This is a genomic window from Haloparvum alkalitolerans, from assembly GCF_050122995.1.
Lineage (GTDB): Archaea > Halobacteriota > Halobacteria > Halobacteriales > Haloferacaceae > Haloparvum > Haloparvum alkalitolerans.
This window is the reverse complement of the sequence record NZ_JBNLIA010000001.1, coordinates 330966-385928: the sequence shown is the minus strand read 5'-3', so window position 1 is coordinate 385928 and position 54963 is coordinate 330966. Positions and strand designations below refer to the sequence as shown.

Below are 54963 nucleotides of genomic sequence, written 5' to 3'. Positions count from 1 at the left end.
CGGCGGTGTTCTTCACGTTCTTCTTCCCGGTGATCCTCGTGGTCATCTTCGGCGCGCTGGTGCGGACCCAGCCCACCGGTGGCGGCCTGTTCGCGGAGCCGGCCGGCTACTACCTGCCGGGCTACCTCGCGGTCGTGGTGCTGTTCACGCCCCTGTCGCGCGTCGGCTCGGAGATCGCGCGCCACAGGGACGGCAACCGGTTCGAGAAGCTGTCGACGACCCCCCTGACGCGGACGGAGTGGCTGCTCGCGCACACGGTCGTCAACGTCGCCATCATCGGCGCGGCGAGCCTCCTGATCTTCGGGCTGGTGCTCGCCGTGACCGACGCCGCGGTGCGCGCGACGCCCGCGCTCGCCGTCCTCCCCGTCTTCGTCGTAGTCGGCGTGGCGACCTTCTGCGGGCTCGGGGCGCTGCTCGGCGCGGCCGCGGACTCGCAGGACGGGGTGATCGCCGCGAGCAACACGGTCGCGCTCCCGCTGTTGTTCCTCTCGGAGACGTTCGTCGCGCCGTCGATGCTGCCGGGCTGGTTCCTGCCGCTGGTGAACCTCTCGCCGCTGACCTACTTCGCGCGCGGCGTGCGGGCGATCACCTACGACGGTGGAGCGTGGCTCGGCGACCTCGCGGTGCTGTCCGCGCTCGCGGTCGCGCTGCTCGCGGCCGGCGCGCTGGCGCTTCCCCGGACCGACTGACCCACGACACCGACGACCCGCAGTTCTCTCCGTTCTCGCGGTTTTTAAGGCCCCGCTGGTCCTCGGTGCGCGTATGAACGAGACGCTCCAGCGGATCGAGGACTCCGGCGTCGTCGCCGTGTTGCGCGGCGTGCCCGCCGACCAGCTCATCGACATCGCGGACGCGCTGCGCGAGGGCGGCGTGACCGCCATCGAAGTGACCGCGGACACGCCGGGCGTCGTGGACCTGATCGACGAAGTGTCCTCGAGCTTCGCGGACGGCGAGACGACCATCGGCGCCGGCACCGTCATCGACGCGGAGACGGCCCGGAACGTCCAGCTCGCTGGCGCGGAGTTCGTCGTCTCGCCGAGCCTCCACGAGGACGTGATCGAGACGTGCAACCGCTACGGCACCGTCGTCGCGCCGGGCGTCATGACGCCGACCGAGGCGATCACCGCCTACGAGGCGGGCGCGGACTTCGTGAAGGTGTTCCCGGCCGCGACGGTCGGGCCGGGCCACGTCTCCGCGATCAAGGGCCCGCTCTCGCAGATCCCCATCATGCCGACCGGCGGCGTCGGGCTAGACAACGCGGGCGAGTTCGTCGATGCCGGCGCGTTCGCGGTCGGCGCGGGCTCCGCGCTCGTCGACTACGACGCCGCGGAGCGCGGCGACTTCGCGTCCATCACGGAAACCGCCCGGCAGTTCACCGAGACGGTCGCGGAGCACCGCGACTGAGCGGCGACTCGCGGGCCGGGTTTTTCTGAAAAACGGGCGGTCGCGAACCGCTACATCCCCATGTCGGCGGCCGCGTCGGGAACCGGGAGGTCGGCAGGCGCGACGCCCAGCAGTTCCGCGGCGTGGTCCAGCGCCATATCGAAGCCGTAGTAGCGCTCCAGCTCGTCGCCGTCCGCTGTCGGGCGCACCTTCAACATCGCGTACCCCTCGACGTTCTGTGCGACCGCCGCGGTCCGCCCGTCGCGCTCGAAGGCGAGCACGCGCTCGCCGTCGCGCACCTCGTAGCGTGCGGTGATCCCGTCCGCAGACGCCGTCGCGGTCTCGCTCTCGCTGTCGGCCATACCCGCCGTTCGGGCGTCGGGGTTTCGTAGCTGTCGGTCCCGGCGGCAGCCCACGCATCGAGAACCGTCTCCGACCCGCCGGTCCGCGCTACCCTTTTGTCCCCGCCGGCCGCGGTCGAGCGCATGACTGGCGAGGACGACGCCGCTGATCGCAGCGACGGCGAGGGAGCCCTCGAATACGACAAGCTCGTCCGGGACGATATCCCGCGTATCGTCCGGGAGGACGGCGACGTGCCCGAGACGCACGTCGCGGACGACGCGGAGCACGAACGGCGGCTGCGCGAGAAACTGGTCGAGGAGGCCGCGGAGTTCCGGGAGTCCGGGAACCCGGCCGAACTCGGCGACGTGCTCGACGTGCTCGACGCGGTGCTGGCGAACGCCGACTACGACCGCGAACGAATCGAGAACCTCCGGGCGGAGAAGTCCGCGGCGCGCGGCGGCTTCGAGGACCGGATCGTGCTCGACCAGGTGCGCGAGCGCGAGTAACCGCGGGGACTCGGGGGCGCGCCGCGCTACCGCGCTCGGCGCGACCGCTGTGCCTGCGCGTCGATGTAGGAGGTGTAGCCGCCGAAGACGAGGCCGATGCCGACGAGGACGCCGGCGAAGCCGGCCCAGCGGACCAGCCCGACGGTGAACGCCGCGACCGGGAACCCCACGAGGATCGCGAAGACGCCGAGGACCGCGAGCAGGGCCGCGAGCAGCGGCGACGGCTGAAGCTCGCCGCAGTGCGGGCAGATCCGCGCGTCCGCGCTGATCGCCTCCTCGCAGTTGATACAGACGACGGTCGAGCCTCGTGACACGGCCGCCGGTTCGAGCCGGTTCGCCTTACCGGTTGCCGTCTCGGCCGGCGGTGGAGGGTCCAGGTCGTCCGGTCTCAGAACTCGTCCAGCGTCGCGGTGCCGTGCTGTTGCCGGTCTTCGGGCGCGACCGTCGTCGCGATCACCTCGTCGACCTCCCCGCGGCTCTCGGCGTCACTGTTTATCGCTCGCGTGGCACCCTCACGCGTGACGTGGAGCCCCGCGTCGTCGTAGGTGTCGTACATGACCCCGCTGTTGGAGAGGATCGCGTGGACGCCGCGGTCGCGGAGGGCGAGGACGGTCTCGAGAAGCGCGCGCTGGTCCTCGCGGTCGAAGCCGCCGGCGCTGTACTCGGCGAAGTCCGCGGTCGGGCTCATCGGCTCGTAGGGCGGGTCGAAGTAGACCAGATCGCCCGGTTCGGCGGCGTCGAGCACGTAGTCGTACTCGCCCGCACGGAGCGCGTCGTCGGGCAGGCGGGAGAGGACGCGGCTCGCGGCGCGGACCTCGTCGGCGCGGACCCAATCGGGATTGGCGTAGCGCCCGATGGGCACGTTGAACTCGCCGTCGCTGTTCTCGCGATAGAGTCCGTTGAAGCAGGTTCGGTTGAGGTAGAGCAGTCGCGCGGCCTCGTCGAGGGGATCGAAGGGCTCGCCGTTCGGGCGGCGGTTAAAGAGCGCGCGCTGCTGGTAGTAGTACGCCTCGACGGGCTTGTCGGAGCGGTCCGTCTCCGCGAACGGCAGGTCCGGGTCGGGGTCGCTCTCGGGGTCGTCGAACGCGCGGCAGCGCTCGATCAGGTCCTCGGACCGGTCGCGGACCTGGACGTAGAAGTTGTGGAGCCGGACGTTGCGGTCGTTGACGGTGCCGCGGCGGGGCTCGTGGTCGAAGAAGAGCGCGCCGCTCCCCAGGAACGGCTCGTGGTAGGCGTGCTCCGCGGGGTCGTAGGCGGCGGGGAACCGCGCGTACAGCTCGTCGAGCAGTTGGCGCTTCCCGCCTGCCCACTTGAGGATCGGCGTCGCCATCGGCTACCGGAGCGAAGCGCGCGCGGGCACAAAAAGGGGTCGTCCGCGGTCGGTCGGCCTCGCGCCGAACTACTCGGCGTCCTCGATGACGACGGTCCCGTTCGCGCGCTGCTCGTCGTTGACGTGCACCTCGACGGCGTACTCCCCGGCCTCCTCGGGGTTGTCGACGGCGGGATAGCCGAGCACGACGGTGTCGCCTTCCTTGAGGGTGTAGTCGGTGTCGAGCGTCACGTCGTAGGAGAACTCGTTGGTGTTGACGCCGCTGACGTGCGTCTCGTTGAACCCGCGGTCGAGGTCGCCGTCGCCGTCGGTGTCGACGCCGATCAGGATGGCGTCGTGAGCGGCCTCGTCGACGTTGAACCGGTCGCGGGGGTAGGTGGCGCCGACCGAGGTGAGTTCGTCGCCGGCGACGCTCTCGTTCACGGTCAGCCGGAGCGTCTGGTTGACGCCGGTCGCGTTCGCCTCGTCGTTCGCGACCGAGACTTCCTCGTCGGGGACCGCGGTGCCCTCGCCGGCGTCGCCGGCACCCGGCAGCCCGGCACAGCCGGCCAGCGCGACTATCGACACGAGCGCGAGTACGGTCAGGAGTCGTCTCACACTCGGGCGTGTGGCCCGACACCGGAAAGGCTGATGCCATAGAAATTTCCGTCACGGTCCGGTAGCGGATCGGCTCCAGCCACACATCGACACCCGGTATTTTTCATGTCACGGTACGGTCGCGGTGCGGTGCTGATGCGGTCGCGGTGCGGTGCTGATGCGGCCGCGGTGCGGTGCTGATGCGGTCGCGGTGCGGTTGCGGCCGCGGTGCGGTGCTGATGCGGTCGCGGTGCGGTTGCGGCCGCGGTGCGGTGCTGATGCGGTCGCGGTGCGGTTGCGGCCGCGGTGCGGTTATGTATTGAGGTCGTGGTACCGCGGCGGCGCGAGGGCGCGGAGCGCCCGGAGCGCCGCCCGCGGCCCCTTTTTGATCGACATTTTTCAAGGGCGGGTGAGCGCGCCGCTCCGCGGCGCGTGAACCCAACCGCAGAAAAAGGTCGTTATGAATGGATGGACGGACCGGGATAGCCCGGCGTTCCGACGCGGGGAATCCCGGTTGCCTCCTCCACCCCGCGACCCGACGAGCGACTGGCGTCCGGAGGTGGGCTGCTCGCTTCCGCGCCTGACCCATTGTCTCCGCCGAACCGCGACGGACCGCTCCTGCGAGCGGGCGCCACGGACCGCTGTCCCCGTCGGACGAGGCTTCCACGTTGGCTCCCGGGGCCCGTGCCGGTCTGACCGGACACCCCCGGCGTTCGGTCCCCGCTGAAGACTACCTCACGGGCGAGGGGCGGGGCCTAACCGCCCGACCTAGTCCACTCCACCGTAGACCAGTGCCCCATAAGGGCCTTTCGCTCCGCGGGTCGCGGGAGGGCGTGGGATCGGTGGCGGTTCGTTCGCGGTGGTCGGTCCGAAGTCGTGGGGAGTCCCGCTACTCCACGACCGCGCTCGCGTACGCCGCGGCCGCCGCGGCCGGCAGGACCGCGAGCGCGGTGGTCAGGGGCGCGTGCCACTCCAGCCAGCGGTACTGCTGCGGGAAGCTGAAGAGGACGGTCTCGTCGATGGCGAGCCACCACGCGGCCGCGAGGGCGAGCGTCCCGGCGCCGAGCGCGACCAGCCCGCCGGCCATCGTCACGCGGTCGACGTTGCCCCGCTCCGCGGAGGCGAACGCGACGGCGCCCACCAGTCCGAACAGCGCGATCCCGACCGCGCCAGTCGGTCCGGCCGCGTAGTAGGCGTTCAGCAGTTCCGCCCGCACGTCGACCAGCACGAACGGCAGCGCGAGGACCAACACCGTCAACAGCGACGCGACGGCGCCGACCGGGGGCGCGACCTTCCGGAGGTTCATGGACGGGGGTTGGGGCGTGGGTGCGTTAAAAAGGGCGATCCGAACCGAGATCGGGATCTGGAGGCCGCTGGCTCGGGTCGGGTACGCGGGCGTACTGCTGTGACTGATGCGAACGTGCGGAAAGCCCTCGACCGCTCGCTATACGATGGTTCTGTCTCAGTCAAGCGTTCTGCTGCGTTCACCGCGAACATCCAGAAAGCCCTCGACCGCTCGCGGACGCTCAGCGACATACCGGCGCCTCTCCGCAACACCCGGCGCCGATAGGGGTCGGCTGAGCGGCCGCGACCGGCCTCGCCCTTTCAGTCCGCCAGGGCGTGGATTGCGGAGTCGGTTGTCGCGGCCGGTTGCTCGGTGCGTCTCTGGTCCGGCTGTCGAGTCAAGCGTGGCCTCTCGCCTCCGCAGCCTCGCCGGTGGCGCGGCCGCGGAACCGCACAGCACCACAGCGCGGCCGCGCCACCGCCTCCCTCGCGCGGTCGCGGCGACGCGCTCCGCGGTCGCCGCGGCGCGCGCCGAGCGTGGGACAGCCGGTCTACCGGTCTCGTTTTTCTGAAAGCGGTTCGTGCGTCCCCGGGCTATTCCTCGTCGCTCTCGGGGTCGCTCTCGGTCGCGGGATCGTGCGTCTCGTACCACTCGGTGACCGCCTCGAGGCGGTGGATCGCGCGGTCGGGGTCGCCGACGTTGTGGTGCTCCTCGGGGTAGACGATCAGCTTCGCGTCGACGCCCGCCTTCTGGGCGGCCATGTAGAACTGCTCGGACTGCGAGGGCGGGCAGCGCCAGTCCTGCCCGCCGGCGGTGATCAGGACCGGCGTGTCGATGTTCCCGGCGTCGAGGATGGCCGAGGAGGCGTCGATGGCTTCCGGGTTCTCCCACGGCAGGCCGTACTCCGCCTCCATCCAGTTGTGGGAGTCGTCCGTCCCGAACGCCGACCGCAGGTCGTAGATGCCGTGCTCGGGCGCGGCGGCCGCGAAGAGGTCCGGCTCCTGCGTGACGATGAACCCCTGCGTGATCCCGCCGTAGGAGAAGCCGTAGCCGAAGATCCGGTCCCCGTCGGCCCACCCGCGCTCGACGAGCGAGCGCGCGCCCGCGACCACGTCCGCGACCTCGACCGTGCCCCACTGGCCGCGGAGCGTCTCCGCGAACTCCCGGCCCCGAGAACTTCCACCGCGGTAGTTCGGTCGGAAGACGAGGTACCCCCGGCTCGTCAGCGCCGCGTGCGCGAACGAGAAGACCGGCTCGTCGTAGGAGATGGGGCCGCCGTGGATGGCAACGGCGAGGGGGTGGTCGCCCGCCTCGGGGTCCACGTCCGGGTCGTGATACAGCACGCCGTCGAGGTCCCAGCCGTCCGACTCCCACTCGACGCGCTCGACCTCCGGCATGGAGAACTCCGCGATCAGGTCGTCGTTGACCCCCGAGAGGCGCGTGATCGACCCCGGCTCTTCGGGGAACCCCTCGGGGTCGTCCGCGGGATGGTGCGGCTCGGCCGCGGGCGCGTCGTCCAGGTCGGCCACGTCGACCGCGTACACGTCCGCTCCCTCGCCCGGGTGCGAGAGGACGAACGCCGCGGTCGAGCCGTCCGCGGAGACGTCGAGCGCGGAGACCGCGCGCAGGTTCCCCTGCGCCTCGAACACGCGGTCGACCGCCTTTTCGGCCGGGTCCGCCCGCACGAGCCGCGTCCGAGAGTGGTCCGCGATCAGGGTGTACACCGCGCCGTCGACCCAGTGGACGCCGCCCCCGCGAGCGACGGTCCGGTCCAGGTCCTCGGTGATCGACGCGAACGACCCCGCGCCCTCGGCGTCCGCGGCGCCGGGGTCGCCAGCGGGCTGCTCCTTGCCCGGCTCGCCGACGTAGACCTGCGTCGGGAGACACCAGTTGTCGGGGACGCTGGCGACGAACCCGAGCGTCCCGTCGCTGCGCCACCGCGGGCCGGCACACGACAGCGTCCCGTCGGTCTGTCTGACCGCCTCGGCGTCGGCCTCGGGGCGGATCGTGTACACGTCCCGCGCGCTCGTGTCGTCGGGGTCCTCGCCGCGGTAGGCGGTGAAGGCGATTCGCCCCGCCTCGCCCCAGTGGGGGTTCATGCCGGAGAGGTCCTGCTGGGCGCCGCCGCCGTAGCCGTCCTCCAGTCTGATCTCCTCGCCCGTCTCGGCGTCGACGACGAACAGGTACGTCGTCACGTCGTCCGTCCAGCCCACCCCGTCGAGTTTGTGCTGCATCCGGGTCGTCTCGACCGGGCCGCCGTCGCGCACCTGGTCGAGGTAGTCGGACTCCTCGTCGGTGGGGTCGCGCGCCGCGACGACCAGCCGGTCGCCCTCCGGACCCCAGTCGAACTCCGAGACGCCCTCCTCGCGGTCGGTCACCTGCCGGGCGTCGCCGCCGAGCGCGAGGTCGAAGACCCACACCTGCGACTTCGGTTCGTCGTCGGCGTTCTCGGGTTCGGCGGCGTCCTCCCCGTTCGTCTCCTCAGCGTCCGCCTCGTCTGCCTCGTCAGCATTCTCGTCCGTCGCGCGGTCCTGCCACCCGACGCGCCGCGCGTCGTCCTCCTCGCGGGCGGCGGTGAACGCGAGCCGCTCCCCGTCGGGCGACCACGCCGGGCTTCCGGCGTCCGACGCGCGCGAGAGGCGGTGCGGGTCGCGGGAGCCGTCCCGCGGGACGACGAACAGCGAGGTGACCGACTCGTCCTCGCTCTGGTCGTACTCGGTGGCCGTAAAGGCGACGCGGTCGCCGGACGGCGAGACGGCGACCTCGCCGACCTGCGTCAGGTCGTAGTAGGCGTCGAGCGGCAGTTCCGTCATGCAGTGACCGAAACGGGGGCTTCGGATATACGTTGGCCAACCGGAACGCCGCGGCGGGTCCGACCGCCGTCGCCGGCGGTGTGCGGGCGTCGACCGCGCACCTCCGGCGGTACGGGCCGCGGACGAAGCGGCTTAACCGACCCGCGCCGAAGCGGTCGTCATGCAGAGTTACCTCCCCTACTCGCTTTTGGCGCTCGGGGCGTACGCGCTCGTCGCGCCGCTGATGCGCTTTGCGACCTCCGGACAGAACGCGGTTCCGAGCGACGTGGCGGCCGCGATCTCGAACCTCGTGCTGGTGGCGGCCGCGCTCGGCGTCGTCGCCGCGACCGGACAGCAGGTGACGCCGCACCTCTCCGGGCCGAAGACGCCGTACGTGCTCGCGGCCGGGCTCTGTCTGGCGGTGGGGATCCTCGCCTACTACCGGGCGCTCGCGCTCGGTCCGGTGAGCGTCGTCACGCCGATCTTCGCCACCTTCCTCGTGTTCAGCTCCGTCATCGGGGTCGCCGCGCTCGGGGAGTCCCTCACCGCGAAGAAGGCGGCCGGCATCCTGTTCGCGACGCTCGGCGTCTATCTCGTCGCGACGAGCTGATCGCCCGCGTTCGGAGAGACCGCCGCACCGCCGCCGGAAACCGAACCGCGTTTTACGCCCGACGCCGACGCGGCGTCCATGAGCGTCCCCCTCGACGACCTCGCGACGGTCGCGGCCCGCGCGGCGCGGGCCGGCGGCGACCTGCTCGCGTCCCGGTTCCGCGACGGCCGCGTTCCCGGCGAGTACAAGGCCGACGACGTGAAGACCGACGCCGACGTGGCCGCCGAGGAGCGCGTCCTCGCGGTGCTCGAGGACGCGTATCCGACCCACGCCACGCACGGCGAGGAGTCGGGCCGTCGGGGCGACGGCGAGTACGTCTGGGTCGTCGACCCCCTCGACGGGACCAACAACTTCGCGGCCGGCTTCCCGTCGTTCGCGACCGCGGTCTGCTGTCTGTGCGACGACGAACCGGTCGCCGGCGCCGTCTACGAACCCCTCCCCGATTCCCTGTTCCGAGCCACGCGCGGCGGCGGTGGGACCGTTGCCCCCGCCGCCGTCGCGACCGACCCGGACCGGCCCGGAGCGGGGACGCCCCTGTCGGCCGACAGCGACGTCCCGCTCGACAGCGGGACGGTCTCACTCGTGATCGGGCTCCCCGCGATCCGCGACGCCGAGCGGAGCGCGCGGGCGGACGCGCTCGCGTCCGCGCTCGACGCGGAGTGCAAGCGCGTCCTCCAGTCGTGGTCCCCCTGCGTCGACTGGGGGATGCTCGCGAGCGGCGGCTCCGAGGCGGTCGTCTGCTACCACCCCGACCCCTTCGAGCAGTACGTCGGCTCGCTGCTGGCCGAGGAGAGCGACGCCGCGGTCCGGGCGGACGACGACGCGGGACTGTACGTGGCCGCGGCCGACGAGACGGCCGCCGACCGTCTCGCGGCCGTGGCCCGAGAAACGATCGCGCAGTAGCGATCGCGGAGTAGCGATCCGGAAGGGACGGTACCGACACGGCCGACAGAAAAGCGCCGTCCGAACAGTCGACAGAAAAAGCGCCATCCGAACAGTCGACAGAAATTTCGCTCGGAACGCGGAGTCGTCCCGCGACCGTCACTCCCCGCGCCGCTGGACCAACTTCGCGACGGCGACCACGCCGACGACGACGGGCGTCCCGAACGCGAGCAGGTACGGGGCGACGTAGGCGGCTCCGACGGCGATCGCCCGCAGCGCGGTTCCGACGCCGTCCACGGAGGTGAGGAACGCGGCGGCGACGCCGGTGTCGTACCACGCCTCGGGCTCGGTCGAGTCGCCTTCAGGGCGATCCTCCACGATGTGGACCGTGATGGTGGCGTACGCGACGCGGTCCTCAAGCTGACGCTGTTGGGCCTCGAGGCGCTCGATCTCCTCTTGAACCCGGGAGAGCTCCGACTGCACCGCGAGCACGTCCTCGGTCTCGTTGGCCCCCTCGTACAGCTCGCGAAGGCGGTCGCGCTCGGCGCGGAGGTTCGTCAACCGAGCCTCGACGTCGACCAGCTGGTCGGTCACGTCCTCGGTGTTCGTCGAGGAGTCCTCGACCTCGCCGACCGCGGTGGCGTCCGCGAACGCGTCGTCGAACGACTCGGTGGGGACGCGGAACCGCACCGTGCCGCGGGTCCACGTCTCGTTCCCGATCTCGCGCGAGCGCTGCTCGGTGTCGCTGACGTACCCGTCGTACGACGCCGCGATCGACCGGACCTCGTCGCTCGCGTCGCCGAAGCTCTCGACGTGTATCGTCGCCTCGCCGGTCCGGATCAGCTGCCTGTCGGCGACCGCGTACGCGGACCCGTCCTCGGCCGACCGGGCGTCGTCACTCCCCGCCTCCTGAGGCGCGTCTCCGCCGGCGTCCATCTCCGCGCCCCCGTCGCCGCCCGAGGGGGCGGCGTCGTTCCCGGCCCCGGCACAGCCCGCGGTCACGAGCAGCAGCGCCACCGCGACCGCGACCACCGCGCGTTGTCGGCTCATGGCTCCGAGAACGCGCCCCGCTGTGGTAAAGTATCGCAAAGCACAAACGACCGTTTGTGTCTCGCGGCGCCGGACCGCGCGTCGTGCCGGGCACCGGACCGACCGTCGCCCGAACCGACCGTCGACTGCACCGACCGTCGACGGCACCGACCGTCTCCCACGCCGGCCTGTGGGTCCCGCCGCCACCGGACCTTTGCCCGAGGAGGACGGATCGACGGCCATGACCGACCGTCACCTGCTGGAGATGGAGTGGCGCGACGCGCTGTTCCTCCACTGGCCCGTCAGCCCGGAGACGGTCGCGGCCCGGCTCCCGGAGGGGCTCTCGGTCGCGACGCACGACGGGGACGCCTACCTCGGGGTCGTTCCGTTCGTGATGGCCGACATCGGGCTCCGGGGGATCCCCTTCGGCCTCTCGTTTCCGGAGGTGAACCTCCGCACGTACGTCGACGGACCGCGCGGTCGCGGCGTCTACTTCTTCAACCTCGACGCGGCCGACCCGATCGGGGTACACGTCGCGCGCCGACTGTTCGCCCTGCCGTACTACCGCGCGGAGATGGAGGTGACGACGGAGGGCGACCGCGACCGCCCGGTCGCGACCGACCGCCGCGTGACGTTTACCAGCCACCGCACGCACCGCGGCGCGGACCCGGCCCACGTCGACCTCGCGTACGGCCCCGCGGGCGAGGCGTTCGAGGCGGACCCCGGGTCACTGGCGGCGTTCCTCGTGGAGAACTACCGCTTCTACGCCGAGGGGCGGCGCCTCTACTGCGGGGAGATCGATCACGGACCGTGGCCGCTCCACGAAGCGGACGCGACCGTCCGGACGAACACGCTCTTCGAGACCAACGGGTTCGAGGAACCGGAGGGGGCGCCGATCGCGCACTACAGTCCCGCTGTCGACGTGACCGCCGAACGGATCCGGCGGGTCGAGTTCTGAACCTCGGCGGGTCGAGTTCTGAATCCCGCGGGTCACTCCGCGTCGCGCTCGGCGACCGCGGGACCGTGGCGCCCCACGTCCATGATGAATCCCTCCAGCGCGACGACCGCGTCGTCCTCGTACACCGGTTGCCCGTGCTCGTAGACGCGGACGACCTCGCCGTCGGCCCGCCGGAGGCGGTAGGTCAACTCGAAGGCCTCCTCGCGCTCGAGCGCGGTGGCGACCGTCTCGTCGACCAACCGCTCGTCCGCGTCGAGGATCAGGTCGCCGAGTGCCACCTCGCCCTCGACGAGCGCCGCGGGGTCGTGGCCGAGCACCGCCTCCACCTCGCCCCCGAGGAAGGCCATCTGCCACGGCTCCGTGGGCTCGCAGCGATAGGCCACCCCGGGGAGGTTCGAGACCAGCCGCGAGAGCCGTCGCCGGTTCTCCGCGACCGCCTCTCGCGCTCGCAACTGCTCGACGGCGTTCCTGATCCGGTTGGCCAGCACCTCGTACCGCTCGATCCCCGGCCCCTTCCGCAGGTAGTCCGTCACCCCCGCCGACACGGCCTCGCTGGCGATCTCCTCGCTCCCCTTTCCGGTGAACAGGATGAAGGGCATCTCGGGGTGCCGCGATCGGACCGCGTCGAGAAAGGCGAGCCCGTCCCGCTCGGGCATGTCGAAGTCCGAGACGACGCAGTCGACATCGTCGAGGCGCTCGAGCGCCGCGTCCGTGTCCGTCGCCGTCTCCACGCTGAGGGGTTCGTGTCGACCCAGAAACTCGCTCGCGAGGTCCAGAAACGCGTCGTCGTCGTCGACGTGGAGCACCGTGATCGGGGCTTCCGAGAGCGGCTCTCCGGCGTTCGAGAACACCACGCCGCGGTCGTCGATGGGGACGGTCGCCGCGGCGCCGTCCGCCCGGGCGAGGCTGTCGGCCCTCGGAACGGGCCCGCGCAGTCCCTCCGCGCGTTCCCCTTCCGATACGCCGGACCCACCGCCGTCGTCGGTGTCCTCATCGGCGGCCCGAACGCCATGTGTGCCCATACGTTCGCCATTTTCACCGCCGAAGATAAATGTACCGCGGGGAAGGTGGTTCCGACCGCCAGGGCGGGGCCCTCGTGCGATTCCTCCACGACCGTCGAAGGGACGCGGAGTCGGTAGGTTCGAGCCGTTCGCGGCCGCTACTCACCGACGTCGCCGACGACGAACACCGGGCCGAGCGACTCGTCCGCGATCTGTTCGTGGAGTTCCCCGAAGATCAGCGAGCGCCAGTCCGGCTCACGTTTGCCCATCACGACCGCGTCGTGAGCGATGGCTACCCTGATGATGGCGCGTGTCGGCGTGTCCGTCACCTCCGCCCGTTCTGTGATCGCATCGGCCGGGACGCCGAGGTCGGTGAGCGTCGCGGCGGCGAGGTCAACGAGCTCCGCGGCCGCGGCTGCCGCGGCATCCTCTCCTTCTCCCGTGGCCGCGTACAGGGTCACGTCGATATCGCGGTCGCCGCGGAGCCGTGCCACGAAGCGGGCGATGCGCGCCGCGTCGACGTCGCCCCGGAGCGGAACGAGCACGGAGTCGACCGAAGCGATCGGCCGTGGGAGGAGAAACGCCGTGGCGCCCGTCTCCGCCAGCACGCGGTCGACCGTTTGCTCGCGGTCGTGCGTGAAGACGAGACGGGTTTCCGCCTCGCCGCCGGCGTTCGCGAACGTCTCCGCGACCTCCGAGAGGGACTTTTGCGCCTGCTCTTCGTACTGCTGTCGCATCATGTCGGGCGGCGTCTGCTCAGGGACGACGTGGTACCCAAGGAGGATCACGTCGGTCGTGGAGAGCAGCTCCGGCAGCCCGCCGGGGACGCCCTGCCCTTCCAGAATCGGAAGCGGGATCAGGACGCGCTCACGGCCGCCGCCGTCGGTCAGGACGCAGTTCGTCGTCATGTCGGGACGCGGGGGCGCTCCCGTGCCGATCGGTGTTCTGTCGGTCATTTCAGAGTGCTCCTTTGAGGGTCACGTCGCGCGCGTAGTAGAAGTACCATCCGACGGCACCGACCATGATGGCGATCCCGACGAGCTGTGAGAGCGGCTGCATAAAGACGATGAGTCCGAAGCTCGCGGCCGCCCCGACCAGCGGGATGGCCGGTCCCCCGGGAACGACGAAGTCCGGGTCGTACCACGCCGGCGGGTTCCGGCGAAGCAGGATGAGCGCCACACAAATGAGCCCGTACATGACGAGGTGGAGGAACGAGGCGACTTCCGCGAGCAGTTCGACCTCGCCGACCGCGATCAGGACGAGGATCGGCCCGCCGGCCATGCCGAGCGCGACGTGTGGCGTGCCGTATCTGAGGTTGACCCGGCTGGCCCACTGCGGCAGGATCGCGTCGCGCGAGGTGGCGTACACCGCACGCGAGGTCGAGAGGATGGAGGCGTTGGCCGAGGAGACCGTCGCGAGCAGCCCGGCGAGCAGGATGACGATGGCGCCGGGTGCCCCGAAGAAGTACCGGGCCACCTCGACCATCGCGGTCTCGCCGAACTGCGACAGCGCGGCGCTCCCGAAGGCACTCGTCGCGACGAAGATGGTCGCGACGTACATCGCGCCGACGATCAGCACGGAGCCGACCATCGCCAGCGGGAGGTTCCGACCGGGGTCTTTGATCTCGCCGGCGACGGTCGCTACCTGCGCGAACCCGAGGTAGCTGGTGAACACCAGCGCCGCCGTAGTGAGAACGGGCGTGTATCCGAAGGGCGCGAACGTTTCGGGGGCGGACGGCTCGCCGACCAGTCCGACCGCATCGGCGCCGCCGTACAGCAGGAAGGCCACGAGGATCCCGAGCAGAAGGCCGACGACGTAGTTCTGAAGCGCCGCGGCGTTCTCGGTCCCGGTAACGTTGAGGACGGTGAACGCCACGCCGAAGACCAGCGCGAGCGGGACGACGAGTTCGGGTCGCGGTGCGCCGACTTCCGCGAGCACGGCGACGGCGTACTCGCCGAAGCCCACCAGGTAGAACGCGGACGCGAAGACAAGTCCGAGCCACAGTGAGACCCCGACGACGGCACCGAACGCGGTCCCCATGGCGCGGGAGATGAAGTAGTAGCCGCCGCCGGACCGCGGCATCGCGGTCGCCAACTCGGAGGCGGGAAGTGCGACCAACAGCGCGACGACCGCACCGAGCGCGAACGACGCCGCAGCCGCCGGGCCGGCCTCCCCGGCGGCGATCCCGGGAAAGACGAAGATGCCGGCCCCGATCATCGTCCCGACGCCGATGGCGAGGCCGCCCCGCAGCCCGATCGTCCGTTCCAGTTCGACGTCGCCCTCGTGGACCGTCGTTTCCTCGGTCGTCTCGACCGGTGTGTCGGTTCTCGGCGATTCTCCCTCCCTGTTGGCCCCGCCGAGGGCGGCGTCCGGCGACGCGTCGGTCACGAGTGATACCCCCGAACGACCCCGCGCCACGTCGCGGTGGTGGCTTCGCTCGTGGCCATACGGGTCGAGTCACCGCCGACGCCACTTATGTCTGCGGGCCGACGTGTCCTCGGCGGCTCCGAAGGAGCGGGCGCGAGAACGGCCGTCGGCGAATCGAGGTGTGCCGGTCGCCCTGTAGATCAGGGGAACAGCCCGCTACAGATCAGGGGAACAGCCCGCTACAGATCAGGGGAACAGCCCGCGGTACTCGTGGGCGCGGGCGGTGCGCTCGAGCGCGAGGGTGTACGCGGCGGTCCGGAGGTCCGGGATCGCCCCCTCGTCGTAGCGCTCGATCGTCTCGTCGAACGCGGAGCCGATGCGGCGCTCCAGTTCGGCGTTGACGGTCTCCAGCGGCCACGAGAACTCCTGGGAGTTCTGGACCCACTCGAGGTAGGAGACGATGACGCCGCCGGCGTTCGCGAGGATGTCCGGCACGATCTGGACGTCGCGCTCGGAGAGGATCTCGTCGGCGGCGACCGTGGTCGGGCCGTTGGCGGCCTCGACGATGGCGTCCGCGCGGACGGCGTCGGCGTTGGCCTCGGTGAGAACCCCCTCCACGGCGGCGGGGATGAGCACGTCCACGTCGAGCGTCAGCAGGTCCTCGTTCGCGATGGCGTCGCCCTCGTCCCACTGCGTGCGGTCCTCGACGCGGAGGTCGCCCGCGGTGTACTCCTCGATCGTGCCGCCGGCGTCGACGTGTGCGCCGAGCGTCGGCACGTCGAGACCGTCGGGGTCGTAGACGGCGCCGGTCACGTCGGAGGTGGCGACGATCCGCGCGCCGGCGTCGTCGAGCAGGCGAGCGGCGTGGGAGCCGACGTTCCCGAAGCCCTGGACCGCGACGGTCGCCTCAGAGAGGTCGTTCTCCAGGTAGTCGAAGAGCCGTTCGGTGATGATGGAGACGCCGCGGCCGGTCGCCGCGACGCGCCCCGGCGTGCCCCCGATCTCCAGCGGCTTGCCGGTGACGACCTTCGGGACCGAGTAGCCCTCGTACATGGAGTAGGTGTCCATCATCCACGCCATCGTCTGCGGGTTCGTGTTCATGTCCGGCGCCGGCACGTCCGTCTCGGGGCCGATGAGGCGGCGGATCCCCTCCGTGTAGCGCCGCGTGAGGTTCTCTAAGTCGTTGTCGGTGAGCTCCTTCGGCTCGCAGATGACGCCGCCCTTCGCGCCGCCGAACGGCAGGTCGACGAGCGCGGTCTTCCAGGTCATCCACCCCGCGAGCGCCTCGACCTCCTCCTGGGTGACGCTCGGGTGGTAGCGGACGCCGCCCTTGAACGGGCCGCGCGCGCTGTCGAACTGGCAGCGGTACCCTTTGAACACCTCCACGTCGCCGCTGTCGAGTTCGACCGGGAGCGTCACCTTCAGCGTCCGCTCCGGGTGTTTGAGCCGCTCGAAGACGCCGTGGGTCACGTCGGCGAACTCCTCTGCGCGGTCCATCTGCGCGAGCATGTTCTCGAAGGGGTCGTCGTCCGCCATACCCGCCCCTGCGTGGTCCCCCTAATTGTCCCTTTCGGCAGAAATTGCCATTGACACTGCCACACACGATCGTGAACGACCGCATGCAGGCGGTCCGCTGGTCCGCACCCCGCCGGTCACGACCGACCGCCGCGTCCGCGACGGGGGCGTCCGACGACACTTATGTCCCGCGGGCCACAAGCGCGGGGCATGGACACCGGGACTCGGCCGGACGCGGCCGGCGAGGATGCGAGCGAGGCGGACGCTCCCGAGGCCGACGCGGGTGGTGGCGCTACCTCCGGCGGCGGGGCGGACGGCCCGGGGGAGCCGACGGGGCCGACGGAGCCGCGGGTCGACGTCGAGACGACGACTCCGACCGGAACGATGCGGCGGCTCCACCCCCGGATCCGGGTCGTGTGGCTCCTCCGGGCCGCGGTGCTGGCCGCCGTCGTCGGCGGCATCCTCTTCGGGCTCGACCGAGTGCTTCCGCTTCCGGTCGCGGTTCCCGGGTGGGCGCCCGCGCTCGTCGCGGGCGTCGTCTTTCTCGTCGTGGGCGGACACGCCCTGCTTCGGTATCGGTACTGGCGGTTCGAGCTCCGGGAGGACGCCATCTACCTCGAGCGGGGCGTCTTCACGCGCGTTCGGACGGTCGTGCCGTTCGTCCGGATACAGCACGTCGACTCGCGGCGCGGTCCGCTCGAGCGCGTCGTCGGGCTCGCCTCCTGCGTCGTCTACAGCGCCGGCTCGCGCGGCGCCGACGTGCGGATCCCCGGCCTGCCCCCCGACGGCGCCGACGACCTCCGGGAGGACCTGAAGCGGCTCGCAATCGGCGCCGAGGGGGAGGACGGGGTGTGAAGCTGGCGCCGCTGTCGGTCCCGTACCGCGCGGCCCAGAAGGCCGGGAGCGCGGTCGTTGCGGCGTTTTTCATCTCCGCCGGAGGCGGGGGGACGGTGCTCGGCGACTACGCCCCGCTCCTGGCGGTCGCGGCCGCCCTCGTCGCGCTGGCGTACGAGGTCGCCTACTACCGCCGGTTCGAGTACGAGCTGACCGAGGACACGTTCGACGTGGTCTCCGGCGTCGTCTCGCGGCGGGACCGCGAGATCCCCTACCGCCGGATCCAGAACGTCGACATCAGCCGAGGCGTCGTCCAGCGGCTGCTCGGGCTGGCGGCGGTGGACCTCGAGACGGCGGGCGGCTCCTCGACCGAGGGGGCGATCCGCTACGTCACGCCCGCGGAGGCGGAGCGCCTGCGGTCGGAGATCCAGCGTCGGAAGGCGGGCGCTGCGGCGGGCGAGCCGGCCGCGAGAGCGGGTTCGAGCACGAGCGAGGGGATGGGCGCGGGCGCGGATTCCGACGAGTCGGCCATCGCGTCCGGTGCGCCCGCGGAATCGGAGCTGTTCGCCATCTCGCCGTCCGAGCTGGCGCTCGTGGGCGCGCTCTCGTTCGACCCCCGGCTGCTCGGGCTGGTGGCGTTTCTGGCCTCCGGGTCGGTGCCGGTACTGTCCGGGTTCCTCTCGAGTACGTCCGCGGTGCTTCTGTCCGTCACCGGGCTGTTCCTCGCGGGCGCGCTGCTTCTCGCCTCGTGGCTTCTCGGCGCCGCGATCGCGGTGACGAACTACTACGGCTTCCGGCTGACGCGGTCGGGCGACGAGCTGCGCTACGAGCGCGGGCTGTTCCGGCGCTACTCCGGCTCGATCCCGACCGAGAAGGTCCAGAGCATCGCCGTGACCGACAACCCCCTCAAGCGGCTGTTCGGATACGCGACGCTCACCATCGAGACGGCCGGCTACGCGCCGGGACAGGGCGGGGACTACGGGAGCCAGGCGGCGGTCCCGCTCGCGAAGACCGACCGCGTGTACGAGCTCGCGCGCGAGGTCGAGGCGTTCGAGGAGCCCGACTTCACCCGCCCGCCGGGCCGGATCCGGGTCCGGTACGCCGTCCGGTACGCCGCGGCCGTCCTCGCGCTGACCGGGATCGCGTACGGGATCGACCGCGCGCTCGACCTCGCGGCGCCGTGGGGCGCGCCGCTCGCGCTCCTCGCGCTCGTCCCGGTCGCCGCCCATTACAAGTGGGTCCACCGCGGCTACTGGCTCGGCGAGGACCACCTGCTGACGCGGTCCGGGTTCTGGCGTCGGCAGACGCGAGTGGTCCCCTACTACCGGCTCCAGACCGTCATCGACAGCCGGACGCTGTTCCAGCGGCGCTGGGGCGTCGCCACGGTCGTCGCGGACACGGCGGGGACCGGGTCGTTCACCGGCGGCGACGCGGTGGCGCCCGACGTGGAAGCCGCCGAGGCGGACGCGCTCCGCGGCGCGTTGACCGACCGGCTCCGTCGCGCGCTGATCGAACGCCGCGAACCGGACCGGTCCGCGGTCGGGAGTTCGGTCGATGATGGGACGGACTCGGGGGCCGAAACCGCCGGGTCGGCCGACGCCGACCGGGACGCGTTCGAGTGGCCGTCCGGGGAGGCCGACGGCGGAGGCTGACCGTCGCCGCGGCCCCGCCCTACGCCTCCGCGACCGGAAGCGTCACGGAGACGACGGTCCCGCGCGGCTCGTTGTCCCTGATGTCCACCGCGCCGCCGTACGCCTCGACCGCGTCGCCGACGAGGTAGAGTCCGAACCCCGTGCCGCCGCTGTCGCGGCCACGCTCCCCGCGCTCGAAGACCGCCTCCTTGCGCTCGTCGTCGATGCCGGGTCCGTCGTCGCGGACGTGCAGGGTGACCGTTCCCCCCTCTCGGTCGTGGGCCGCCGCCACCTCGACGTGCGGCGTCTCCCGGTCGCTGTGGACGACCGCGTTCGTCAGCAGGTTCTCGACGACCGGCTCGAGCAGGTCGTCGGCGCGGACGGACACCGACGGGAGTTCCTCGACCTCGATCTCCGCCTCGGGGTGGCCGTCGCGGGCGTCGGCGACCTGCTCGCGCACCAGCGGTGTCAGCGGGACGGTGCGGAGCTCGTGTTCGTCCTCCAGCAGCGTGTTCATGTACTCCTTCATCGTGTGGATGAAGGAGGCCATTCCGTCGATCCGCGACCGGATCACGCCGGCGTGCCGCTCGAACGGTTCGTCCCCCTCGTCGACGACCTCCAGCCTGGACGAGACGACCTGCATGTCGTTGAGCAGGTTGTGTCTGATCGTCCGGTTGATGAACTCCAGCCGCTCGCGCTCCTCGCGGATCGCGCGCTCGTCGTCGAGCCGCGTCAGGGTCCTGTCGAGATGGACCGCGAGCAGTTCGACGGTCTCGACCTCGTGTTCGGCGAACGACTCGCCGAGCAGGTCGATCCGTCCCCTGCAGCCGACCGGCACCGACCGCCCGACCCCGGGACCGGCGTCCGCGCCGTCCCCGGTACCGCCGTCGGCGGACGCGGCCGGTCGATCGCCGAACACCGCGTCGTCAACCGCGATCCGGACGCCCTCCGGCGCAACCGTCTCCCTTACGGCGTCGAGTGCCACCTCGGCGGCCGCCTCGCGGTCCTCGATGGCTCCCAGCCGGGCCGCGTGATCGTGGAGCGTCGCGAGCCGCTCGGCGATCCCCCGCTCGACGGCGAGGTCTCGAGCCTGCACGCTCGATTTGACGGAGTAGAAAGCGAGCGCGAACACGGTCACCGCCCCGATCAACACGGCGTCGAGCGCGATGATGAACGGCTTCAGCCCGCCCATCACCCGGAGCTGGCTGACGATCACCCAGCCGATCAACACCGCGACGGCGGCGGTCCCGACGGCCGTCCGCTCCGCGACCGAGCGGACGTGCCTGGTCTCCCAGTCGAGTCGGACCAGCCGAACGCCGCCGAAGACGAGCGTCATCGCCAGCGCGATGAGGACCGCGTTTTCGGCGACGCTGGCGGCCACGCCCCAGCCGAGGTTCGTCGTGTCGTCGAGGATGTCGTACAGGGGGATCCCGAGCGCGGCGAGTCCGAGGGCGCTCACCGCCCCGCCCGCGGCGTAGCGGCGGAGCGAGCCGCCAGTACCGGCGCCGACCATGGTCAACGATCTGACTCGACGGCATTAAGCGCCCGGGCCGACCCGAGCCCTCGGTATCGTGGTGTTCCCCCGGTTCGCCCCCATCAGACGGCGACGTCCGGGTCCAGAAAGGTCTGAAACTCGACCGTGCGCCCGTCCGGGTCCCGCGCCAGGAACCGGTAGATGTCGTACGTCTCCTCGACGTGCGGCGGCTCGGTCGCGGCCGCGCCGACGCGCTCGTGGTAGGCGTCGACGCCCGCACGGTCGTCCGCGAGGATCGTCACGGTCCCCTCGTCGTCCGTCCGGTCGCGGTCACAGAACCCGACGAGCAGGTTGCCGTGCTTGAGGACGGTACAGTCCGGCTGTTCGAGCCACACGTCCGCGCCGACCGTTTCAACGTAGAAGTCGACGACCGCGTCGTGGTTCTCCGTGGCGAAGAAGACGATGCCCGACATGCGGGTCCGGTCGCGCCCCGAATGCAAAAATCGTCCGGCGTAGGGAGAACCGTCGGTGCGGCGAGACCGCCGCTTCCGGCGCGGCGGGTCAGTACTCCTCGTAAGCGAGGTTCATCAGCCACTGCGAGAAGGCGTCGGACTGCGGGTCGACCTCCTCCTCGCCGATGAACGGCGAGAGCATGTCGCCGGCCATCAGCAGCGAGAAGTCCAGGTCGCGGGCGGCCGGCTCGAGGTAGAAGGTGTTGTGGCCGTCGTAGACGGTATCCTCGCGCTTGATGAGGCCGGACTCCTCCAGCGCTTCCGCGATGCGGCTCCCCTTCCGGGAGGAGACGTCCAGCTCCTTCCAGAAGTCGCTCTGGTGGATGCCGCCCGTCTCGCGGATGAGTTCGAGCCCCGCGTGCTCGTCATCCGAGAGGTCGGCCTCCAGTTCGGACACGCTCATGTGTGTGTTGGCGCCCGCGATTCGCTTAAACCTGACCTTCCGGACGACCGTCCTCCCGGGGTGGGGTCCGCGGCCAGCCGTCGGGAACGGACACGTCGGCGTAGGCCGTCTCGCAGGGCGGCCCGTCCGCGAACGCGAACCGGGGGGCCGGGCCGGTCCCGACGAGCGTGCTGGACCGCGTCCCGTAGCCGTCGCCGTGGACGCAGACGCCCACCTCGTGATCGGCCATGGCCGCGCCCGCGCGGTCGAGCCAGGCGTCCGCGACGTCACCCGGCTCGACGCCCAGCCGGTCGGCGAGTCGGCCGACGCGTTCGACCTGCTCCTCGCCCGCCTCGCGGCGGCGCTCGGGGACCGCGAAGCGCCCGCGGCCGTTGAGCAGTCCGCCGACGTTCGTCAGCACGTGGACGCCGGGGTCGAGCCGCTCGATGGAGAGCCGGCCGCTCCACGAGACGACGAACGCCGCGCGGGCGTCCGCGATCGCGAGATTGAACCCGTCGTAGGAACGCTCGCGGAGCTCCCGCTCCACGCGGCGGACCGCCGCCTCCGCGGTCGGCGCGCGCAGACAGTCGCGCACGAGGAGCCCGCGCGACCGCTCGGCGGGCGGCGACTCGTCCAGCCATCGGTTGGTGACGGTGGCGTAGCAGCCGTATTCGTTGAGCCCGACCCACGTCCCGCCGGCCTCCGCATCGCGCGGCGCGAGGAACGTCGCGGTGCCGTCGTCGGTCGTAGTCCCGTCGTCGGTCGTGGCGCCGTCGCCGACCGCGCCGTCGGCTTCCCCGCCGGCGGCGCCGACCTCCCACAGCGCCGGCGGTTCCGAGGGACGGCCGAGCCCCTCGTCGCGGTTCGCGGCGGCGGCGACCGGCGTCCCCTCGAACGTCCGCCATGCGAGCGCGAGCGTGCACACGACCACGGCTGCGCGCGGCGCGAACAAAAAGCCCGCCGCTCGTCGCGGTGCCGCTCCTCGCGGGGCGGTGGCGACCGCGCGACAACAGGGTGACGGCGGAGGCGGGTCGGACGTCTCGACGGTGCGTCGCGACGGTGATGGCTGTCGGCGTGGGGACTGGACCCGCGCCGAACCCGCGTCCGCCGACGGGGAGAGAAATTACTCAAAATAGAATAAATCTTTTGGTGGCCCGGATCCTCGGTCATCGTATGCACGCAATCGCGGTCACCGAGGGCGGGGGCGATCCCGTCCTGATCGAGAAGCCGCGGCCGGAACCGGCCGCCGGGGAGGCGCTCGTGCGGACGCTCCGGGTGGGCGTCGACGGGACCGACCACGAAGTCATCGCGGGGACCCACGGCGGGTTCCCCGACGGCGAGGACCACCTCGTGTTGGGCCACGAGGCGGTCGGCGTCGTGGCGGACCCGAACGGCACCGACCTCGAGGAGGGCGACGTGGTCGTCCCGACCGTCCGGCGGGCGCCGAACGGGGGCAACGAGTTCTTCGCGCGCGGCGAACCGGACATGGCCCCGGCGGGCCAGTACCACGAGCGCGGCATCGTCGGCGACCACGGCTTCATGGCCGAGTACTTCACCAGCCCCGCGGAGTGCCTCGTCGAGATTCCGCCCGAACTCGCGGAGTGGGGCTTTCTGGTGGAGCCGATATCGATCACCGAGAAGGCGGTCGAGCACGCGTTCGCCTCGCGGTCGGCGTTCGAGTGGGACCCCGAGAGCGCGCTGGTGCTCGGCAACGGCTCACTCGGGCTGTTGACGGTCGCGATGCTCGACGACCGGTTCGACCGGCTCTACTGTCTCGGCCGCCGGTACCGGCCGGACCCCACCATCGACATCATCGAGTCGCTCGGTGCGACCTACGTCAACTCCGAGGAGACGGCGGTCCCGGAGGTCCCGGAGGTCCACGAGGCGCCGGACTTCGTCTACGAGGCGACCGGCTACGCGCCGCACGCCTTCGAGACGATCGAGGCGCTCGCCCCGAACGGCGTCGGCGCGCTGCTCGGCGTCCCGAGCGACTGGGAGTTCGAGGTCGACGGGGGCGCGCTCCACCGCGAGTTCGTCCTCCACAACAAGGCGCTCGTCGGGAGCGTCAACTCCGGCGTGGGGCACTTCGAGGCCGCGGCCGACTCGCTGGCCGCGATGGAGGGGTCGTTCCTCGAGGACCTGGTCACCGGCGTCCACGGGCTGGACGAGTTCGAGGCCGCGTTCGCGGATGACGACACGACTATTAAAACGGCCGTCGAATTCGCCAGCTATGAAGAACGTTGACGACCTGATCGACAGCGCCGCGGAGCTGGCCGAGCGCGGCCTCTCGAAGGGGGAGATCGCCGACGAGCTGAACGTCTCGCGGGAGACGGCGAGCTGGCTCGTCGAGCGCGCCGGCGCGGGCGAGGAGTCGGCAGCCGACGTGCAGGAGGAGCCCGCCGCGACCACGAGCTCGGACATCCACGTCGACTGGAGCGCCATCGGGCGCGACTCGGCGCGGCTCAGCTACGCGGGCAAGGCGATGGCGGACCTGCTCTCGAAGGAGGGCGAGGAGGTCGACCTCACCATCGGCATCGAGAAGGCGGGCGTCCCGCTGGCGACGGTCGTCGCGCGCGCGCTCGACACGGACATGGGCACCTACGCGCCCGCCAAGCACCAGTGGGAGGAGGGCGACATCGCCGAGCACGGCGGCGGCTTCTCGCGCAACTTCGCGGGGATCCGCGGCCGCGAGTGCTACGTCGTCGACGACATCGTCACCTCCGGCACCACGATGGCCGAGACCATCGAGGCGATCCGCGAGCAGGGCGGCGAGCCGGTCGGCTGCTGCGTGCTGGCGGACAAGCAGGGCAACGAGGAGATCGAGGGCGTCCCCATCTACTCGCTGGTGGACGTGGTGCGCGTCGACCGCGAGGACTGAAGCAGTTTCCCGGAGGTTCTCGGGTTTTTTACGGGAGGTAGTGACAGACGCGCTCCGATCGTGCGGGTGTCTCCCGGTTTGAGCGCTCCGGCCGGCTCTCTGTACGGCGCGTTTTCTGTGTCTGTTGTCGATCCTGCCGATCTGGACAGCACCACCCAGAAAGCCCCAGCCGGCTCGACCGGCCGCGACACGCGCTGCGCTCCTCGCTCTCCGCTTGGCGAGACAACCCGCGTCTCGCGAGCCTCCAGCGTGCAGTAGCGCGCCGAAAATCGGAGATTTTCGAGCCGCCGTTCGCTCCGCACCGCGCTCACGGCGACGCCGGAGACACCGCCCGCTGCGGTGCTTGCGGTTCCGGGGCCGGATCGAGCCGGCTGCCCCTTTCAGTCCCGCCCCGCACCGCACAGCGCCGCAGCCTCGCACCTCCCCAGCCTCGGCCGCGGGGCGGGCGCGGGACTGCACCGCATCGCGCCCGCCCCGCGGCCTCCCTCGCGCGCGAGAAACGCGCGCGCCACCGCCACGGTCACACCATCGCCGCGGTCACGCCACCGCCTCGCGGACGGTCGACCCGACGGTCGCCGACAGCGCAACCCCTTTTCCCCCGCGCCGCGTACGAGGGGACATGACGTTCACGCCCGAATCCGAGTCCGACGCCGAGGAGATCCAGCAGCGCGTCGACGAGGCCATCGCGGACAACGACGTGGTCCTGTTCATGAAGGGCAACCGGCTGATGCCCCAGTGCGGCTACTCGAAGCGCGCGCTGGAGCTGATCGGCCAGCACGTCTCCGAGTTCGAGACGGTCGACGTGCTCCCCGCGCTCGACCAGTACCGCGAGGCGCTCGCCGAGCACAGCGACTGGGAGACGATCCCGCAGACGTACGTCGACGGCGAGTTCGTCGGCGGGAGCGACGTGCTCGCGGAGCTCGACGAGCGCGGCGAGCTCGCGGCGTCGCTGAACGCCGAGTAGCCCCGCGGCTCCGACCGCGACCGGGACCCGACCGGGACCCGACCGGACGACTCCGAAACCCCCAGGAGCGACCGACAGCGCGCGTGAGGCCCCTCGTCTCGCCGCACCGGCGCCGCGGAAAGGGCAGCCCCTATAAGGCTCGGTACCCAACATGCGGTAGGTACGGTTGCTCCCTCGCCGCGTCCGCCAACCACCAGAACCCCATTCAACCATGTCAGGCCGCGTGTTCCGACTTCACTCGACGCTCGAACTGCCCCTCGAAGACGTAGAAGAGTACTTCGAGAACGACCCCGACCTCCCGACGGAGATCGACGACGTGGACATCACGCGTCGCAACAACACACTCATCATCAAGGCCGTTTCCTCGGACGAGAACATCAGCAAGTACACGCCGACCGCACAGCTGAAGGCCTCCGTCAGCGAGACGCGCGTCTACGAGGAGGAACCGCCGCGCGCCGGCGGCCCCCAGTGGATGGACGACGAGGAGGAGGAGATCCCCTCGGAGCTCGTCGAGTTCGCCTGCTTCAAGGGCGACCGCGAGACCGTCCTCCAGAACTCGGCGCTCCAGTACCCGATGTTCCTCGTCCTCCGCGACATCGCGCTCCAGGCCGAGAAGGGCACGCTCACCGCCATCACCGAGGAGGGCGAGGAGCTGCAGGCGACCCGCATCGTCGAGGGCGAGGAGCGCCCCGCGACCGTCGAGGTCGTCGAGAGCCCGAAGGGCAACGGCGACGGCGAGGGCGGCGTCAACTGGCGCGACAACAAGTTCATCAGCGACTGAGGCGCCGGACGCGCCCGAGGTAGCTGCTCGTCTCACCGTGACGCCCGCGGACCGCTGCCGATTTACCCGCAGCCCCGCTCTCACTCGCCATGAGCGACGACTGGGTCAGCCTCTTCTCCGGCGGCAAGGACTCCTCGTGGGCGCTGTACCGCGCACTCGCGGAGGGGCTGGACGTGACGCGCCTGCTCACCGTCCACCCCGCCGGCGACTCCTACATGTACCACACGCCCGCGACGCACCTCACCGAACTCGTCGCGGAGAGCGTCGGGATCGACCTCGTCTCCGTCGAACCCGAGGACTTCGAGACGGGCCCGGCGGGGGACGCGGCCGCGGGCGAGCGCGGCGACGCGGAACTCGAGCCGATGGAGGCGGCGCTCCGGGAGATCGCGGCCGAGGAGAGCGTCGACCTCGCGGGCGTCACCGCGGGCGCGGTCGAGAGCGAGTTCCAGACCAGCCGGATCGAGGCGATGTGCGACCGGCTCGGGATCGACCTGTTCGCGCCGCTGTGGCAGGAGGACCCCGAGGAACTGGCGACCGCGATGCTCGACGCCGGCTTCGAGATCCTGATCGTCCAGGTGGCGGCGTACGGCCTCGACGAGTCGTGGCTCGGCCGCCCGCTCGACCGGGAGGCGCTCGCGGACCTCCGCGAGCTCAACGAGGAGTACGGCGTCCACCTGCTCGGGGAGGGCGGCGAGTTCGAGACGTTCGTCGTCGACGGCCCGCACATGGACCGCCGGGTCGACCTGGAGTACGAGACGGTGTGGGAGGGCGACCGCGGGCACATCCGCGTGACGGACGCGCGGCTGGAGTAGCCGGACCGCGGTGGAGCGGCGCCCGCGCGAACGGCATCCGACGCCTACTCGCCGTTCGTGATCTTCGTGTGCGCGCCGATGAGCGCGCCCGAGAGGTCGAGCCCCTTGAGGTGGGTGCCGCGGTCGATGATCGTGTGGCGGACCTCCGCCTCCTCGATGGTGACCTCGGGGAAGACGACGCTGTCGTGGACCGCGGCGTCGCGGACGGTCGCGTCGGCCATGACGTGAACGTTCTCGCCGAGCGTCGCGTTCTCGACGGTCGCGGACTCCGCGACGCGCGTCTCCCCGTCGAGGGTCCACGCGACCGCGTCGAGGTAGCTCTCGGGCGTCCCGATGTCGAACCACGCGCCGTCGAAGGTGAACGCGTGGACCGGCTGGCGGCGCTGGAGCCACTGGATGAACCAGCCCGGCTCGTCGGGGTTGTTGCCGTCGTCGAGGTACGTCCGCAGGTCCGGCAGGGTGTCGGCGGGGAACGCGTAGCAGGCGATGGAGACGAGCGTGCTCTTGGGGTCCTCGGGCTTCTCCTGGAAGTCGACCACGCGGTCGCCCTCCAGTTCGACGAGCCCGTAGGACTTCGCCTTCTCCCGTGAGCCCACGTCGTAGGCCGCGATGGCGGCCGTGCCCTTCGCTTCGAAGAAGTCGACGAACTCGGCCACGTCGAAGCTGATCAGGTTGTCGCCCGCCACGACGACGAGGTCCTCCTCGATCCCCTCCCGTTCCACGAGCTGGGCGAGCGCGCCGACGACGCCGAACTTCTCGTCTTCGGCCTCGGTGTCCTCCACGGAGAGCTTCGGCTTCTCGAACTCGCTGTCCGCGAGGTACGACTCGAAGTCCTCCGCGAACCGCTCGTTCGTGGAGACGAACACGTCGCTGATCCGGTCGTCCGCCTCCAGGTCGGCGAAGATCTCGTCGATCACCGTCCGGTCGCCGACGGGGAGGAACATCTTCGGCCGGTCCTTCGTGATCGGCCAGAGGCGCGTCGCGTACCCACCCGCAAGCACTACCGCTTTCATGAGTGCATCTTCCGGTCCGCGGTTATGGTTTTTGTGACTTAGGCCGACCGAAATCCGGAACCGGACGGGGGCCGCGCACGACCGATAGCGGAGTGCTGCCGGCCGAGAGGGGAACGCGAGCGCGTTTCGGTGCCCTGCCGCCGCGGGGCTTTTCTCGCCGGCCGGCCAACGGCCGGCATGGAGCCGACCACCCGCCAGCGCATCGCGGACCGTCTGCGCGAGGGGCCCGCAACCGCGAGCGACCTCGCGGCCGCGCTCGAGCTGCCGACGCCGGTCGTCTACGACCACCTCGACCACGTCGCGCAGTCGGTGGGCGAGGACGAGCAGTTCCTCGTCGCCCCGCCCGCGTGCCGCGACTGCGGCTTCGACGGCTTCGACGACCCCGTGAACGAGCCCTCGCGGTGCCCCGAGTGCAAGTCCGAGCGCATCGCCGAGCCCGAGTTCCTGGTCGACGAAGCGTAGCGATGCTGCGGCGCGGTCTCGGCGTTTAGAGCGGGTCAGTCGAACGGCGGTGCCTCCGCCCCGACCGCGAAGCTTACCGATCGGGTCAGCACCACCCGGGAAGCCCCGGCCGGACCAGCCGGCTGCGTCTCTCGGTCCCACTCCGCCGCGGCGCGCGCCGACAGCACGGCACCACGACGGCCGTGCCCGCTCGTTCGGCCGGTCGGCAGCTCACCGTCAGACGGCCAGCACCGCGTCGACGACGATCAGCAGCGCGAAGCCGACGAGGAACGCGGCGGTCGCGGCGTCGGCGTGCCCGTGCCCGTGCGAGGACGGGATCATCTCGCGGAAGACCACGGCCATCATCGCGCCCGCGGCGAACCCGGCCGCGACGGGGAAGACGCCGGTGGCGACCGAGACCAGCCCGAAGCCGAAGATCGAGGCGAGCACCTGCGGCACGAGCCCCGACAGCGTCGTGTACAGGAGGACCCGGGGGTTCGACAGCCCCGCGTCGCCCATCGGGAGCGCGAACGCGAAGCCGTCGGGGACGTTCTGGAGGCCGATGACGACGGCCAGAAGCAGCGCGACCGACTCCAGCCCGGACGCGAACGCGACGCCGACCGCGAGCCCCTCCGGCGCGTTGTGGAGGGTTATCGCCCCGCCGATCAGCAGGGCGCGGCGGACGGTCGAGAGCTTCTCGGGGTCGTCCGGGGGCGCGCCGCCCTCGCGCCGCCACCCGCGGTACCGCGCGTGGATGTGCGGGATGACCCGGTTGCCGCCCAGGAGGACGAAGCCGCCGAGGAAGACGCCGACCAGCACCGGCCGCAGCCCGCCCTCCTCCGTTCCCGGGAGGATCAGCCCGAAGACGCTGGCGGCGATCATGATCCCCGCCGCGAGGCCGAGCGAGGCGTCGTAGGTGCGGTGGCTCACCCGCGAGCGCACGAACACGGGGAGTGCGCCGAGTCCCGTGGCCGCCCCCGCGACCGTCGTCACCCACAGCATCGTCCAGAAGTGGTTCATGCGGTCGGCTTCGGCGAGCGGTCATAAATACTCCCGTCCCGGCGACGCGGCGCGAGGCGGAGCGCGGTCGAGCGGCAGGTCGCTCGGCGACCGCGGCCCCACCGATTATGTCGCCGGCCGCCGACCGCTCGACCATGACCGAACGCGTCGCGATCATGGGCGCCGCGGGGCGCGACTTCCACGACTTCAACGTCCGCTTCCGCGGCGCCACGCCCGCGGAGCGCGTCGTCGCGGTCACGCGCGCGCCCGGCCAGAACCTCGGGGAGGCGGAGGGCGGCGAGGAGGCGGAGGGCGGTAGCGAGGAGACGGAGGACGGCGAGGCTGCCGACCGCCCGCGCTACCCGCCCGAACTCGCGGGGCCCGGCTACGACGAGGGGGTTCCGATCGTCCCGGAGGCGGAACTGGAGGCGGTCGTGACCGGCACCCACCCCGCGGTCCCGGACGCCGGCGCGGACCGCGTCGTCTTCTCCTACTCCGACGTGAGCCACGAGGCGGTGATGCACGCCGCCTCCCGCGCGCTCGCGGCCGGCGCGGACTTCGAACTGCTCGGCCCGGAGACGATGCAGGTCGCCCTCGACACCCCCGTCCTCGCGGTGGACGCGGTCAGGACGGGCTGCGGAAAGTCCTCCGTCGCCCGGGGGCTCGCGGACGCGCTCGACGCGCGCGGCGCGGACGTGGCCGTCGTCCGCGAGCCGATGCCGTACGGCGACCTGATCGAGAAGCGCGCGGAGCGGTTCGCCACGCCCGCGGACCTCGACGACGCCGACCTCACGCTGGAGGAGCGCGAGGAGTACGCCTGGCACGTCGAGGCGGGACACCCGGTCCACGCCGGCGTCGACTACGAGGCGGTCCTCGCGAACGCCGCCGCGGAGGCGGACGTGGTGGTCTGGGACGGCGGCAACAACGAACTCCCGTTCGCCGAGCCGGACGTCCACCTCGTGCTCGCCGACCCCACACGCCCCGGCCACGAGCGTCGCTACCATCCCGGCGAGGCGAACCTCCGCGCCGCGGACGCGGTCTGTCTCACCAAGCTCGCGGCCGCCGAGCCGGAGGGGATCGCGACCGTCGAGGAGAACGTCCGCGAGGTCGCGCCGGCGGAGGCCCCGGTCCTCCGCGCGGAGTCGGTCGTGAGCGTCCCCGACCCGGACCGGATCGAGGGCGCACGCGTGCTCGCTATCGAAGACGGTCCGACCGTCACCCACGGCGACGCCGCCCGCGGGGCCGCGACCGTCGCGGCGCGGCGCTACGGGGCCGCCGAGCGCGTCGACCCCGAACCGGCCGCGGTCGGGTCCGTGGCGGAGACGCTCGCCGAGTACGACCACCTCGACCGCGTGCTGCCCGCGATGGGGTACACCGACGCGCAGGTCGCCGAGTTGGAGGCGACGATCGAGGCCTGCGAGGCGGACCTCGTGCTGGCCGGCACCCCCTGCGACGTCTCGCGCGTGCTGGACGTGGACGCGCCCGTCGTAGACGTGGACTACCGCTTCGAGCCCGTCGGCTGGTCCTTCGAGGAGTTCGTCGCCGAGCGCGCGGAGACGCTCGGGCTGAACTGACGTGGTGACCGGTCCGGGACGCCCCCCAGTCAGCGGTTCATTCGTGGTAGACGGGTTCGCGTTCGACCGCCTGTGACTTCGCGATCGCCTCCTCGACGAGGGTGACGACCTCCCGCGTGGTGTATCCGTCGGCCAACTCGAGCGCGACCGCGACCCCCTCGCGGTCGTTCACCGGAACGACCACGTCGAGCATCTCCTCGTAGACCCGGACGGTCGCGTGTAGCTGCGACTCCTGGGTCCGTTCGTAGGCGCCGTAGCCGAGCGCCTCGAGCTGGAGATCGCGAACGATCTGGTCCACCTGTTCGCGCTCGAAGGTCTCCCTCGCCCACTCGCTCTGGTAGACGTGGTCGACCTCCTCGCCCGTGAAGTAACTCACGCCGACCAACGGTTCGTGGCCGATATCCTCCTTGATCCGTTCGAGGACGCGCTCCGCAAGTTCCTCCATACTCCCAGACCTCCTGTTGGGACTGTAAAACTTGGTCACCAGCGACATGTCCGGGCGGGCGTGAACACCCATCGCCCGGTCGGTTCCGACACCGGGCCGATCAGTTCTCGACCGCGCTCGCGGCCCGGATGATCGTCTCCTCGTCGAACTTCGGCCCGACGAGCTGGAGCCCGACCGGGAGCTCGTCCGACTCGCCGGCGGGGACGGAGATAGCGGGGAGGTTCGCGAGGTTCGCGGGGGTCGTGTTGGCATCCGCGAGGTAGAGCTTCAGGGGGTCGTCGAGCCCCTCGCCGAGTTCGAACGGGGGAACCGGCATCGTCGGCGAGGCGATCACGTCGACCTCCTCGAAGGCGTCCTCGAAGTCCTGTCGGACCCACGCGCGGGCGTCCTGCGCCTTCTCGTAGTACTTGTCGTGGTAGCCCGCCGAGAGCGCGTACGTGCCGAGAAGGATCCGACGCTTGACCTCCGCGCCGAAGCCCTCCTCGCGCGTCGCAGCGAACGTGTCGTTCCAGTTGCCCTCGGCGTCCGCGGAGTGGCCGTAGCGCACGCCGTCGAAGCGCGCGAGGTTGGAGGAGGCTTCCGAGGTCGCGATGACGTAGTAGGCCGCGACCGCGTGCTCGACGGAGGGGAGCGACACCTCGACGGTCTCCGCGCCCTGCTCTTCGAGGTCCGCGACGGCCGCCTCGACCGTCTCGACGACGCCCTCGTCGGCGCCCTCGAACAGCTCCGTCGGGATCCCGACCGTCAGCCCCTCGACGTCGCCGTCGGCGGCCGCGGCGTAGTCGGAGTCGGCGCCTTCCTCGCGCGTCGTCCCGTCGTTCGGGTCCGGGCCGGCGATGACGTCGAGGAGTTCGGCCGCCTCCCGCACGGTCGGCGCGATGGGGCCGATCTGTTCGAGCGAGTTGGCGTACGCGATCAGGCCGTACCGCGAGACCAGCCCGTAGGTGGGCTTGATGCCGACGACGCCGCAGAAGGCCGCCGGACAGCGCACGGAACCGCCGGTGTCGGAGCCGAGCGCGAGGTCGGCCTCGCCGGCCGCGACCGCCGCCGCGGAGCCGCCGGAGGAGCCGCCCGGCACGCGGTCGGTGTCGACCGGGTTCCGGGTGGCGCCGAACGCGGAGGTCTCCGTCGTCGTCCCCATCCCGAACTCGTCCATGTTCGCCTTGCCGACGATCTCGGCGCCCGCGTCCGTCAGGCGCTCGACGACCGTCGCGTCGTACGGCGGGACGTAGTCGGCGAGCATCTCGGAACCGCAGGTGGTGCGGACGCCCTCGGTGGAGATGTTGTCCTTCACCGCGACCGTGGTGCCCGCGAGCGGCCCGTCGTCGGCCCCCTCGATCGTCTCCTCGGTGATGAACGCGTTGAGCTCCGCCATCTACGACACCTTCGGTCCCTTGAAGAAACCGTCCTCGGAGTCGGGCGCGTTCGCCAGCGCCTCCTCCTGGGTGAGCCCCTCGCGAACCTCGTCCGGGCGCATCACGTTCACGAGTTCCTCCTCGCGGTCGGTCTCGGGCACCTCGTCGAGCGCCTCGAAGTGGTCGAGGATGTCGGCGAACTGCTCGGCGAACGTCGCCACCTCCGCCTCGTCGAGGTCGACGCGCGCCAACTCGGCGACGTGCTCGACCTCCTCGGGGTCGACGGCCGCGGCGCCGGACGCCCCGTCGCCGGCCGCGCCCTCGCTCTCGTCGGACGTATCGCTCATACCGGAGGGTGCCGCGGACCGGGAGTAAGGGTTTCGGAAGCGCGGTCCGGCCGCACGCGAGCGGGGGCGACGACCGCAGACGGCGCCCCGAAAGACGGTGTGTCAACACGGCCCATAGACATATCCGGCGGGAGCGCGAAGCGCCGAGGATGGCAGACACAAAGGACGGTCGCGAGAAACAGGCGCGCAACGCCGACCGCCGCCAGCGGGAACGGGACATCGCCGCGGAGATGGACCGCTGGGACGACGCGGAGCCGCCGGTCGCCCCCGGCGAGCTCGCGTACTTCGAGGCCGACCTCGAGTCCGTCGCCTTCCCGGCGACGGGCCGCGAGATCGTGGAGACGGTCGGCGACCGCGAGATCGAGGCGACCGACGGGAGCCACGCGGTCGCGGACCTCGTTCCGGACGCCGACGGCGAGACCTTCACGTCCCCGGAGGCGGTGCGCGTGCGCGTCCAGCGCCCGTCGGTGGCCCGCGCGATGAAGCGCGTCGTGGAGGCGGTCGATGCGCTCCCGTACGCGTCGCTGGACGACTCCCAGCGCGACGCCTACGCGCGGACGTTCCGGGAGCTTGAAGCGATAAGTCCGACCGACGAGGACGAGGGCATCCGGGCCATCGCGGACTGGATCGTCGAACGGACCGAGGAGAAGGAGGCCGCGCCCGGCTCGCGGGACGTGCGCCGCCGGGCCGCCGAGTTCTGTCGAGAGAACGGCTACGAGGTGCGGAACGACGAGTGGCTCGGGGTCTGAGAGCGCTTCGCGGTCGTTCTCGGGCCCGTTCCATGGCGCGTGGCGGGTGACGAGGAGGGGCCGATAGCGGGGGTATCCGGCTCGAAATCCCGCGCCGGCCCTCTCCACTCCTGATCTGGTTTTGGTACAGATCCTGCCACTCGGGTCAGCACCGTCCAGAAAGCCCCAGCCGGCACCGCGACCGCACAGCAGCCTCGCACCTCCCCAGCCTCGGCCGCGGACCGGCCGCGAACCGCACAGCAGGCGGCCGGCCCGCGCCCTCCCTCGCGCGCGTTCCTCGCGCGCGCCGCCGCGACGATCGACCGACCAACCGACGGTCACTGAACGGATAGCCGTGGCCGATCTCTGAGTCTGCCAGTGGTTTCCTGTGAATCCCTCGAGAGAGGTGCGAAGGACCCGTACTCAGTCCAACAGCTGCTGAGCGATCGTGTTCCGGAGCACCTCGCTCGTCCCCTCGTAGATCTCGTTGAGCTTCGCGTCGCGGTAGTAGCGCTCCAGGGGGAAGTCCGTCGTGTAGCCGTAGCCGCCGTGGATCTGGATCCCCTCGTTGGCGACCTCGCGGGAGATCTCCGAGGCGTACAGCTTCGCCTGCGCGGCCTCCTTGATGTAGTCCTCGCCCCGGATCTTCCTGTCCGCGGCCCTGTGCATCAGCAGCTTGGCCGACTGCACCTTCGTGTCCATGTCCGCGAGCTTGTGCTGGATCGCCTGGAAGTCGGCGATGGGCTGGTCGAATTGCTCGCGGTCGCCGGCGTACTCGACGGCGTCCTCCAGGGCGGCGCGCGCGATGCCGACCGACCGCGCCGCGATGGTGATCCGGCCGCCGTTGAGCGTCTTGAGCGCCTGCACGAAGCCGTCGCCCTCCGCGCCGAGCAGGCGGTCCTCGGGCAGTCGCATGTCGTCGAAGCGGAGCTCCGCGGTCGGACAGCCCTTGTCGCCGAGCTTCTTCTCCGTCCCCTCCACGATGAACCCCTCGTCCTCCTCGGGGCGGACGACGAACGAGGAGATGCCCTTCCGGCCCGCGTCGGGGTCCGTCTTGGCGAACAGGGTGACCGTGTCCGCGACCGAGCCGTTGGAGATCCAGAGCTTCCCGCCGTTGACGACGTACTCGCCGGTGTCGGCGTCGTACTCCGCGGTCGTGTCCATCGCCGGCACGTCGGAGCCGGCGCCGGCCTCCGAGAGCGCGAACGCGCCCACGTCGGCCCCCTCGTTGAGCGGCGTGAGGAACGTCTCCTTCTGCGCCTCGTCGCCGAAGGCGTAGATCATGTTGCCCGCGAGCGACGTGTGGGCGGCGACGACGGTCGCGAGGCCGCCGGAGCCGCGGGCGATCTCCTCCAGTCCGATGGCGTAGCTGTGGTAGTCGAGGCCGGCGCCGCCGTACTCGACCGGGAACGGCATGCCCATCAGCCCGAGGTCGGCCATCTGGTCGACCAGATCGGCGGGGAACTCGTCCTCCGCGTCGATCTCGGCGGCCCGGGGTTCGACCTCCTCGTCGACGAACTCCGCGACGGTGTCGCGGATCTGCTTCTGCTCGGCGGAGAGCGTGAAGTCCATACGAGTTCTCCCCGTCGGGCGTCCTTATGAGTTACTACACGGTCTTTGATGTGGGACCGGCCGCGGCGACCGGGTCGGCGGCGCAGGGGCGCCCTCGGACGGTCGGCGGGGTGGATCCGGACCGATCCGCGGCGCTCGGACGGCCCACGACACTTTTTATGTCTGCTTCCATAAGGACCGATAGCTAAATGAGCGGACGCGACCCCTCCCCAGGAGAACCCGACCTCGCGTGGTGCCACGAGGCCGTGCAGGGCGTCTCGCGCACCTTCGCGCTGACGGTCGACGTGCTGGACGAGCCGATGTCGAGCCACATCTGTCTCGGGTACCTCCTCTGTCGCGTGGCCGACACCGTCGAGGACGCCGGCCACATCCCGCCCGCGGAGCAGGCGGAGATCCTGCGGACCTACGACGCGGTGCTCGACCCGGACGACCCGACCACCATCGGCGAGTTCCGGAGCGCGGTCGACCCGCACATCCCGGCGCCCGCGGAGCGGAACGACGACTGGGCGGTCGTCGCGGAGTCGCCGACGGTGGTCGCGACCTTCGAGGACCAGCCCCGCGACGTGCGGGAGGCGGTCGTCCCGCCGGTCCGCGAGATGGTCGACGGGATGGCGATGTTCGTCGAGCGGCACGCCGGGGAGGGCGGGCTGCGCATCGACGACCGCGCCGAGCTGGAGCAGTACTGCTACTACGCGGCCGGCACCGTCGGCACCCTGATCACCAACCTGCTGACCCGCGGCGACGTGGACGGGGACCGCGTCGAGCGCCTCTACGACACCGCCGAGGAGTTCGGGCTCCTGCTCCAGCTCGTCAACGTCTCGAAGGACGTCTACGACGACTACACGGAGGAGAACAACGTCTACATCCCCGCCGAGTGGCTGGCCGACGAGGGCGTCCCGCAGGAGGAGATCGTCGCCCCGGAGAACCGCGAGTCCTCGGCCCGCGTCGTCGACCGCACCGCCGACCACGCCCGCTCGTTCCTCGACGACGCGCAGGCGTACCTCGAGACGATGCCGCTCAGACACGGCAACACGATGGCCGCCTGGAGCGTCCCCTACCTGCTCGCGGTCGGCACGCTCCGCGAGCTCGGCTCGCGGCCGGAGGACGCGCTCACCGAGACCGGCGTGAAGATCTCCAGACAGGAGGTGTTCGCGGTGATGAACGTCGCGAGCGAGGCCGGCCGGGAGTCGCTCTCGGAGCTCCGCGAGACCATCGCCCGCACGCCGTACCACCGCGCCGCCGGCTTCGCCGACTGAGCAGCGAAAGACCCGCCCTCCGGCCGCCCTTCGGCCGTCCTTCGGCCGCCCTCCACGGGTGACGAATCCGCGCGCTTTTAACCGCGCCGCGGGAACGAACGGCCATGAGCTTCGAGAAGGAGGACGAGGTCGTGCTGCACGACAAACACAGCGAGTTCGACGGCGAGGCCGGGACGGTCACGCAGGTCGTCGAGTCCATGTTCGGCGAGGCGACGTACACCGTGAGCTTCGAGGACGGACAGGAAGTCGGCGTGCCGGCCGACGACCTCGAGGAGGTCGAGGGCGACGCGGACGAGGAAGACGCCGACGACGAGACGGACGAGGAGTAGCCAGCCCACCCAGATGCCCCGCGTCCCGCTCCACTACGTCGACCTCCGGACGTTCTGTTACGCCACGGAGGACGAGAAGCGCGTCGAGGAGGCGCTCTGCGCGTTCCTCCCGGACGAGTTCGAGATCGACCGCGTGGAGAACGTCGGCCACCACGGCGACCGGATCGTCGTGCTCTCGGCGCGCCTCGAGCGCGCCGACGAGATGCGCCACGTGCTGGGACGCGTGAGCGAGTTGGACGACATCGAGCGCGTGCTGACCGAACTCGACGGGCGCGTCGACGACAACTGTTCGCTGTTCCTGCGGCTCGATAAACAGGCCGCCTTCCGCGACGAGGTGCGGCTCGGCCCGGGGCTCACCCTCCGCGCGAAGGTCGAGGCATATCCCGCCAAGAAGCCCCGAGCGGTCGAGACGGCCCGCGAGCTGATCGCCGATCTCGCCGGGATCGACGTCGAAGAGTTGGAGACCGACGAGACGGAAGCGCCCGACGAACCATAAGCGTCCGACGAACGATAAGCGTCCGACGAGTCGCCGGCGGCCGCGGCGGGTCGGCCGCAACCGGTCGCGTCGCCGCCAGTTTTTCCCCCAATCCGAGCGGACCTCGGCAGATTTATGAGCGTCGTCCCGGGACCACCGAGCGAATCGCCGGGCGGGGTCGCGACCGTGACCGGTTACGGAGGACGGTCGGGAACGGACGCGTGCGCGGCCGCGGCCGCCGCCGGGCAGAGACAAAAATGAGCACGGACGGAAACGACCGCGGAGGCGCGACGGTGGAGGGCGGCCGCTCGGGCGAGCGCGAGGCGGCCTCCTTCGTGGAGTACGGCATCGAGGACAGACCGCCGCTCGGGGAGTCGGTGGCGCTCGGGCTCCAGCACTACCTCACGATGGTGGGGGCGAACGTCGCCGTCCCGCTGGTGCTGATCGGCGAGATGGGCGCGAGCGACGCGCAGGCGGCACAGCTGGTCGGGACCTTCTTCGTCGTCTCGGGGATCGCCACCCTGCTCCAGACGACGGTGGGGAACCGCTATCCGCTGGTGCAGGGCGCCTCGTTCGCGCTGCTGGCGCCCGCGCTGGCGGTGGTCGCGGCCGTCGGCGGGCCCTTCGAGGTGGCGATGCGCGAGCTCCAGGGGGCGATCATCGCGGCCGCGCTCGTGCAGGTGGTCGTCGGTTACTCGGGCCTGATGGGACGGCTGAAGGAGTACCTCTCGCCGGTCGTCGTCGCGCCGGTGATCGTCCTGATCGGCCTGTCGCTGTTCGACGTGCCGCAGATCGCCACCGCGGGACAGAACTGGTGGCTGCTCGGGTTCACGCTGGTCGCCATCGTCGCCTTCTCGCAGTACCTCGACGCCTACAGCCGGTACGCGCGGCTGTTCCCGGTGCTGCTCGGCGTCGTCGCGGCGTACCTGCTGGCCCTCGCGCTCTCGCTCGCGGGCGTGTACGCGACCGGACAGCCCGGCTACGTCGACCTCTCGGGGACGACCGAGGTCCCCCTGCTGCTCGCGGTGACGCCGTTCCAGTGGGGGGCGCCGCAGTTCACCGGCGCGTTCGTCGTCGGGATGTTCGCGGGCATCGTCGCCTCGATGATCGAGAGCTACGGCGACTACTTCGCGGTCGCGCGGCTCGCGGGCGTCGGCGCGCCCTCGAAGAAGCGCGTCGACCACGGCATCGGTATGGAGGGCATCGGCAACGTCGTCGCGGGGATCATGGGCACCGGGAACGGCTCCACCTCCTACTCCGAGAACATCGGCGCCATCGGCATCACGGGCGTCGCCTCGCGGTTCGTCGTGCAGGTCGGCGCCGTCGTGATGATCGTGGTCGGCTTCGTCGGTCCGATCGGCCAGCTCATCGTCACCATCCCGTCGCCGATCGTCGGCGGGCTGTTCGTCGCGATGTTCGGCCAGATCGCCGCGGTCGGCCTCTCGAACCTGAAGTACGTCGACCTCGACGCGCAGCGCAACGTGTTCACCGTGGGGCTCGCGCTGTTCGCCGGCCTCGCGGTCCCCGCCTACGTCGGCACCGTCGGCGGCGTCGCGGCGTTCCGCGAGGGGATGGCGGGCGTGGCCGTCCTCGGCCCGGTGCTGGGTGCGCAGGTGGTCGCGGACACGGTCTACGTCGTCGGGTCGACCGGGATGGCCGTCGGCGGCATCGTCGCCCTGCTGCTCGACAACACCATCCCGGGCACTCGCGAGGAGCGCGGCCTCGACCAGTGGGAGGCGATCTCCGAGGGCGACGAGGCGTTCGACACCGCGCTCGAACGCCTCCGGGAGTAGCCCCTCGGACCCGTGAGCGCCGCCGACTCGTCGGGGACCGGGGACAGCGCGCGGCCGCGCTACCGCGGCCGCGACCGCCGGCGCGGCGCGCTCTCGGTGAGCGACGAGCGTCTGCTGGTCGGCGACGCGAACGAGGGAGGCGACCCCGTCGCGGTCTCGCTCGCGCGCGTCGAGGAGGTGACCCACCGCCGCGTCGACTGGTACCTCGTGTTGCTCGGCCTCGCCGTCGTGGCGTTCGGCCTCGCCTCCGTCCCGAGGAACCCCGTCGCGGGCGCGGCGTTCGCGCTCGCGGGACTCGGCAGCCTTCTCGTGACGTGGCGCCGCCGCGACCGCGTTCGGGTTCGGGTCCGCGGACGGCCGAAGCCGCTGACGCTGTATCCCGCGGAGCCGGAGCGATTTCTGTCGGCGGTCGGAGCGGCGCTCGACGCGGCGCGGGCGGAAGGGGGGTGAGCGGCTCCCGGTCGACCTCGCCCGCCAGCCTTGCGCGTGTCGCTACCCCTTTTAGGGGTGGGCTCCGTCGTCGGGGTATGAACGACGAGCGGGAGGTGCTCGACGTACTGACGACGAACGCCCGCGAGAGCCTCGCGGACATCGCCGCACAGACCGGTCTCGACGAGGAGGCGGTGGCCGACGCCATCGCCTCGCTGGAGCGCGAGGGCGTCGTCCACGGCTATCAGGCCGTCGTCGACTGGGACCGCACCGACGAGGAGAAGGTGCGCGCGGTCGTCGAGGTGAACGTGGAACTCGACCGCGAGACCGGCTACGAGGAGATCGCCGACCGGATCGCGAAGTTCCCCGCGACCCACGCGCTCCACCTCGTCTCCGGCGACTACGACTTCGCGGTCGAGGTCGAAGGCGCCTCGATGCAGGACGTCTCCCGGTTCATCTCCGAGCAGGTCGCGCCCATGCCGGAGGTCACCCAGACGGTGACCCACTACATCATGGAGACGTACAAGGACGGCGGGATCCGCTTCGAGGACGGCGACGACGACGACCGGCTCTCCGTGTCTCCATGAGGCTCTCGGAGCGCGCTCGGGACCTCCCGGAGTCGGGGATCCGGAAGTTCTTCGAACTGGCGGAGGCCCGCGACGACGTGATCTCCTTAGGCGTCGGGGAGCCGGACTTCTCCGCGCCGTGGGCGGCCCGCACCGCGGCCATCGACTCGCTGGAGCGCGGCCGCACCTCCTACACGGCCAACCGGGGCATGCTGGAGCTGCGGGAGGCGGTCGCGGACCATCACCGGCGGTACGACCAGGTGTACGACCCCGAGTCGGAGGTCGTCGTCACCACGGGCGCGAGCGAGGCGGTCGACCTGGCGTTCCGCGCGCTGGTCGACCCCGGCGACACGGTCGCGATCCACGAGCCGGCGTACATCTCCTACGGCCCGGGTGTCGACCTCGCGGGCGGCGAGCGGCTGCCGGTCCGGACCCGCGCCGAGGACGACTTCGTGCTCACTCCGGAGGTCCTCAGGGAGGCGGGCGCCGAGGACGCGGACCTGCTGGTGCTCTGTTACCCGAACAACCCCACGGGCGCGACGATGGACGCCGACGAGCTGGCCGACGTGGCCGCCTTCTGCCGCGAGCACGACATCCGGGTGATCGCCGACGAGATCTACGCGGCGCTCACCTACGGCTCCGACCACGACTCCATCGCGACCCAGCCCGGGATGCGCGAGCGCACGGTGGTCATCAACGGCTTCTCGAAGGCGTACGCGATGACGGGACTCCGGCTCGGGTACGCGATGGGGCCCGCGGAGGCGATCGACGCGATGAACCGGATCCACCAGTACACGATGCTGTCGGCGCCGACCACGGCCCAGTACGCCGCGATCGAGGCGCTCCGCTCCTGCGACGACGAGGTGGCGGAGATGGTCACGGAGTACGACCGACGCCGGAACTACGTCCACTCGCGGTTCGCGGAGATGGGCCTCGACTGCTTCGAGCCGAAGGGCGCCTTCTACGCGTTCCCGCAACCCGGCGGCGACGACGAGCAGTTCGCGGAGGACCTGCTGGAGGAGCAGGGCGTCGCGGTCGTCCCCGGCTCCGTCTTCGGCGAGGGCGGCGCGGGTCACCTCCGCGTCTCCTACGCCACCTCGATGCGCGAGCTGAAGGCCGCGACCGACCGGATCGAGGCGTTCCTCGCGGACCGTGACTGACGTCCGTTCGCGGTTCGGGGAGGCGTCGGGCTCCACCGACGCTCCCGGAACGTTCTGACGGGGCGCGGCCGCGAGGACGTGACGTACCGCGAGCGAGAGCCGCTGTCGGCTCATGCACACGAAGCCGGTCGGCGCACGGCCGGCCACGCGCTTTTAGTGACTGGACGGCGACCGCCCGTGCATGAGCTACGAAACGGCGACCGACCGCGGGTTCCTGCTGTCGGGTCGCGACTGGAAGGTCATCGGTACCGCGGCGGCGCTGATGGCGCTGAACGTGCTGGTGATGTACGTCGTCGCCGTCACGCCGCTCGCGGCCGTCAACGACTACCTGTTCGCGATTCCGATCCTCGGCGCGGTCGTCTACGGCGCCGCCATCTACGCGGGCGAGTCGATCGCAGCGCGGGGCATCGAGGGCGGCAACGTCGGGCTCGCCCTCGCGGGCGTCGCGGTGCTACAGGGCGCGTTCGGCGTCTTCGGCGCGGGCGTGCTCTCGGTCGTGCCGGCCGACTCGCGCGCGCTCGTGCTCGGCGTCGCGGCGGTCGTCACGGCCGCGATGACCGCGCTGATCGGCGGGTACGTCTACGCCCGCGCCGGGACGACCTTCGAGCACTACGGGAAGTGGTCGACGTACGCCTTCCTCGGCGGCCTCGGCGGGGTCCTCGTGGGGAGCTTCTTCACGCCCGTGCTGCTGGTCGGCTTCGTCCTCATCATGCTCGGCTTCCTGCTCCGACTCGGCTGGGAGATGTGGCGCGTGCGCGACGGTCGCGTCCAGGCCGTCTCGCTGCAGGCTGTCGGGCTCTACGTCGCCGTGGCCGGCGTCTTCGTCCACGTCCTGCAGATCGTGGTTCGGATGCTCGCGGAGCGGTAGGGCCCGCCGCGGTCGGGGCTCGAGCCGCGACTCCGGAGTTTTCTGCCGACCGGGTTTCTGCCGACCGGGTTTCTGCCGACCGGGTTTCTGCCGACCGGAGTTCTGACGATCAGGCTACATAAATCCGCGTCCGGAAGTACCTTTCCGTCCCCCCGCCGTCGCCTCCGCCGACGCGATGGCTTCGGACGTTCACGACCCCGTGATCCGGGCCTACTACGCCTATCAGCTGACCGCCTCGGCGGGGTTCATCTGGCCGGTGTTCACGCTGTTCCTGCTGTGGAACGGGCTCTCGTTCGCCCAGATCGGCACGCTCGGCGCCGTCTCCGCGGTGCTGGTCGCGGCGCTGGAGGTGCCGACCGGCGGGTTCGCCGACCGCGTGGGGCGCCGGAACGCGCTCGCGGTCGGCATGGCCGCGATGGCGGCGTCGGTGGCGGGGTTCGTCGTCGCGGAGACGTTCCTCGCGTTCGTCGCCCTCTACGCGCTGTGGGCGCTCGCGCTCTCCCTGCGGTCGGGGACAGCCGACGCGTGGCTCTACGAGACGCTCCGCGAGCGCACCGACGAGTCGTCGTTCACGCGCGTCCGCGGACGCGGCGGCGCGGCCAACCAGTGGGGGTCCGCGCTGGCGATGGTCGCGGGCGGCCTGCTGTACGTGCGCCACCCGACCTACCCGTTCGTGGCGGCGGCGGTCCTCCACGCGCTCGGCGTGGCCGCGGTGCTGTCGCTGCCGGAGAACGAGGCGCTCGGCGACCCCGCCGCGAGCGAGGCGCTCGGCGTCCGGGAGGCGCTGGGCCTGATCCGGGCGGAGTTCCTCGCGCCCGCGCTGCGCGCGTTCGTGCCGTTCGTCGCGCTCTTCTTCGCGGTCGTGGGGACGGCCGACACCTACATCCAACCGATCACCGTCGGCGTGCTGGAGGGCGCTACCGCGGCCGCCGGCCCGCTTGCCGCGGTCCCAGAGGCGGCGACGCTGGGCGTCGCCTACGCCGGGTTCGCGGCGCTCGCGGCGACCGCGAGCTATCACGCCGAAGCGGTGGCGGACCGGGTCGGGGCGCGCCGCGCGCTGCTGGGCGTGCCCGTCCTCGTCGCGGCGCTGCTTCTCGCCCCGGTCGCGGTCCCGCTGCTCGCGCTGCCCGCCTTCTTCGGCATGAAGGGCGGCGAGGCGCTCTACAAGCCGCTCGTCAACCAGTACCTCAACGACCGGACCGGCTCCCGCGGGCGGGCGACCGTCCTGAGCGCCGCCTCGCTGGTGTACGCGCTGGTGCGCGCCCCGCTGAAGCCCGTCGCCGGTTACGCGGCCGACCTCGCGGGACCGGTCGCGCTGGTGGCGGGACTCGGCGCCGGCTTCCTGCTGGTCGCGGGCGTGCTGGCGCTCGGCGGAGCCGACCCCGTCGAGCGGTGAGGGGACCTGCCGATCCGCCGCCCTCCTCACGGCCCCGCGTTCCGGTTCGCCCACGCTTTTGTCCCGCGACCGCCGAGGGCCGGTATGACCGACACCGCGCTCGTCATCGGCGGCACGCGCTTCATCGGCCGACACACCGTCCAGGACCTGCTCGACAACGGCTACGCGGTGACCATGCTCAACCGCGGCAACCACGAGAACCCCTTCGCGGACGACGAACGGGTGACCCACATCGAGGGGGACCGGACCGACCGCACGGACCTCCGGACGGCGAAGCTCTCCGCGGAGCCGGACGTCGTCGTCGACTGCGTCGCGTACTACCCGGCGGACGTCGAGGAGGCGGTCGACGTGTTCGCGGACGTGGACGCCTACGTCTACATCTCCTCCGGGTCGGCGTACGCCCGCGAGGAGATCCCGAAGCGCGAGGGGGAGACGCCGCTGTGCGAGTGCACGCCCGAACAGGCCGACAGCGACGACCACGACACCTACGGCAACCGCAAGGCGGAGGGCGACCGGATCGTCTTCGAGGCGGCCGCGGAGGGGGTCAACGCGATGGCCGTCCGCCCCTGCATCGTCTACGGTCCGCACGACTATACCGAGCGGCTGGACTACTGGATCGACCGCGTGGCAAGTCACGACCGCGTGGTCGTCCCCGGCGACGGCCAGAACGTCTGGCACCGCGCGTACGTGGAGGACGTGGCGGCCGCGCTTCGGACGGTCGCGGAGGAGGGGGAGCCCGGCGAGGCGTACAACGTCGGCGACCGGCGGGTCGTCACCCTCGCGGAGACGGTCGAGCTGATCGCCGACGCCATGGACACCGACTGCGAGGTCGTCACCGCCGGGGAGGGCGCGCTCGCGGCCGGCGACCTCGAACCGGAGGACTTCGTCCTCTACCGCGACTACCCGCACGTCCTCGACACCTGCAAGCTGTCGGCCCTCGGCTGGGAGTCGACGCCCCTCGACGAGGCGATGGCGGCGACCGTCGCGGAGCACCTGGAGTCCGACCGCGACGGGAGCGAGCACGACCCCGGCCGCGAGGACGAGGAGCGCGTGCTGGGCGTGCTGGAGACGATGTAGGAGCCGGTGGAACAGGCGGGGGCGAGCCGGCTATCCGTCGCGGTCGTCCGGGCCGACCGCGAAGGGGCTCGGCGACTCCCGCCACTCCCACCCCGGGAGCCGGGTCTGGAACCCCGCCGCGAGCGCGGCGTCGAGGTCGTCGGCGCCCGCGGGGTCGGCCTCGCCGGCCGGGTCGTGGCCGCCCGCGCTCGCGTCCCCGCCCGTCTCGCCGTGCGTGTGCACGTCCGCGACGTGGAACGTCGCCTCCGCGAGCAGCGCGAGGGGCTGGCCGCCGGCGACCGTGCCCGCGAGTTCGCGGCCGAGCACCTCGTCGACGATGAACCCCGGGTAGTCGCCGGCCACGTCGAGGTCCCGCAGGAGGCCGACGTACGCGGCGACGTTGACCGCGCGGTCGCCGTCCGCGAACACCGCGTCCACCTCCGCGCGGTACTCGTCGGGGGCGACGCGGTCGACCTCGGTCGCGAACAGTTCCTCGAGCACGCCGCGGGTCTCGTTGATCAGGGGGACGACGACGGGGGCGCGGTCGCGGACCCACGCGCGCTCGGCGGCGACGGACTCCGGTGTGAGACGCATACCGAGAGCCTGGGGCGGGAAGCGTTTGCAGTTTGCGAAGGCTTTTATAACGCCCGGGGATTACGACCATCTAAGCGGGTTTTCGCTGACCCTTCCCGCAATCGCAGTTACGGACACATTAGCCACTATGCCTTGCCCGTCCGCGTCAGGTCCGTCTACCCGGGGCCGCCGGTCTCTCCCGCGGCCACGTGACGGTCGACCCGCGGCCGGGAGGGTCCGCTCTCTCGCCTCCGTGCGAGCACCATTTGAGATATGAGTCAAGTCGACAAGCAACTCGACGAACTGAAATCCGAGATCGAACAGGAGATCCCCGACGACATCACGGTCACCGACGTCAAGTACGAGGGACCGGAACTCGTCGTCTACACCCGCCACCCGAAGGAGTTCGCCGGCGACGGCGACCTCATCCGACGGCTGGCCTCCAGGCTCCGGAAGCGCATCACCGTCCGCCCCGACCCCGACACGCTCGCGCCGCCGAGCGAGGCGGAGGAGCGCGTGCTGGAGGTGGTCCCCGACGAGGCCGGCGTCACCGACCTCGACTTCCACGAGGACACCGGCGAGGTGCTGATCGAGGCCGAGAAGCCCGGCATGGTGATCGGCCGCCGCGGCTCCACGCTGCGGGAGATCACCCAGAAGGTCGGCTGGAACGCGGAGGTCGTCCGCACGCCGCCGATCGAGTCCTCCACCGTCTCCAACGTGCGGAACTTCCTGAAACAGGAGCGCGAGGAGCGCCGCGACTTCCTCGAGCGCGTCGGCCGCCAGATCCACCGCGAGGAGATGTCCGACGACGAGTGGGTCCGGATCACCACGCTCGGCTGCTGCCGCGAGGTCGGCCGCGCCTCCTTCATCCTCTCGACGCCCGAGACGCGCATCCTCATCGACTGCGGCGACAAGCCCGGCGCCGAGGGCGAGGTCCCCTACCTCCAGGTGCCCGAGGCGCTCGGCGCGGGCGCGCACACCATCGACGCGGTCGTGCTCACCCACGCCCACCTCGACCACTCCGCGCTGATCCCGCTCCTGTTCAAGTACGGCTACGACGGCCCGATCTACACGACGGAGCCCACGCGGGACCTGATGGGCCTGCTGCAGCTCGACTACCTCGACGTGGCCGCCAAGGAGGGGCGCACGCCGCCCTACGAGTCCGCGCAGGTGCGCGAGGCGATCAAACACACCATCCCGCTGGAGTACGGCGACGTGACGGACGTGGCGCCGGACGTGAAGCTCACGTTCCACAACGCGGGCCACATCCTCGGCTCCTCGGTCACGCACTTCCACATCGGTGACGGCCTCTACAACGTCGCCTTCTCCGGCGACATCCACTACGAGGACACGCGCCTGTTCAACGGCGCCGTCAACGACTTCCCGCGCGTGGAGACGCTCGTGCTGGAGTCGACCTACGGCGGCCGCAACGACTACCAGACCGACCAGGAAGACTCCGAGCGCAAGCTGAAGAAGGTCATCAACGAGACCTACGAGCGCGACGGGAAGGTCCTGATCCCGGCGTTCGCGGTCGGCCGGTCCCAGGAGCTGATGCTCGTGCTGGAGGAGGCGATGCGCGAGGGCGACATCCCCGAGATGCCGGTCCACCTCGACGGGATGATCTGGGAGGCGACCGCGATCCACACCACCTACCCGGAGTACCTCCGCGACGACCTCCGCGACCGCATCTTCCACGAGGACGAGAACCCGTTCCTCGCCGACCAGTTCAACCACATCGACGGCGGCGAGGAGGAGCGACAGGAGGTCGCCGACGGCGGCCCCTGCATCGTGCTCTCCACCTCCGGCATGGTCGAGGGCGGTCCGATCATGTCGTGGCTCCGCCACCTCGGGAGCGAGGACGACTCGACGATGACGTTCGTCGGCTACCAGGCCCAGGGGACGCTCGGCCGCCGCATTCAGAACGGCTGGGACGAGATCCCGGTCTCCGACTGGGGCAACGACGGCGGCCGGAGTTCGACGCTCACGCTCAACATGAACGTCGAGACGGTCGACGGGTTCTCCGGTCACGCCGACCGGCAGGGGCTGGAGAACTTCGTGAAGACGATGCAGCCCCGCCCGGAGAAGGTGCTGTGCGTCCACGGCGACGAGAGCTCCGTCCAGGACCTCTCCTCCTCGCTGTACCACGACTACAACATGCGGACGTTCGCGCCGAAGAACCTCGAGACGTTCCGGTTCAAGTAAGCCGTCCGCGAGAGTCGCCGTTTCGATCCCCGTGCCCGCCTCGCCGTCACGACGATCGCCCCGCGGCCGCCCCCATTTATGTTCGCGGTCGCACACGCTCACGCATGCGCCTCGCGCTCATCGCCCACGACGAGGAGAAGCCGACGCTACTGGAGTTCGCCGCTGACCACGAGTCCGCGCTCCGCGAGTGCGAGCTCGTGGCGACCGGAACCACCGGAAAGCGGTTACAGGAGGCGGTCGGTCTCGACGTCGACAGACAGGCGTCGGGGCCGCTCGGCGGCGACCTCCAGATCGGCGCGATGGTCGCGGCCGACGAACTCGACGGCGTGGTCTTCCTGCGCGACCCGCTGACCGCGCAGGCCCACGAGCCCGACATCTCCGCGCTCTTGCGCGTCTGTGACGTGATGGACGTGCCGCTGGCGACGAACCTCGCGTCCGCGACGCTGTTGGTCGAGGGGCTACTCGACGCGTGAGTCTCAAAATCCCTCTCGGCGCGTGAGCTAGAACCCTTTATCGAACAGCTCGCGAGCGATGATGTTCTTCTGTATCTCGGTGGTGCCCTCGTAGATCTGGGTGATCTTCGAGTCGCGGTAGAAGCGCTCGACGTCGTGGTCGTTCACGAAGCCGGCGCCGCCGTGGACCTGCACCGCCTCGTTCGCGACCTCGACCGCGGTCCGGGAGGCGAACTCCTTGGCCATCGACGCGAGCATCGTCACGTCGTCGGGCGACTCGTCGACCGCCCACGCGGAGCGGTAGGTGAGCCAGCGCGCCGCCTCGGTGTTCGTGTGCATCTCCGCGAGCTTGTGCTCGATGGCCTGAAAGTCGCCGATCGGGCGGCCGAACTGCTCGCGCTCCTCGGCGTACGCAAGCGCGCGCTCGGCCGCGCCGCGGGCGATGCCGACGCCCTGTGCGGCGACCGCGGTCCGCGTCTCGTCGAAGAACTGCATCAGCTGGAGGAAGCCCATTCCGCGTTGGCCGATCAGGTTCTCCTCGGGGACGCGCACGTCGTCGAACCGGAGCTCCGCGGTGTCGCTCGCGCGGATGCCGAGCTTGCCGGTGATCTTCTCGCGGGTGAGGCCGTCCCGATCCGCCTCCACGAGGATCTGCGAGTAGCCCGAGTATCGGTCCTCGACCTCGGGGTCGGTCTCGCAGACCACGACGAAGTAGTCGGCCACCGTCCCGTTGGTGATCCACATCTTCGAGCCGTTGATCACCCACTCGTCGCCGTCCTTCTCGGCGCGGGTCGCCACCGAGGTCACGTCCGAGCCGGCCTGCGGCTCGCTGATCGCGGAGCCCATCACCGCGTCGCCGGCGGTCACCTCCGGGAGCACGCGCTCCTTCTGGTCGTCGGTGCCAAACTCGATCAGCGCCTCAGCGCCGAAGCCGGCGCTGGAGACGCACAGCCCCACGCCGGGGTCGGCCGCGAACAGCTCCTCAGTGATGATGGCGTTCTCCAGCGCCGAGTAGCCCACGCCGCCGTACTCGACCGGCACGTGCGGCGCGAGCAGCCCCATCTCCGCGGCCGCGTCCATCACCCCGTGGGGGTACGACTCCCCGGCGTCGTGCTCGCTCGCGACGGGCTTGATCTCGTTGTCCGCGAACCGCCGCACCTCGTCCCGTAGTTGCTGCTGCTCGTCGGAGAGTGCGAACTCCATGGTCGACACTCGAAAGCCAGTCGTGTTAGCTATTCGCAAACGACGATGAACGATGGCGGAGTTAATAGTCCGCTCCCGATCCGTCGAGAGGCCCGTACGGCCGTCCGTCACCGATCCCCCACGTGCGCCGCCGAAGTCGCCGGATTCATCCCTTCCCCCGTCGTCCGACAGGCAATGACTGCCGAGGAGGAGAACGTCTTCGACGTCTACCGCGACCAGGTGGACCGGCCGCTCTCGCGGCTCTTCCGGGAGTACGGCACCGACGAACTCCACTGGCTCGTGCTCGGAATGGTGGCGAACGTCGTCGCCCGGGTGGCGAGTCTGGTCCCGCCGGTCGTGCTCGGCGTCGCGGTCGACGCGGTCTTCGCGGGCGACGGGGCCTACACCCTCCCGCTCCTCCCCGACGCGTGGCTCCCGACCGAGTCGGCCGCGCAGTTCCGGTTCTCCGCGGCGCTCATCGTCGGCTCCTTCCTGACGACCGCGGTGTTCACGTGGGTGTACGGCGTCGCAGCGAACAACTTCGCCCACCGCGTGATGCACGCCGTCCGGACCGACTCCTTCGAGAAGATGCAGCGGCTGGACATGACCTTCTTCGACGACAAGCAGACCGGCGAGGTGATGTCCGTGCTGAACAACGACGCCTCCAACCTGGAGGTCTTCCTCGACAACGCGCTCCAGAACTCCGCGCGCCTCGGCGTGATGATCCTCGGCATCGCGGCCGTCCTCTTCTACTACAACCACGAGCTCGCGCTCGTGACGCTGACCGCCGTTCCGCTGATGGTGCTTTTCACGCTCTGGTTCATGCGCGCCGTCGAGCCGCGGTACGTGGAGCAGCGATCCGTCGTGGGCGACCTCAACACGGCGCTGGAGAACGCGCTCTCGGGCGTCGAGTTGGTCAAGACCTCCAACACCGAGGACCACGAGACCGACCGCGTCGCGAACGCCTCCTACGACTACTTCCGACAGACGATGTCGATCCTCCGGCTCAACTACCTCTACCGGCCGGGGATGGAGTTCCTCGCGGGGCTCGCGTTCGCCGTGACGTTCGTCGTCGGCGGGGTGTGGCTCTCCGCGGGCCCGCCGGGGCCGTTCACGTCGACGCTGACCGTCGGGACGTTCATCACGTTCGTCTTCCTCACCCAGCAGTTCGTCGCGCCGCTCGCGGAGGTGTCGAACATCGTCGACCAGTACGAGAACGCGAAGGCCTCCTCCGAGCGCGTCTTCGGGCTGATGGACGTGCCGGTCCGCATCGCGGACGACGAGGACGCGGTGGACCTGGGCGAGGTCGCGGGGCGCGTCGCGTACGACGACGTCTCCTTCGGCTACACCGAGACCCCCCTCGAAGACCCCGCCGACGCCGACGAGTACGTGGTCGACGGCGTCTCCTTCGAGGCGGAGCCGGGCGAGACGGTCGCGCTCGTCGGCCCCACCGGCGCGGGTAAGTCCACCCTCCTCAAACTCCTGCTCCGGCTCTACGACGTGACGGAGGGCGAGATCAGGGTCGACGGCCACGACATCCGGGACGTGACGCTGGAGAGCCTCCGCTCCTCGGTGGGGTACGTCTCGCAGGACACCTACCTCTTCGACGGCACCATCGCCGAGAACATCAGGTACGGCCGGTTCGCGGGCGTCGACCACGACGTGGAGAGCGAGGAACTCCGCGAGCGCGTGATCGAGGCGGCGAAGGCAGCAGAGGCGCACGCCTTCATCGACGCGCTCCCGGAGGGGTACGACACCCGGATCGGCGAGCGCGGCGTGAAGCTCTCCGGCGGTCAGCGCCAGCGCATCGCCATCGCGCGAACGGTGCTACAGGACCCCGCCATCCTCGTGCTCGACGAGGCGACCTCCGCGGTCGACACGGAGACGGAGATGCTGATCCAGCGCTCGCTGGACCGCCTCTCCGAGGAGCGCACGACCTTCGCCATCGCGCACCGCCTCTCGACGATCCGCGACGCGGACACCATCCTCGTGATGGAGGACGGCGCGGTCGTCGAGCGCGGCACGCACGAGGACCTGATCGACGCGGACGGCCTCTACGCCAAACTCTGGGGCGTGCAGGCCGGCGAGATCGAGGGACTCCCCGAGGAGTTCGTCGAGAAGGCCCGCGAGCGGCACGTCGACCGCGGGTACGGGAACGACGACTGAGTCGCCCCCTCTCGGTCGAGGACGGAGGTGGCCCTACTCGCTCGGCACGCGCTCCAGCGCCTCCTCCACCAGTCGCACCGCGGTCGCGCCGTCGCGGCGGCCGACCACGACCGTCAGCGCCTCGGCGGCGACGCTCGCGGCCGCGACCGGGACCTCGGCGGTCCCGAGTCGAGCCAGCACCGCGGCGAGGGCGGCCGCGTCCACCTCGCCGCGCGCGACGATGGCGGTGTGGTCGCCGTCCTCGACCACTGCGGCGTCGCCCACGCGCAGGACGGGGGCGATCCCGCTCTCGGCCGCGTCCGGATCTTCTTCGATCCCCACGCCGCCGTGCATCGAGACGCTCGCACGGCGTCCCTCGACCGAGCGCGCGGGTAAGTCCTCCGCGAACCGACGGAGCGCGGTCGCGACCGCCTCGGGTTCGCCCTCCAGGGCGGCGTCCGCGACCAGCCACTCCGCGGCGGCGGTGTAGTTGACGACGCCCGCGCGCAGCGCCGCGGTCAGGAACGGTCGCGCGCGGGCGGCCTCGCGGGTCTCGGCTGCGAGCGACATGCGCGGAGCCTCGACGGGACGGCTCTTGGTCGTTTCGCCGCCGTACGTGTCGGCGGTTCTCTCGGTCCCCTACTTCGAGCGCAAGTTTTGACGCGGCGATGCGTCTGCTGTCGATCCTGCTGCTTGGAACAGCAACGTCCAGAAAGCCCCGCACAGCACGGCGACCGCACCGCCGCCTCACCCCTCCCCACCCTCGCCACGGAGACGGCCGCGCGGACGGCACCGCACCGCGGCGCGGCCGTCTCCGTAGGCTCCCTCGCGCGCGTTTCTCGCGCGCGCCGACAGCACGGCACCGCGAGCGCATCGGCATCCCAACGCCAGGGCTCGGAGTCCAAAAGCACCACCTCGAGCGTCGGTGAAAGGCGGGGGATGGCCGAATCGCTTCGGGAGTGACTGTCCCCCCGCCTATCGCGCGAGCAGGCCGGACTCGCGCGTCGTCGCGACCAGCGCCACGAGGCCGGCGGCGCCGACGGCGCGCGTCGCCACGTCCGTCGTCACCGTGTAGAGAGCCACGTCGATCCCCGCCAGTCCGGCGAGGGTGCCGGCGGGCGTCAACAGGAGCGCCGGCGCCATCAGCAGCACCGAGACGACGCCGAAGCCGACGCGGGCGCCGGTCGGAACCTCGTCGTCGAGGTAGCCGATGATGGTGACGCTGAGCGCCCACACGCCGGCGAACATGCCGACGATGGGGATGACGACCTCGGGGACGAAGAAGCCGACGTCGAGCACGTCCTCGATCCCGATGACGCGGATCCCCTCCTCGCCCTGGCGCAGGAGCAAGATGCCGGGCGAGAGCACGAACGCGAAGGGGACGAGCACCTTGTTGAGCGACAGCAGGAAGGCGATCTTCCCGGTCGCCCACTCGTCGGCCTTCGCGACGCCCGCGGCGGCGTAGGCGGCCACCGCGACCGGCGGCGTCACGTCGGCCATCAGCCCGAAGTAGAGCACGAACAGGTGCGCCGCGAGCAGCGGGATGCCGAGCCCCTCCAGCGCGCTCCCGAGCGTCGCGATCAGCAGGATGTACATCACCGTCGTCGGCATGCCGAGCCCGAGGATGAGCGCCGAGATGCCGGCGATGATCAACAGGAGGATCAGCGACCCGCCCGACAGCGTCGTGATCAGCGACGTGAGGTTCGGGCCGAGCCCCGAGACGCTGATGACGCCGGGGATGACGCCCGCGGCCGCGACGGCGACGACCACCGTGGTCGCGGTCCGCGCGCCCGACTCCATCGAGGTGATCACGAACGCGCCCATGCGGTACGCCTGGTTGTCGGCGAGCCCCGGGCGGCCGACCGCCTCGGCGACCGTCTCGGCGTTGTCGTCGACCGACTCGTCCAGTTCCAGAAGCGACGACTCGCTCGCGGGCCGGACCAGGAGGACCGCCATGGAGACGACGATGGTTATCGGGCCGAGCGAGCCCGCGGCGGCCGCCAGCGCGGCGGCGGGGGCGAGCGCGGCGGCCGACTCGCCGCCGACCAGCGCCGGGGCGCTCACGCCCGCGGTCGCGTACGCGGCCGTCTGCGCGAGGAACGCCAGCGCGACGCCGCCGACGAGCCACGGGCGGTTCCGGCGGTTGTACGCCGCGACGAAGGTGATCAGCGCGATTATCGCGAGGATCGTGTACCAGCCGGACCGGCCCACCGAGAGCCGGACGATCACGAGGAAGTACAGCAGCAGGCCGATGGGGACGAGGTAGAACCAGCCGCGGGCGATCAGCGACCGGACCCGCGGGAGGTCCTCGCGCGCCAGCCCGCCGATGTCGTGGCGCGCGGCCTCGAGGTGGACCATGATCCACATCCCGAAGAAGAAGGCGATGGCGGGCACCGCCGCGGCGACGATCACGTCGTTGTACGGCGTCCCGGTGTACTCGACGATGAGGAACGCGGCCGCGCCCATCACCGGCGGCAGGATCTGGCCGCCGGAGGAGGCCGACGACTCCACCCCGCCCGCGAACTCCGGCGAGTAGCCGGAGCGTTTCATCAGCGGGATGGTGAACGCGCCGGTCGTCACCGTGTTGGCGATGGAGGAGCCGGAGAGCATCCCCATGAAGCCGGAGGCGACGACGGAGGCCTTCGCGGGGCCGCCGCGGCGCGCGCCCGTCAGCGCGTACGCGAAGTCGATGAACCACTTGCCCGCGCCGGAGGTCTCCAGGAACGCCCCGAAGAGGATGAAGATGTAGATGAACCGCACGGAGACGGAGACGGGGATGCCGAACACGCCCTGGTCGGTGAACCAGAGGTCCCGCAGGATGCTCGACAGCGCCAGCTCCGGGATGGCGAAGATCCCCACGAGCGGGAGCCCGCGCGGGATGTAGTGGCCGAACATCGCGTAGACGATGAACGCCGCCACCAGCGACGCGAGGAACGTCCCGAGCGCGCGCCGCGTCGCCTCCAGCACGAGCAGGACGCCGATCGCCGCGACCAGCATCGCGTAGGGGATCTCCCCGAGCGGCACGCCGACCGCGCTCAGGAGCGAGACCGGCGCCTCCAAGAACGGGTACACCTCCTGGACCGGGCGCGCCCGGCGGAGCCCGAAGCGCCGGATGACGTCGGCGATCTCCTGGAACTCGCCGACGACGTACAGCGGCGTCAGGAGCACCAGTCCGATCATCGTCACGTCCGCGGGCGTCACGCGGTCGCCGTCGGCGTCGACGGCGAACCAGCGCGCCGCGCCCCGCACGCGCTCGACCGCGGCCGCGCCCGTCTCGCCGGTCCGAGCCGCGACCGCGTCCGCGAGCGCGCCGAGGCGGCGGGCGACCGCCCCGTCACCCCGACTCGTCGGGAACAGCAGGAACGCGAGCACGAGCGCGAAGGCGACGTGGACCGTGTTCGCCTGCAGCGACTGGAGCGCGAACAGCTCCACCTCGCCGACCACGGGCAGCGTGATTCGAGCGGTGAAGCTGAACGCGGCGATCAGCACCTGGAACGCCGAGAAGGCGATCCCCAGCACCGCCACCACGAGCGCCGCCACTGTCGACAGCGACCGCTTGCGTTCGATCTCCTCCAGCAGCTCCTCGGTCTCCTCCGAGGAGAGCGCCGCCTCGTCGGGGTCGACGTCGGGACCTTCGGGATCGCCCTCGTCCGGTCCGTCCGGTCCGTCCGGCCCGTCTCGCCCGGCGTCGGGGGGCGCTCCCCCGTCCGTCCGTGGGCGGCCGGCCGCCCCGCGGTCCTCGTCGCGACGGCCGCCGTCGCGT

Annotated in this window: 54 protein-coding genes and 1 other RNA gene (2 of these 55 running past the window's edge); 29 read left to right on the top strand and 26 right to left on the bottom strand. The window is 71.1% G+C overall.

All coding sequences use genetic code 11. From position 1 onward, the window contains the following. Positions 1-689 carry the 3' portion of an ABC transporter permease gene (locus tag ACQE3L_RS01870; protein WP_426962099.1) on the top strand. 67 nt of this gene lie to the left of the window's left edge, so only the last 689 of its 756 coding nucleotides appear in the window; its start codon lies off the left edge, out of view; its stop codon occupies positions 687-689. Between the two features lie 73 nt (positions 690-762). Then, a complete protein-coding gene (locus ACQE3L_RS01865; RefSeq protein ID WP_426962098.1) occupies positions 763-1404 on the top strand; it encodes a bifunctional 4-hydroxy-2-oxoglutarate aldolase/2-dehydro-3-deoxy-phosphogluconate aldolase in 642 nt (213 codons plus the stop codon). A 50-nt stretch (positions 1405-1454) separates the two neighbouring features. Here ACQE3L_RS01865 and ACQE3L_RS01860 read toward each other — a convergent pair whose 3' ends face one another. Continuing rightward, positions 1455-1745, bottom strand: a complete 291-nt coding sequence (locus tag ACQE3L_RS01860) for a DUF7111 family protein (RefSeq protein ID WP_426962097.1) — start codon at positions 1743-1745, stop codon at positions 1455-1457. Between the two features lie 123 nt (positions 1746-1868). On the opposite strand from ACQE3L_RS01860, the gene ACQE3L_RS01855 reads away from it, so the two are divergent. Then, positions 1869-2231 carry a nucleoside triphosphate pyrophosphohydrolase gene (locus ACQE3L_RS01855; RefSeq protein ID WP_426962096.1) on the top strand — a complete coding sequence of 121 codons (363 nt, stop codon included), beginning with the start codon at positions 1869-1871 and terminating at the stop codon, positions 2229-2231. A gap of 26 nt (positions 2232-2257) precedes the next feature. Here ACQE3L_RS01855 and ACQE3L_RS01850 read toward each other — a convergent pair whose 3' ends face one another. The 6 genes from ACQE3L_RS01850 to ACQE3L_RS01825 form a co-directional block, all read right to left on the bottom strand. Then, positions 2258-2545 (bottom strand): zinc ribbon domain-containing protein, encoded by a 288-nt coding sequence (locus tag ACQE3L_RS01850; protein ID WP_426962095.1) that lies wholly within the window; start codon positions 2543-2545, stop codon positions 2258-2260. A gap of 74 nt (positions 2546-2619) precedes the next feature. Next, the gene (locus ACQE3L_RS01845; protein WP_426962094.1) at positions 2620-3561 is read right to left on the bottom strand and encodes a DNA adenine methylase; all 942 of its coding nucleotides are present in this window, start codon (positions 3559-3561) and stop codon (positions 2620-2622) included. A gap of 69 nt (positions 3562-3630) precedes the next feature. Then, the gene (locus ACQE3L_RS01840; RefSeq protein ID WP_426962093.1) at positions 3631-4158 is read right to left on the bottom strand and encodes a hypothetical protein; all 528 of its coding nucleotides are present in this window, start codon (positions 4156-4158) and stop codon (positions 3631-3633) included. 445 nt (positions 4159-4603) lie between these two features. Continuing rightward, an RNA gene (ffs, locus tag ACQE3L_RS01835) (signal recognition particle sRNA) lies at positions 4604-4916 on the bottom strand. Positions 4917-5026: 110 nt separating this feature from the next. Further along, positions 5027-5443 carry a DUF7548 family protein gene (locus tag ACQE3L_RS01830; protein WP_426962092.1) on the bottom strand — a complete coding sequence of 139 codons (417 nt, stop codon included), beginning with the start codon at positions 5441-5443 and terminating at the stop codon, positions 5027-5029. 572 nt (positions 5444-6015) lie between these two features. Continuing rightward, a complete protein-coding gene (locus tag ACQE3L_RS01825) occupies positions 6016-8235 on the bottom strand; it encodes a S9 family peptidase (RefSeq protein ID WP_426962091.1) in 2220 nt (739 codons plus the stop codon). A 160-nt stretch (positions 8236-8395) separates the two neighbouring features. Here ACQE3L_RS01825 and ACQE3L_RS01820 point away from each other — a divergent pair, with 160 nt between their 5' ends. After that, positions 8396-8824, top strand: coding sequence for an EamA family transporter (locus ACQE3L_RS01820; protein WP_426962090.1), 429 nt, complete (start codon positions 8396-8398; stop codon positions 8822-8824). A gap of 78 nt (positions 8825-8902) precedes the next feature. Further along, positions 8903-9727, top strand: a complete 825-nt coding sequence (locus tag ACQE3L_RS01815; RefSeq protein WP_426962089.1) for an inositol monophosphatase family protein — start codon at positions 8903-8905, stop codon at positions 9725-9727. 138 nt (positions 9728-9865) lie between these two features. On the opposite strand, the gene ACQE3L_RS01810 is transcribed toward ACQE3L_RS01815, so the two are convergent. Then, complete coding sequence (locus ACQE3L_RS01810; protein ID WP_426962088.1) at positions 9866-10756, bottom strand: DUF4349 domain-containing protein; 891 nt, start codon at positions 10754-10756, stop codon at positions 9866-9868. Between the two features lie 220 nt (positions 10757-10976). Between ACQE3L_RS01810 and ACQE3L_RS01805 the strand changes: the two genes are divergently transcribed. Continuing rightward, positions 10977-11693, top strand: coding sequence for a YqjF family protein (locus ACQE3L_RS01805; RefSeq protein ID WP_426962087.1), 717 nt, complete (start codon positions 10977-10979; stop codon positions 11691-11693). A 32-nt stretch (positions 11694-11725) separates the two neighbouring features. Here ACQE3L_RS01805 and ACQE3L_RS01800 read toward each other — a convergent pair whose 3' ends face one another. The 4 genes from ACQE3L_RS01800 to ACQE3L_RS01785 form a co-directional block, all read right to left on the bottom strand. Continuing rightward, the gene (locus ACQE3L_RS01800) at positions 11726-12715 is read right to left on the bottom strand and encodes a response regulator (protein WP_426962086.1); all 990 of its coding nucleotides are present in this window, start codon (positions 12713-12715) and stop codon (positions 11726-11728) included. 137 nt (positions 12716-12852) lie between these two features. Beyond that, complete coding sequence (locus ACQE3L_RS01795; RefSeq protein ID WP_426962085.1) at positions 12853-13650, bottom strand: universal stress protein; 798 nt, start codon at positions 13648-13650, stop codon at positions 12853-12855. 1 nt (position 13651) lies between these two features. After that, the gene (locus ACQE3L_RS01790; RefSeq protein WP_426962084.1) at positions 13652-15082 is read right to left on the bottom strand and encodes an APC family permease; all 1431 of its coding nucleotides are present in this window, start codon (positions 15080-15082) and stop codon (positions 13652-13654) included. A gap of 225 nt (positions 15083-15307) precedes the next feature. Further along, entirely contained in the window at positions 15308-16597 is a 1290-nt protein-coding gene (locus tag ACQE3L_RS01785; RefSeq protein ID WP_426962083.1) for a Glu/Leu/Phe/Val family dehydrogenase, read from the bottom strand. Between the two features lie 363 nt (positions 16598-16960). Between ACQE3L_RS01785 and ACQE3L_RS01780 the strand changes: the two genes are divergently transcribed. Both ACQE3L_RS01780 and ACQE3L_RS01775 read left to right on the top strand, forming a co-directional pair. Continuing rightward, positions 16961-17431: a PH domain-containing protein gene (locus tag ACQE3L_RS01780; RefSeq protein WP_426962106.1), complete on the top strand. Its 471-nt coding sequence runs from the start codon at positions 16961-16963 to the stop codon at positions 17429-17431. After that, positions 17428-19062: a PH domain-containing protein gene (locus tag ACQE3L_RS01775; protein ID WP_426962082.1), complete on the top strand. Its 1635-nt coding sequence runs from the start codon at positions 17428-17430 to the stop codon at positions 19060-19062. The genes ACQE3L_RS01780 and ACQE3L_RS01775 overlap by 4 nt, the downstream gene beginning before the upstream one ends. Positions 19063-19081: 19 nt before the next feature. Here ACQE3L_RS01775 and ACQE3L_RS01770 read toward each other — a convergent pair whose 3' ends face one another. From ACQE3L_RS01770 to ACQE3L_RS01755, 4 genes are all read right to left on the bottom strand, one after another. Further along, positions 19082-20554 carry a sensor histidine kinase gene (locus tag ACQE3L_RS01770; protein ID WP_426962081.1) on the bottom strand — a complete coding sequence of 491 codons (1473 nt, stop codon included), beginning with the start codon at positions 20552-20554 and terminating at the stop codon, positions 19082-19084. Positions 20555-20637: 83 nt separating this feature from the next. Continuing rightward, positions 20638-20988 (bottom strand): VOC family protein, encoded by a 351-nt coding sequence (locus tag ACQE3L_RS01765; RefSeq protein ID WP_426962080.1) that lies wholly within the window; start codon positions 20986-20988, stop codon positions 20638-20640. A gap of 88 nt (positions 20989-21076) precedes the next feature. Continuing rightward, complete coding sequence (locus ACQE3L_RS01760; protein WP_426962079.1) at positions 21077-21430, bottom strand: helix-turn-helix transcriptional regulator; 354 nt, start codon at positions 21428-21430, stop codon at positions 21077-21079. Positions 21431-21455: 25 nt separating this feature from the next. Further along, complete coding sequence (locus ACQE3L_RS01755) at positions 21456-22334, bottom strand: NRDE family protein (RefSeq protein ID WP_426962078.1); 879 nt, start codon at positions 22332-22334, stop codon at positions 21456-21458. Positions 22335-22582: 248 nt separating this feature from the next. Here ACQE3L_RS01755 and ACQE3L_RS01750 point away from each other — a divergent pair, with 248 nt between their 5' ends. From ACQE3L_RS01750 to ACQE3L_RS01730, 5 genes are all read left to right on the top strand, one after another. Beyond that, entirely contained in the window at positions 22583-23653 is a 1071-nt protein-coding gene (locus ACQE3L_RS01750; RefSeq protein ID WP_426962077.1) for a glucose 1-dehydrogenase, read from the top strand. After that, positions 23640-24287, top strand: a complete 648-nt coding sequence (gene gfcR / locus ACQE3L_RS01745; protein WP_426962076.1) for a transcriptional regulator GfcR — start codon at positions 23640-23642, stop codon at positions 24285-24287. Before ACQE3L_RS01750 ends, gfcR begins: the two co-directional genes overlap by 14 nt. 619 nt (positions 24288-24906) lie before the next feature. Beyond that, entirely contained in the window at positions 24907-25251 is a 345-nt protein-coding gene (locus tag ACQE3L_RS01740) for a glutaredoxin family protein (protein WP_426962075.1), read from the top strand. Between the two features lie 211 nt (positions 25252-25462). After that, complete coding sequence (locus ACQE3L_RS01735) at positions 25463-26032, top strand: DUF7110 family protein (RefSeq protein ID WP_058365290.1); 570 nt, start codon at positions 25463-25465, stop codon at positions 26030-26032. A gap of 89 nt (positions 26033-26121) precedes the next feature. Then, complete coding sequence (locus tag ACQE3L_RS01730) at positions 26122-26844, top strand: diphthine--ammonia ligase (RefSeq protein WP_426962074.1); 723 nt, start codon at positions 26122-26124, stop codon at positions 26842-26844. 44 nt (positions 26845-26888) lie between these two features. Here ACQE3L_RS01730 and ACQE3L_RS01725 read toward each other — a convergent pair whose 3' ends face one another. Beyond that, positions 26889-27857 carry a nucleotidyltransferase family protein gene (locus tag ACQE3L_RS01725; protein WP_426962073.1) on the bottom strand — a complete coding sequence of 323 codons (969 nt, stop codon included), beginning with the start codon at positions 27855-27857 and terminating at the stop codon, positions 26889-26891. Positions 27858-28034: 177 nt separating this feature from the next. Here ACQE3L_RS01725 and ACQE3L_RS01720 point away from each other — a divergent pair, with 177 nt between their 5' ends. Then, complete coding sequence (locus ACQE3L_RS01720; protein WP_426962072.1) at positions 28035-28319, top strand: transcriptional regulator; 285 nt, start codon at positions 28035-28037, stop codon at positions 28317-28319. A gap of 216 nt (positions 28320-28535) precedes the next feature. Here the strand turns inward: ACQE3L_RS01720 and ACQE3L_RS01715 are convergent, their stop codons facing one another. Further along, positions 28536-29318, bottom strand: a complete 783-nt coding sequence (locus ACQE3L_RS01715; protein WP_426962071.1) for a ZIP family metal transporter — start codon at positions 29316-29318, stop codon at positions 28536-28538. A 134-nt stretch (positions 29319-29452) separates the two neighbouring features. Here ACQE3L_RS01715 and ACQE3L_RS01710 point away from each other — a divergent pair, with 134 nt between their 5' ends. After that, positions 29453-30871, top strand: coding sequence for a GTPase (locus ACQE3L_RS01710; protein WP_426962070.1), 1419 nt, complete (start codon positions 29453-29455; stop codon positions 30869-30871). Positions 30872-30908: 37 nt separating this feature from the next. Here ACQE3L_RS01710 and ACQE3L_RS01705 read toward each other — a convergent pair whose 3' ends face one another. The 3 genes from ACQE3L_RS01705 to gatC all read right to left on the bottom strand — a co-directional run bounded on the left by ACQE3L_RS01705 (position 30909) and on the right by gatC (position 33018). Beyond that, a complete protein-coding gene (locus ACQE3L_RS01705; protein WP_426962069.1) occupies positions 30909-31316 on the bottom strand; it encodes a DUF7522 family protein in 408 nt (135 codons plus the stop codon). Between the two features lie 100 nt (positions 31317-31416). Continuing rightward, positions 31417-32691, bottom strand: coding sequence for an Asp-tRNA(Asn)/Glu-tRNA(Gln) amidotransferase subunit GatA (gatA, locus tag ACQE3L_RS01700; protein WP_426962068.1), 1275 nt, complete (start codon positions 32689-32691; stop codon positions 31417-31419). Beyond that, positions 32692-33018, bottom strand: a complete 327-nt coding sequence (gatC, locus tag ACQE3L_RS01695) for an Asp-tRNA(Asn)/Glu-tRNA(Gln) amidotransferase subunit GatC (RefSeq protein ID WP_426962067.1) — start codon at positions 33016-33018, stop codon at positions 32692-32694. A gap of 149 nt (positions 33019-33167) precedes the next feature. Here gatC and ACQE3L_RS01690 point away from each other — a divergent pair, with 149 nt between their 5' ends. After that, complete coding sequence (locus ACQE3L_RS01690) at positions 33168-33767, top strand: DUF5789 family protein (RefSeq protein WP_426962066.1); 600 nt, start codon at positions 33168-33170, stop codon at positions 33765-33767. 402 nt (positions 33768-34169) lie between these two features. On the opposite strand, the gene ACQE3L_RS01685 is transcribed toward ACQE3L_RS01690, so the two are convergent. Next, entirely contained in the window at positions 34170-35318 is a 1149-nt protein-coding gene (locus tag ACQE3L_RS01685; protein WP_426962065.1) for an acyl-CoA dehydrogenase family protein, read from the bottom strand. A 188-nt stretch (positions 35319-35506) separates the two neighbouring features. Between ACQE3L_RS01685 and ACQE3L_RS01680 the strand changes: the two genes are divergently transcribed. From ACQE3L_RS01680 to ACQE3L_RS01635, 10 genes are all read left to right on the top strand, one after another. Then, a complete protein-coding gene (locus ACQE3L_RS01680) occupies positions 35507-36574 on the top strand; it encodes a phytoene/squalene synthase family protein (protein ID WP_426962064.1) in 1068 nt (355 codons plus the stop codon). A 104-nt stretch (positions 36575-36678) separates the two neighbouring features. Next, the gene (locus ACQE3L_RS01675; RefSeq protein ID WP_426962063.1) at positions 36679-36903 is read left to right on the top strand and encodes a DUF1918 domain-containing protein; all 225 of its coding nucleotides are present in this window, start codon (positions 36679-36681) and stop codon (positions 36901-36903) included. Between the two features lie 13 nt (positions 36904-36916). Next, a complete protein-coding gene (locus tag ACQE3L_RS01670) occupies positions 36917-37399 on the top strand; it encodes an RNA-binding protein (RefSeq protein WP_426962062.1) in 483 nt (160 codons plus the stop codon). Positions 37400-37635: 236 nt separating this feature from the next. Then, a complete protein-coding gene (locus ACQE3L_RS01665; RefSeq protein WP_426962061.1) occupies positions 37636-39171 on the top strand; it encodes a uracil-xanthine permease family protein in 1536 nt (511 codons plus the stop codon). A 12-nt stretch (positions 39172-39183) separates the two neighbouring features. Continuing rightward, positions 39184-39621, top strand: a complete 438-nt coding sequence (locus tag ACQE3L_RS01660) for a hypothetical protein (RefSeq protein WP_426962060.1) — start codon at positions 39184-39186, stop codon at positions 39619-39621. 77 nt (positions 39622-39698) lie between these two features. Continuing rightward, positions 39699-40187 carry an Lrp/AsnC family transcriptional regulator gene (locus ACQE3L_RS01655; protein ID WP_426962059.1) on the top strand — a complete coding sequence of 163 codons (489 nt, stop codon included), beginning with the start codon at positions 39699-39701 and terminating at the stop codon, positions 40185-40187. Further along, positions 40184-41326, top strand: coding sequence for a pyridoxal phosphate-dependent aminotransferase (locus tag ACQE3L_RS01650; protein ID WP_426962058.1), 1143 nt, complete (start codon positions 40184-40186; stop codon positions 41324-41326). Before ACQE3L_RS01655 ends, ACQE3L_RS01650 begins: the two co-directional genes overlap by 4 nt. 181 nt (positions 41327-41507) lie before the next feature. Beyond that, a complete protein-coding gene (locus ACQE3L_RS01645; RefSeq protein ID WP_426962057.1) occupies positions 41508-42194 on the top strand; it encodes a hypothetical protein in 687 nt (228 codons plus the stop codon). Positions 42195-42369: 175 nt separating this feature from the next. Further along, positions 42370-43590 (top strand): MFS transporter, encoded by a 1221-nt coding sequence (locus ACQE3L_RS01640; protein WP_426962056.1) that lies wholly within the window; start codon positions 42370-42372, stop codon positions 43588-43590. Between the two features lie 84 nt (positions 43591-43674). Continuing rightward, the gene (locus tag ACQE3L_RS01635) at positions 43675-44667 is read left to right on the top strand and encodes an NAD-dependent epimerase/dehydratase family protein (protein WP_426962055.1); all 993 of its coding nucleotides are present in this window, start codon (positions 43675-43677) and stop codon (positions 44665-44667) included. Between the two features lie 30 nt (positions 44668-44697). Here ACQE3L_RS01635 and ACQE3L_RS01630 read toward each other — a convergent pair whose 3' ends face one another. Then, complete coding sequence (locus tag ACQE3L_RS01630) at positions 44698-45240, bottom strand: DUF7984 family protein (protein ID WP_426962054.1); 543 nt, start codon at positions 45238-45240, stop codon at positions 44698-44700. Positions 45241-45492: 252 nt separating this feature from the next. Here ACQE3L_RS01630 and ACQE3L_RS01625 point away from each other — a divergent pair, with 252 nt between their 5' ends. Next, positions 45493-47421 (top strand): beta-CASP ribonuclease aCPSF1, encoded by a 1929-nt coding sequence (locus ACQE3L_RS01625; RefSeq protein WP_426962053.1) that lies wholly within the window; start codon positions 45493-45495, stop codon positions 47419-47421. A gap of 104 nt (positions 47422-47525) precedes the next feature. Beyond that, positions 47526-47894 carry a methylglyoxal synthase gene (locus tag ACQE3L_RS01620; RefSeq protein ID WP_058365866.1) on the top strand — a complete coding sequence of 123 codons (369 nt, stop codon included), beginning with the start codon at positions 47526-47528 and terminating at the stop codon, positions 47892-47894. A 27-nt stretch (positions 47895-47921) separates the two neighbouring features. Here the strand turns inward: ACQE3L_RS01620 and ACQE3L_RS01615 are convergent, their stop codons facing one another. Then, positions 47922-49076 carry an acyl-CoA dehydrogenase family protein gene (locus ACQE3L_RS01615; protein WP_426962052.1) on the bottom strand — a complete coding sequence of 385 codons (1155 nt, stop codon included), beginning with the start codon at positions 49074-49076 and terminating at the stop codon, positions 47922-47924. Between the two features lie 174 nt (positions 49077-49250). Between ACQE3L_RS01615 and ACQE3L_RS01610 the strand changes: the two genes are divergently transcribed. Further along, the gene (locus ACQE3L_RS01610; protein ID WP_426962051.1) at positions 49251-51221 is read left to right on the top strand and encodes an ABC transporter ATP-binding protein; all 1971 of its coding nucleotides are present in this window, start codon (positions 49251-49253) and stop codon (positions 51219-51221) included. A 33-nt stretch (positions 51222-51254) separates the two neighbouring features. On the opposite strand, the gene ACQE3L_RS01605 is transcribed toward ACQE3L_RS01610, so the two are convergent. After that, a complete protein-coding gene (locus tag ACQE3L_RS01605; RefSeq protein WP_426962050.1) occupies positions 51255-51770 on the bottom strand; it encodes a DUF7523 family protein in 516 nt (171 codons plus the stop codon). Between the two features lie 405 nt (positions 51771-52175). Then, on the bottom strand, positions 52176-54963 hold the 3' portion of the coding sequence (locus tag ACQE3L_RS01600; protein ID WP_426962049.1) for a TRAP transporter permease. The gene runs 47 nt beyond the window's last position; the window shows 2788 of its 2835 coding nt (coding positions 48-2835); the start codon falls outside the window, past its right edge; it ends in the stop codon at positions 52176-52178.

Bases quoted from the DNA above. Each gene is read 5' to 3' on its own strand.
- ACQE3L_RS01750 (WP_426962077.1), top strand. From the start codon at position 22,583: ATGCACGCAATCGCGGTCACCGAGGGCGGGGGCGATCCCGTCCTGATC.
- ACQE3L_RS01760 (WP_426962079.1), bottom strand. From the start codon at position 21,430: ATGAGCGTGTCCGAACTGGAGGCCGACCTCTCGGATGACGAGCACGCG.
- ACQE3L_RS01655 (WP_426962059.1), top strand. From the start codon at position 39,699: ATGAACGACGAGCGGGAGGTGCTCGACGTACTGACGACGAACGCCCGC.
- gatA (WP_426962068.1), bottom strand. From the start codon at position 32,691: ATGGCGGAGCTCAACGCGTTCATCACCGAGGAGACGATCGAGGGGGCC.
- ACQE3L_RS01670 (WP_426962062.1), top strand. From the start codon at position 36,917: ATGCCCCGCGTCCCGCTCCACTACGTCGACCTCCGGACGTTCTGTTAC.
- ACQE3L_RS01690 (WP_426962066.1), top strand. From the start codon at position 33,168: ATGGCAGACACAAAGGACGGTCGCGAGAAACAGGCGCGCAACGCCGAC.
- ACQE3L_RS01635 (WP_426962055.1), top strand. From the start codon at position 43,675: ATGACCGACACCGCGCTCGTCATCGGCGGCACGCGCTTCATCGGCCGA.
- ACQE3L_RS01825 (WP_426962091.1), bottom strand. From the start codon at position 8,235: ATGACGGAACTGCCGCTCGACGCCTACTACGACCTGACGCAGGTCGGC.
- ACQE3L_RS01710 (WP_426962070.1), top strand. From the start codon at position 29,453: ATGACCGAACGCGTCGCGATCATGGGCGCCGCGGGGCGCGACTTCCAC.
- ACQE3L_RS01820 (WP_426962090.1), top strand. From the start codon at position 8,396: ATGCAGAGTTACCTCCCCTACTCGCTTTTGGCGCTCGGGGCGTACGCG.
- ACQE3L_RS01830 (WP_426962092.1), bottom strand. From the start codon at position 5,443: ATGAACCTCCGGAAGGTCGCGCCCCCGGTCGGCGCCGTCGCGTCGCTG.
- ACQE3L_RS01620 (WP_058365866.1), top strand. From the start codon at position 47,526: ATGCGCCTCGCGCTCATCGCCCACGACGAGGAGAAGCCGACGCTACTG.
- ACQE3L_RS01680 (WP_426962064.1), top strand. From the start codon at position 35,507: ATGAGCGGACGCGACCCCTCCCCAGGAGAACCCGACCTCGCGTGGTGC.
- ACQE3L_RS01665 (WP_426962061.1), top strand. From the start codon at position 37,636: ATGAGCACGGACGGAAACGACCGCGGAGGCGCGACGGTGGAGGGCGGC.
- ACQE3L_RS01610 (WP_426962051.1), top strand. From the start codon at position 49,251: ATGACTGCCGAGGAGGAGAACGTCTTCGACGTCTACCGCGACCAGGTG.
- ACQE3L_RS01720 (WP_426962072.1), top strand. From the start codon at position 28,035: ATGGAGCCGACCACCCGCCAGCGCATCGCGGACCGTCTGCGCGAGGGG.
- ACQE3L_RS01650 (WP_426962058.1), top strand. From the start codon at position 40,184: ATGAGGCTCTCGGAGCGCGCTCGGGACCTCCCGGAGTCGGGGATCCGG.
- ACQE3L_RS01815 (WP_426962089.1), top strand. From the start codon at position 8,903: ATGAGCGTCCCCCTCGACGACCTCGCGACGGTCGCGGCCCGCGCGGCG.
- gfcR (WP_426962076.1), top strand. From the start codon at position 23,640: ATGAAGAACGTTGACGACCTGATCGACAGCGCCGCGGAGCTGGCCGAG.
- ACQE3L_RS01705 (WP_426962069.1), bottom strand. From the start codon at position 31,316: ATGGAGGAACTTGCGGAGCGCGTCCTCGAACGGATCAAGGAGGATATC.
- gatC (WP_426962067.1), bottom strand. From the start codon at position 33,018: ATGAGCGATACGTCCGACGAGAGCGAGGGCGCGGCCGGCGACGGGGCG.
- ACQE3L_RS01740 (WP_426962075.1), top strand. From the start codon at position 24,907: ATGACGTTCACGCCCGAATCCGAGTCCGACGCCGAGGAGATCCAGCAG.
- ACQE3L_RS01615 (WP_426962052.1), bottom strand. From the start codon at position 49,076: ATGGAGTTCGCACTCTCCGACGAGCAGCAGCAACTACGGGACGAGGTG.
- ACQE3L_RS01865 (WP_426962098.1), top strand. From the start codon at position 763: ATGAACGAGACGCTCCAGCGGATCGAGGACTCCGGCGTCGTCGCCGTG.
- ACQE3L_RS01845 (WP_426962094.1), bottom strand. From the start codon at position 3,561: ATGGCGACGCCGATCCTCAAGTGGGCAGGCGGGAAGCGCCAACTGCTC.
- ACQE3L_RS01800 (WP_426962086.1), bottom strand. From the start codon at position 12,715: ATGGGCACACATGGCGTTCGGGCCGCCGATGAGGACACCGACGACGGC.
- ACQE3L_RS01605 (WP_426962050.1), bottom strand. From the start codon at position 51,770: ATGTCGCTCGCAGCCGAGACCCGCGAGGCCGCCCGCGCGCGACCGTTC.
- ACQE3L_RS01640 (WP_426962056.1), top strand. From the start codon at position 42,370: ATGGCTTCGGACGTTCACGACCCCGTGATCCGGGCCTACTACGCCTAT.
- ACQE3L_RS01715 (WP_426962071.1), bottom strand. From the start codon at position 29,318: ATGAACCACTTCTGGACGATGCTGTGGGTGACGACGGTCGCGGGGGCG.
- ACQE3L_RS01795 (WP_426962085.1), bottom strand. From the start codon at position 13,650: ATGACCGACAGAACACCGATCGGCACGGGAGCGCCCCCGCGTCCCGAC.
- ACQE3L_RS01765 (WP_426962080.1), bottom strand. From the start codon at position 20,988: ATGTCGGGCATCGTCTTCTTCGCCACGGAGAACCACGACGCGGTCGTC.
- ACQE3L_RS01735 (WP_058365290.1), top strand. From the start codon at position 25,463: ATGTCAGGCCGCGTGTTCCGACTTCACTCGACGCTCGAACTGCCCCTC.
- ACQE3L_RS01785 (WP_426962083.1), bottom strand. From the start codon at position 16,597: ATGGCGGACGACGACCCCTTCGAGAACATGCTCGCGCAGATGGACCGC.
- ACQE3L_RS01855 (WP_426962096.1), top strand. From the start codon at position 1,869: ATGACTGGCGAGGACGACGCCGCTGATCGCAGCGACGGCGAGGGAGCC.
- ACQE3L_RS01780 (WP_426962106.1), top strand. From the start codon at position 16,961: ATGCGGCGGCTCCACCCCCGGATCCGGGTCGTGTGGCTCCTCCGGGCC.
- ACQE3L_RS01860 (WP_426962097.1), bottom strand. From the start codon at position 1,745: ATGGCCGACAGCGAGAGCGAGACCGCGACGGCGTCTGCGGACGGGATC.
- ACQE3L_RS01630 (WP_426962054.1), bottom strand. From the start codon at position 45,240: ATGCGTCTCACACCGGAGTCCGTCGCCGCCGAGCGCGCGTGGGTCCGC.
- ACQE3L_RS01645 (WP_426962057.1), top strand. From the start codon at position 41,508: ATGAGCTACGAAACGGCGACCGACCGCGGGTTCCTGCTGTCGGGTCGC.
- ACQE3L_RS01810 (WP_426962088.1), bottom strand. From the start codon at position 10,756: ATGAGCCGACAACGCGCGGTGGTCGCGGTCGCGGTGGCGCTGCTGCTC.
- ACQE3L_RS01805 (WP_426962087.1), top strand. From the start codon at position 10,977: ATGACCGACCGTCACCTGCTGGAGATGGAGTGGCGCGACGCGCTGTTC.
- ACQE3L_RS01685 (WP_426962065.1), bottom strand. From the start codon at position 35,318: ATGGACTTCACGCTCTCCGCCGAGCAGAAGCAGATCCGCGACACCGTC.
- ACQE3L_RS01725 (WP_426962073.1), bottom strand. From the start codon at position 27,857: ATGAAAGCGGTAGTGCTTGCGGGTGGGTACGCGACGCGCCTCTGGCCG.
- ACQE3L_RS01770 (WP_426962081.1), bottom strand. From the start codon at position 20,554: ATGGTCGGCGCCGGTACTGGCGGCTCGCTCCGCCGCTACGCCGCGGGC.
- ACQE3L_RS01625 (WP_426962053.1), top strand. From the start codon at position 45,493: ATGAGTCAAGTCGACAAGCAACTCGACGAACTGAAATCCGAGATCGAA.
- ACQE3L_RS01730 (WP_426962074.1), top strand. From the start codon at position 26,122: ATGAGCGACGACTGGGTCAGCCTCTTCTCCGGCGGCAAGGACTCCTCG.
- ACQE3L_RS01675 (WP_426962063.1), top strand. From the start codon at position 36,679: ATGAGCTTCGAGAAGGAGGACGAGGTCGTGCTGCACGACAAACACAGC.